At 32.5% G+C, this 57,671-nt stretch carries 45 protein-coding genes, 2 tRNA genes, 1 rRNA gene and 1 pseudogene (1 of these 49 running past the window's edge); 25 read left to right on the forward strand and 24 right to left on the reverse strand.

The genetic code is table 11. The annotated features are described in order from the left end of the window. Positions 1-302: 302 nt before the first annotated feature. The 5 genes from BLW23_RS10010 to fabD form a co-directional block, all read right to left on the reverse strand. Positions 303-376, reverse strand: a tRNA-Ala gene (locus BLW23_RS10010). Between the two features lie 96 nt (positions 377-472). Continuing rightward, positions 473-546 (reverse strand) — tRNA-Ile (locus BLW23_RS10015). Positions 547-637: 91 nt separating this feature from the next. Then, a 16S ribosomal RNA gene (locus tag BLW23_RS10020) occupies positions 638-2,160 on the reverse strand. Between the two features lie 776 nt (positions 2,161-2,936). Next, positions 2,937-4,232: a sensor histidine kinase gene (locus BLW23_RS10025; RefSeq protein ID WP_093669415.1), complete on the reverse strand. Its 1,296-nt coding sequence runs from the start codon at positions 4,230-4,232 to the stop codon at positions 2,937-2,939. A gap of 206 nt (positions 4,233-4,438) precedes the next feature. After that, positions 4,439-5,323, reverse strand: a complete 885-nt coding sequence (gene fabD / locus BLW23_RS10030; protein ID WP_093669417.1) for an ACP S-malonyltransferase — start codon at positions 5,321-5,323, stop codon at positions 4,439-4,441. A 168-nt stretch (positions 5,324-5,491) separates the two neighbouring features. Between fabD and BLW23_RS10035 the strand changes: the two genes are divergently transcribed. Both BLW23_RS10035 and BLW23_RS10040 read left to right on the forward strand, forming a co-directional pair. After that, the gene (locus tag BLW23_RS10035) at positions 5,492-6,202 is read left to right on the forward strand and encodes a queuosine precursor transporter (protein ID WP_093669419.1); all 711 of its coding nucleotides are present in this window, start codon (positions 5,492-5,494) and stop codon (positions 6,200-6,202) included. Between the two features lie 9 nt (positions 6,203-6,211). Further along, entirely contained in the window at positions 6,212-7,456 is a 1,245-nt protein-coding gene (locus BLW23_RS10040; protein ID WP_093669421.1) for a mechanosensitive ion channel family protein, read from the forward strand. Positions 7,457-7,594: 138 nt separating this feature from the next. Here the strand turns inward: BLW23_RS10040 and BLW23_RS10045 are convergent, their stop codons facing one another. Together BLW23_RS10045 and BLW23_RS10050 are read right to left on the reverse strand one after the other, a co-directional pair. Further along, positions 7,595-9,718, reverse strand: a complete 2,124-nt coding sequence (locus BLW23_RS10045; RefSeq protein WP_093669423.1) for a carboxy terminal-processing peptidase — start codon at positions 9,716-9,718, stop codon at positions 7,595-7,597. 89 nt (positions 9,719-9,807) lie between these two features. Beyond that, the gene (locus BLW23_RS10050; RefSeq protein WP_093669425.1) at positions 9,808-10,320 is read right to left on the reverse strand and encodes a hypothetical protein; all 513 of its coding nucleotides are present in this window, start codon (positions 10,318-10,320) and stop codon (positions 9,808-9,810) included. Between the two features lie 225 nt (positions 10,321-10,545). Between BLW23_RS10050 and surE the strand changes: the two genes are divergently transcribed. The 5 genes from surE (at position 10,546) to BLW23_RS10075 (ending at position 14,085) form a co-directional block, all read left to right on the forward strand. After that, on the forward strand, positions 10,546-11,316 hold the full coding sequence (gene surE / locus BLW23_RS10055) for a 5'/3'-nucleotidase SurE (RefSeq protein WP_093669427.1): 771 nt from the start codon (positions 10,546-10,548) through the stop codon (positions 11,314-11,316). Beyond that, entirely contained in the window at positions 11,304-11,591 is a 288-nt protein-coding gene (locus tag BLW23_RS10060; protein WP_093669429.1) for a hypothetical protein, read from the forward strand. Before surE ends, BLW23_RS10060 begins: the two co-directional genes overlap by 13 nt. Before the next feature lie 34 nt (positions 11,592-11,625). Further along, positions 11,626-12,738: a lipid-A-disaccharide synthase gene (gene lpxB / locus BLW23_RS10065; RefSeq protein ID WP_093669431.1), complete on the forward strand. Its 1,113-nt coding sequence runs from the start codon at positions 11,626-11,628 to the stop codon at positions 12,736-12,738. A gap of 214 nt (positions 12,739-12,952) precedes the next feature. After that, complete coding sequence (locus BLW23_RS10070; protein ID WP_093669433.1) at positions 12,953-13,465, forward strand: C40 family peptidase; 513 nt, start codon at positions 12,953-12,955, stop codon at positions 13,463-13,465. 122 nt (positions 13,466-13,587) lie between these two features. Continuing rightward, entirely contained in the window at positions 13,588-14,085 is a 498-nt protein-coding gene (locus tag BLW23_RS10075) for a C40 family peptidase (protein WP_093669435.1), read from the forward strand. Positions 14,086-14,153: 68 nt separating this feature from the next. Here the strand turns inward: BLW23_RS10075 and BLW23_RS10080 are convergent, their stop codons facing one another. From BLW23_RS10080 to BLW23_RS10090, 3 genes and pseudogenes are all read right to left on the reverse strand, one after another. Continuing rightward, entirely contained in the window at positions 14,154-14,351 is a 198-nt protein-coding gene (locus BLW23_RS10080) for a hypothetical protein (protein ID WP_143032142.1), read from the reverse strand. A 105-nt stretch (positions 14,352-14,456) separates the two neighbouring features. Beyond that, positions 14,457-14,813: a hypothetical protein gene (locus BLW23_RS10085; RefSeq protein ID WP_143032143.1), complete on the reverse strand. Its 357-nt coding sequence runs from the start codon at positions 14,811-14,813 to the stop codon at positions 14,457-14,459. Positions 14,814-14,945: 132 nt separating this feature from the next. Next, a pseudogene (locus BLW23_RS10090) lies at positions 14,946-15,173 on the reverse strand (GTPase ObgE); the annotation flags it as partial. A 794-nt stretch (positions 15,174-15,967) separates the two neighbouring features. On the opposite strand from BLW23_RS10090, the gene BLW23_RS10100 reads away from it, so the two are divergent. The 7 genes from BLW23_RS10100 (at position 15,968) to BLW23_RS10125 (ending at position 22,416) form a co-directional block, all read left to right on the forward strand. Continuing rightward, entirely contained in the window at positions 15,968-16,210 is a 243-nt protein-coding gene (locus tag BLW23_RS10100; RefSeq protein ID WP_093669443.1) for an HTH domain-containing protein, read from the forward strand. A 144-nt stretch (positions 16,211-16,354) separates the two neighbouring features. Next, on the forward strand, positions 16,355-16,525 hold the full coding sequence (locus BLW23_RS23180; RefSeq protein ID WP_176829789.1) for a hypothetical protein: 171 nt from the start codon (positions 16,355-16,357) through the stop codon (positions 16,523-16,525). A gap of 107 nt (positions 16,526-16,632) precedes the next feature. Then, positions 16,633-17,673, forward strand: a complete 1,041-nt coding sequence (gene gwsG / locus BLW23_RS10105; protein ID WP_093669445.1) for a grasp-with-spasm system ATP-grasp peptide maturase — start codon at positions 16,633-16,635, stop codon at positions 17,671-17,673. Then, entirely contained in the window at positions 17,654-17,854 is a 201-nt protein-coding gene (locus BLW23_RS10110; RefSeq protein ID WP_093669447.1) for a hypothetical protein, read from the forward strand. Before gwsG ends, BLW23_RS10110 begins: the two co-directional genes overlap by 20 nt. Next, positions 17,847-18,845, forward strand: coding sequence for a hypothetical protein (locus tag BLW23_RS10115; protein ID WP_093669449.1), 999 nt, complete (start codon positions 17,847-17,849; stop codon positions 18,843-18,845). The genes BLW23_RS10110 and BLW23_RS10115 overlap by 8 nt, the downstream gene beginning before the upstream one ends. A gap of 85 nt (positions 18,846-18,930) precedes the next feature. Next, positions 18,931-21,120, forward strand: coding sequence for a peptidase domain-containing ABC transporter (locus BLW23_RS10120; protein WP_093669803.1), 2,190 nt, complete (start codon positions 18,931-18,933; stop codon positions 21,118-21,120). After that, entirely contained in the window at positions 21,121-22,416 is a 1,296-nt protein-coding gene (locus BLW23_RS10125; protein ID WP_093669451.1) for an HlyD family secretion protein, read from the forward strand. A 910-nt stretch (positions 22,417-23,326) separates the two neighbouring features. Here BLW23_RS10125 and obgE read toward each other — a convergent pair. The 3 genes from obgE to secDF form a co-directional block, all read right to left on the reverse strand. Further along, positions 23,327-24,316 carry a GTPase ObgE gene (gene obgE, locus BLW23_RS10130; protein WP_093669453.1) on the reverse strand — a complete coding sequence of 330 codons (990 nt, stop codon included), beginning with the start codon at positions 24,314-24,316 and terminating at the stop codon, positions 23,327-23,329. 52 nt (positions 24,317-24,368) lie between these two features. Continuing rightward, complete coding sequence (locus BLW23_RS10135) at positions 24,369-25,487, reverse strand: adenylate kinase (protein ID WP_093669455.1); 1,119 nt, start codon at positions 25,485-25,487, stop codon at positions 24,369-24,371. Between the two features lie 87 nt (positions 25,488-25,574). Next, positions 25,575-28,577 carry a protein translocase subunit SecDF gene (gene secDF, locus BLW23_RS10140; protein ID WP_093669457.1) on the reverse strand — a complete coding sequence of 1,001 codons (3,003 nt, stop codon included), beginning with the start codon at positions 28,575-28,577 and terminating at the stop codon, positions 25,575-25,577. Between the two features lie 203 nt (positions 28,578-28,780). Here secDF and BLW23_RS10145 point away from each other — a divergent pair, with 203 nt between their 5' ends. Next, positions 28,781-30,481 (forward strand): formate--tetrahydrofolate ligase, encoded by a 1,701-nt coding sequence (locus tag BLW23_RS10145; protein WP_093669459.1) that lies wholly within the window; start codon positions 28,781-28,783, stop codon positions 30,479-30,481. Positions 30,482-30,558: 77 nt separating this feature from the next. On the opposite strand, the gene BLW23_RS10150 is transcribed toward BLW23_RS10145, so the two are convergent. Beyond that, positions 30,559-31,353: a DUF2797 domain-containing protein gene (locus tag BLW23_RS10150; protein WP_093669461.1), complete on the reverse strand. Its 795-nt coding sequence runs from the start codon at positions 31,351-31,353 to the stop codon at positions 30,559-30,561. A gap of 113 nt (positions 31,354-31,466) precedes the next feature. Between BLW23_RS10150 and BLW23_RS10155 the strand changes: the two genes are divergently transcribed. Then, on the forward strand, positions 31,467-32,975 hold the full coding sequence (locus tag BLW23_RS10155) for a GH3 auxin-responsive promoter family protein (protein WP_093669463.1): 1,509 nt from the start codon (positions 31,467-31,469) through the stop codon (positions 32,973-32,975). Between the two features lie 75 nt (positions 32,976-33,050). Here the strand turns inward: BLW23_RS10155 and BLW23_RS10160 are convergent, their stop codons facing one another. Continuing rightward, positions 33,051-33,452, reverse strand: coding sequence for an energy transducer TonB (locus tag BLW23_RS10160; protein ID WP_093669465.1), 402 nt, complete (start codon positions 33,450-33,452; stop codon positions 33,051-33,053). A gap of 305 nt (positions 33,453-33,757) precedes the next feature. Between BLW23_RS10160 and BLW23_RS10165 the strand changes: the two genes are divergently transcribed. Further along, positions 33,758-36,739, forward strand: a complete 2,982-nt coding sequence (locus tag BLW23_RS10165) for a hypothetical protein (RefSeq protein WP_093669467.1) — start codon at positions 33,758-33,760, stop codon at positions 36,737-36,739. Positions 36,740-36,749: 10 nt separating this feature from the next. After that, positions 36,750-37,988, forward strand: a complete 1,239-nt coding sequence (locus BLW23_RS10170) for a gliding motility-associated C-terminal domain-containing protein (RefSeq protein ID WP_143032144.1) — start codon at positions 36,750-36,752, stop codon at positions 37,986-37,988. Positions 37,989-38,093: 105 nt separating this feature from the next. On the opposite strand, the gene BLW23_RS10175 is transcribed toward BLW23_RS10170, so the two are convergent. The 4 genes from BLW23_RS10175 to BLW23_RS10190 all read right to left on the reverse strand — a co-directional run bounded on the left by BLW23_RS10175 (position 38,094) and on the right by BLW23_RS10190 (position 42,643). Continuing rightward, on the reverse strand, positions 38,094-39,323 hold the full coding sequence (locus BLW23_RS10175; protein WP_093669471.1) for a hypothetical protein: 1,230 nt from the start codon (positions 39,321-39,323) through the stop codon (positions 38,094-38,096). Between the two features lie 156 nt (positions 39,324-39,479). After that, on the reverse strand, positions 39,480-40,733 hold the full coding sequence (locus BLW23_RS10180) for a tetratricopeptide repeat protein (protein WP_093669473.1): 1,254 nt from the start codon (positions 40,731-40,733) through the stop codon (positions 39,480-39,482). A gap of 27 nt (positions 40,734-40,760) precedes the next feature. Then, positions 40,761-42,278: a M56 family metallopeptidase gene (locus BLW23_RS10185; RefSeq protein WP_093669475.1), complete on the reverse strand. Its 1,518-nt coding sequence runs from the start codon at positions 42,276-42,278 to the stop codon at positions 40,761-40,763. Beyond that, positions 42,275-42,643 (reverse strand): BlaI/MecI/CopY family transcriptional regulator, encoded by a 369-nt coding sequence (locus BLW23_RS10190; protein ID WP_093669477.1) that lies wholly within the window; start codon positions 42,641-42,643, stop codon positions 42,275-42,277. The genes BLW23_RS10185 and BLW23_RS10190 overlap by 4 nt, the downstream gene beginning before the upstream one ends. A gap of 146 nt (positions 42,644-42,789) precedes the next feature. Here BLW23_RS10190 and BLW23_RS10195 point away from each other — a divergent pair, with 146 nt between their 5' ends. Continuing rightward, on the forward strand, positions 42,790-43,290 hold the full coding sequence (locus BLW23_RS10195) for a DUF456 domain-containing protein (protein WP_093669479.1): 501 nt from the start codon (positions 42,790-42,792) through the stop codon (positions 43,288-43,290). Between the two features lie 315 nt (positions 43,291-43,605). After that, on the forward strand, positions 43,606-45,303 hold the full coding sequence (gene lysS / locus BLW23_RS10200; RefSeq protein WP_093669481.1) for a lysine--tRNA ligase: 1,698 nt from the start codon (positions 43,606-43,608) through the stop codon (positions 45,301-45,303). A 76-nt stretch (positions 45,304-45,379) separates the two neighbouring features. On the opposite strand, the gene BLW23_RS10205 is transcribed toward lysS, so the two are convergent. Beyond that, entirely contained in the window at positions 45,380-46,162 is a 783-nt protein-coding gene (locus tag BLW23_RS10205) for a sugar-binding protein (protein ID WP_176829790.1), read from the reverse strand. Positions 46,163-46,426: 264 nt separating this feature from the next. Here BLW23_RS10205 and BLW23_RS10210 point away from each other — a divergent pair, with 264 nt between their 5' ends. From BLW23_RS10210 to BLW23_RS10230, 5 genes are all read left to right on the forward strand, one after another. Then, entirely contained in the window at positions 46,427-47,161 is a 735-nt protein-coding gene (locus BLW23_RS10210) for a DUF1223 domain-containing protein (protein ID WP_093669485.1), read from the forward strand. Between the two features lie 118 nt (positions 47,162-47,279). Next, positions 47,280-47,891: a DJ-1/PfpI family protein gene (locus tag BLW23_RS10215; RefSeq protein ID WP_093669487.1), complete on the forward strand. Its 612-nt coding sequence runs from the start codon at positions 47,280-47,282 to the stop codon at positions 47,889-47,891. 58 nt (positions 47,892-47,949) lie between these two features. Continuing rightward, entirely contained in the window at positions 47,950-49,026 is a 1,077-nt protein-coding gene (locus tag BLW23_RS10220) for an ABC transporter permease (RefSeq protein ID WP_093669489.1), read from the forward strand. A gap of 71 nt (positions 49,027-49,097) precedes the next feature. After that, positions 49,098-49,544, forward strand: a complete 447-nt coding sequence (locus tag BLW23_RS10225; protein WP_093669491.1) for an acyl-CoA thioesterase — start codon at positions 49,098-49,100, stop codon at positions 49,542-49,544. Then, positions 49,541-50,350 carry a DNA/RNA non-specific endonuclease gene (locus BLW23_RS10230; RefSeq protein ID WP_093669493.1) on the forward strand — a complete coding sequence of 270 codons (810 nt, stop codon included), beginning with the start codon at positions 49,541-49,543 and terminating at the stop codon, positions 50,348-50,350. The genes BLW23_RS10225 and BLW23_RS10230 overlap by 4 nt, the downstream gene beginning before the upstream one ends. Positions 50,351-50,674: 324 nt before the next feature. Here the strand turns inward: BLW23_RS10230 and BLW23_RS10235 are convergent, their stop codons facing one another. The 4 genes from BLW23_RS10235 to BLW23_RS10250 form a co-directional block, all read right to left on the reverse strand. Then, complete coding sequence (locus tag BLW23_RS10235; protein ID WP_093668298.1) at positions 50,675-51,931, reverse strand: transposase; 1,257 nt, start codon at positions 51,929-51,931, stop codon at positions 50,675-50,677. Between the two features lie 155 nt (positions 51,932-52,086). Beyond that, positions 52,087-53,358 carry an IS4 family transposase gene (locus tag BLW23_RS10240; protein ID WP_255362777.1) on the reverse strand — a complete coding sequence of 424 codons (1,272 nt, stop codon included), beginning with the start codon at positions 53,356-53,358 and terminating at the stop codon, positions 52,087-52,089. Between the two features lie 190 nt (positions 53,359-53,548). Continuing rightward, positions 53,549-55,759, reverse strand: coding sequence for a hypothetical protein (locus tag BLW23_RS23185; RefSeq protein ID WP_176829791.1), 2,211 nt, complete (start codon positions 55,757-55,759; stop codon positions 53,549-53,551). A 98-nt stretch (positions 55,760-55,857) separates the two neighbouring features. After that, positions 55,858-57,671 carry the 3' portion of a TonB-dependent receptor gene (locus BLW23_RS10250; protein WP_255362778.1) on the reverse strand. The gene runs 973 nt beyond the window's last position, so only the last 1,814 of its 2,787 coding nucleotides appear in the window; its start codon lies beyond the right edge, outside the window; its stop codon occupies positions 55,858-55,860.

The raw sequence follows: 57,671 nt of genomic DNA on the forward strand, positions 1-57,671 counted from the left end.
GTAACTTATCGCAGCTTATCGCGTCCTTCGTCGCCTCTGAAAGCCTAGGCATCCTCCATACGCCCTTATTTAGCTTATTGTACTTTTTGCTTCCGATGTTAATCGGAAACGAGCTCTTTATAATTCTTAATTATTTTTTTATAAAAATATGTCGTTAGATATTAATCTAACTCTCTATCTTGATTCTTTACGATATCATTTTACCAATATGTCAATGAACGTTGCGAACCGCAACTGATAAGTATCAGTGCTATTCGTGTAATGCTCTTAGATAATACCAATTATCTATAGGCAATACATAGTGGAGAATATCGGAGTCGAACCGATGACCTCTTGCGTGCAAGGCAAGCGCTCTAGCCAGCTGAGCTAATCCCCCATATACTAGTAGTAGTACATAGTAGTTAGTAGTTATTCAACTACTACTCAACTTCTAGTTTTTCCTGAAAACTATGAAACATCTCTTTAAAAAAAGTAGTCCTGGGCAGACTCGAACTGCCGACCTCTACATTATCAGTGTAGCGCTCTAACCAGCTGAGCTACAAGACTATTTTAAGATCTGTGCTTAGTCTTCTTTTTTTTAAAATTAACAGCAGAGTAAAATTACACTTCTTTAGTAACTTAACACCATCTTCTCTAGAAAGGAGGTGTTCCAGCCGCACCTTCCGGTACGGCTACCTTGTTACGACTTAGCCCTAGTTACTAGTTTTACCCTAGGCAGCTCCTTGCGGTAACCGACTTCAGGCACCCCCAGCTTCCATGGCTTGACGGGCGGTGTGTACAAGGCCCGGGAACGTATTCACCGGATCATGGCTGATATCCGATTACTAGCGATTCCAGCTTCACGGAGTCGAGTTGCAGACTCCGATCCGAACTGTGATATGGTTTTATAGATTCGCTCCTATTCGCATAGTGGCTGCTCATTGTCCATACCATTGTAGCACGTGTGTGGCCCAGGACGTAAGGGCCGTGATGATTTGACGTCATCCCCACCTTCCTCACGGTTTGCACCGGCAGTCTCGCTAGAGTCCTCAGCATTACCTGCTAGCAACTAACGATAGGGGTTGCGCTCGTTATAGGACTTAACCTGACACCTCACGGCACGAGCTGACGACAACCATGCAGCACCTTGTGATCTGTCCGAAGAAAACTCTATCTCTAAAGCTGTCAGACCACATTTAAGCCCTGGTAAGGTTCCTCGCGTATCATCGAATTAAACCACATGCTCCACCGCTTGTGCGGGCCCCCGTCAATTCCTTTGAGTTTCAATCTTGCGATCGTACTCCCCAGGTGGGACACTTATCACTTTCGCTTAGTCACTGAGCCAAAACCCAACAACTAGTGTCCATCGTTTACGGCGTGGACTACCAGGGTATCTAATCCTGTTCGCTCCCCACGCTTTCGTCCATGAGCGTCAGTATATACGTAGTAGACTGCCTTCGCAATCGGTATTCTGTGTAATATCTATGCATTTCACCGCTACACTACACATTCTATCTACTTCCGTATAACTCAAGTCAACCAGTATCAAAGGCAGTTCTATAGTTAAGCTATAGGATTTCACCTCTGACTTAATTGACCGCCTGCGGACCCTTTAAACCCAATGATTCCGGATAACGCTTGCACCCTCCGTATTACCGCGGCTGCTGGCACGGAGTTAGCCGGTGCTTATTCTTACAGTACCGTCAGCACTCTACACGTAGAGCGGTTTCTTCCTGTATAAAAGCAGTTTACAACCCATAGGGCAGTCATCCTGCACGCGGCATGGCTGGTTCAGAGTTGCCTCCATTGACCAATATTCCTCACTGCTGCCTCCCGTAGGAGTCTGGTCCGTGTCTCAGTACCAGTGTGGGGGATAATCCTCTCAGACCCCCTACCTATCGTTGCCATGGTAAGCCGTTACCTTACCATCTAGCTAATAGGACGCATAGTCATCTTGTACCGATAAATCTTTAATTAAATCCCGATGCCGGAATTCAACATTATGGAGTATTAATCTTCATTTCTAAAGGCTATCCTCCTGTACAAGGCAAATTCTATACGCGTTACGCACCCGTGCGCCGGTCGTCAGCAAGTAGCAAGCTACTCCTGTTACCCCTCGACTTGCATGTGTTAAGCCTGCCGCTAGCGTTCATCCTGAGCCAGGATCAAACTCTTCATTGTATAATCTTTAATATTATGTAATGTCAAGTCTTCAAAAGAATTTCAAGTGAAACATCTTAATAAGATGCCTCTGTGGTAATTCTACTCTTTGTTTATTTAATCTCTTAAATTACGCTGTCAATTTCAATATTTTCAATGAACTTTGTTTACCGTTCTTTTTAGTCTTCTAAACTAAAATCCCAATAAACTTCTTGTTGAAATGTTAGAATCGAACTAACTGATTTTTTTTACCTCAAATCATTCCAAAATTTCTGTGATCGTGTTGCTCTCTTAAAGCGGATGCAAAGATATAAACTCTTTTAAAACTGACAAACTTTTTTTTGAAAAAAGTCTCCTCAAAACTCTAAAGAAATCTCCGCAATAAATCAATGAACTTGCCGTCAAAATCGGATGGCAAAGATACCATTTTTATTTCTTCCTAAACAAGCTTTTTTTAACTTATTTTTTCAACTCCCTAATATCTCTTAATCCAACCCTAACCTCAATGAACTTGCTAACTCTGTATCTGCGTTTCCGTGTTAGCGGCTGCAAACATACAACCATTTTTTAGCCCCACAACACTTTTTTAAAGTTATTTTAAAACTCCCGTAATATATCCTCAAAAAAACCTAGATATCAAGCGATTGTATGACTAAGTTTTTTTACCCTTTTTAGTTTTGGTTTTTCATACAAACAGTTACCCCCATTATTACACTCTATATACCTTTATATAACCCCATAAAAAAGCCCTGATAATTTTTCAATTAACAGGGCGCCTTCTATACTATTTTACTCTTTTATGGTTTACTTACCATAAAATAGAACGTTGTTCCTTCTCCTTTTTTACTCTCTAGCCATACTTTTCCTCCATTTCGTTCGATAATCTTTTTCACTAAAGCCAATCCTATCCCTATAGAATCAACATGTGCTTGTAATTCTAACTTCTGAAATAGTTGGAAAATCTTCTGATGATATTTCTCTGCGATACCTGGACCATTATCGGAAATTGAAAAAACATAGTCTTTAAACTTCTCATCAACGTCTATCTGGATATGTACTTTCTCCTTATCATTATGTTTTATCGCATTTTGTATCAAATTCTGAAAAACCTGTAATAACTGAGATTCGTTAAAATATACTTCTGGTAATTTATTAACCACCTCTATTGTACAATTCTCAGCCGTATTCACCATAATAACCCTCTTCACTAAGGAATCAACATTTACCTTTTTTATCTCCTTCTCTTTCTCCATTTGAAGTGAGTAATTCAAAATTCCATTGATAAGCATATCCATTTGAACTACCTGCTCCTTTATTATAAATAAATTCTCATACATCTCTGAATCTTCTTGAACGCTGTTTTCCTCTAGAAGCTCTTTTGAAGTAACCCATTCTGCCAAAGTGTAGATATTACGAAGTGGTCTTTTTAAATCATGCGAGACAACATAGGCAAATTCTTCTAGATCTTTATTACGCTCATACAACTCCTTCGCCCTATTTTCTAAATCTATTGTTCGCTGTTTTATCTTAGACTCCAATTGAGAGTTCATCTCTTCAAGTCCTTTCCTGTATTGCATTGCACCATTTAGAATAATGAATGAAAATATAAATATGGTGGTAATAGAAATTAAAATAGCGCCTTCTGTAATTAAATCTAAATCATTAACAACTACCCTATGAGCAGTATGCAGCAACTGAAATGTGCTAAACAGAATAATTAACCATCTATTATTTAGCATGAGTATTCCTCCGAAAGTTGCTATATAAGCTCCCAACAAATAATCTAACGAAAAATTGTTAAGTGACATCATATATATCAGATAGTGCTCAAAAGCAAACATGGATAAGAACACAAAAATACCATAGTTATCAAGAACAATTTTTTTCTTGGTTAATGGCAATAATCCTACTCCTAAAAACAATAATGTAAAAAATTCGCGCGCGAACGGCACATGGATTAAATCTGGGTTAAATCGATGAATTATTACCGAATACAAAAACACCCCAGGTCCTATTAATGTAAGTACTTTACTACTATTTTTTATTTCAAAGGCTTCTAACCGCCCTATTTCCTTAAAAAAACTCAAATTCATTATGAAAAATATCTCCCTAAAAATCAATTAACAATTAATTACGGATATAACATATTTCTTTCTATGACTTACGCAGTATCTATAGACAAGTTACCCATAATTAACGTTGTATGATTTTCTAATACAATTAGAGAATTCCATTAGACGCAAAAAAAACTCCGTTAATGAATCATTAACGGAGCTTACTAAATTTTATGCTTTATGTTTTACTCAAACTTAGCTAAAGAAGCATCAACACTTCTATCTATCTTACGCATTAATCCAAGTAATATTTTACCAGGGCCTACTTCGGTAAACTCAGTCCCGCCGTCGTTAATCATTGCTTGAACGCATTGAGTCCATTTTACTGGAGCTGTTAATTGAGATATTAAATTTTCTTTGATTTCTTTTGGATCCGTCACTGCCTTTGCAACTACATTTTGATAAACTGGACAAGTAGGCTCATTAAATTGTGTTTCTTCAATTGCTTTTGCCAACTCTTCTCTAGCCGGCTCCATCATTGGCGAATGAAAAGCTCCTCCAACTGGCAAAACCATTGCTCTTCTTGCTCCTTTTTCTTTCAAAATTTCACATGCCTTCTCTATAGCTTCTATTTGTCCTGAAATTACTAATTGACCTGGACAGTTGTAATTTGCAGCAACTACCACTCCTTCAACTTCTTCACAAACTTCCTCTACAACATTATCTTCAAGCCCAAGAACAGCCGCCATTGTTGATGGTTGAATTTCACAAGCCTTCTGCATTGCCAAAGCTCTTTTTGACACTAACCTTAATCCATCTTCAAAAGACAAAACTCCATTTGCTACCAGAGCAGATAATTCTCCTAACGAATGTCCTGCCACCATTTCAGGTTTAAAACTATCTCCAAGTACTTTTGCTAAAATAACAGAGTGCAAAAATATAGCTGGTTGAGTAACCTTGGTTTGTTTTAGTTCTTCCGCAGTTCCTTCAAACATAATATCAGTAATGCTAAACCCTAAAATATCGTTTGCTTTTTCGAACAACTCTTGAGCTATTGGAGATTTTTCATATAAATCTAATCCCATTCCAGTAAACTGTGCTCCCTGCCCCGGAAAAATATATGCTTTCATCTGTTTGTTTTTATTTTTTAGATATATTTAAAAATGTAATCTTTAAGACTAAAAACAAGTAATCCTTTATTCAATAAGAACCATTGTTTAGCATATTAGATTTCATTTTTATTTGCTATTGTTTGTTTTCTGCAAACATACAATTTTTAAAATTACTATCTTCGTTTTATGACCGCACAACAGAAATCACAGGCACTTTTAATTTATTTAATTTTAGCGTCATTATTTATCGCTTCCTTAGTAACATCAAACTTAATATTCCAAAAATTCTTTTATTGGTATCCTTTTGATATTACGGTTTTTGACACCAAACTTTTTGAAGTTTCCGTGGGATTACTTCCCTACCCTATTACTTTTTTGATTACGGATATTATATCGGAAGTATATGGTAAAGCCAAAGCAAATCAAATGGTTATTGCTGGGATTTTTGCTTCTTTCTTTTCTTTAGGAATTATTTATGTTTCAAAACATGCTCCTGCAACAGAATGGTCTCAAGTAAATGATGCTACTTTTACACATGTTTTTGGCGCGGCTCCTTTAGCCGTTTTAGCGTCAATGCTTGCTTACCTGTTTGCTCAGTTTGTAGATATTCGTGTTTATCATTTTTGGAAATCTTATACTAAAGGAAAACACCTATGGCTTCGTAATAACTTTTCTACTTTTTCTTCTCAATTTATAGACACATTAACGGTATTAGTTTTACTATGCCTATTTGATATTATTGAATGGAATAAATTTTGGGGACTTCTAATAAGTGGAGTTTTATTTAAAATTATTGTCGCCGCTTTCGATACTCCTTTATTATATATTACTGTTTATTTCTTCAGAAAGAAATTTAATTTAAAACCTGGTGAAGAAATCCCTAATTTTGATTCTTAAAAAAGGCAAATGACAACTAAATTTTTCTATCATATTTTTAAGAACAAACTTCATTTACCTCATGAAGTTTCTGTATACCTAAATTTGATATCGAACTTATTCATTATTTTGGCCATTGGCTATGTCCTATTCAGAATATTACGGTTTTTAGGTCGAAAATATCTGAGCAAAATTGCTTACAAAACGAAAACCTCTTTTGACGATTTACTCATTAAAAATCGAGTTTTTCTAAACGTAGCAAGAATTGTAATGCTATTAATGTTTAACTCTTCTTTACATGTTTTATTAGAAGACTTCCCTTTTATGTTTAAATACCTAGATAGGGCTGTTTCCGTAGTCATTACTTTCTTTATTATCTGGTTTGTTCGAAGTATCTTATTAACTATAAAAGATTTTTTAAGAGAGTTTCCTACCTTTAAAGATAAACCTTTAGAAAGCTACGTGCAGATATTTATGGTAATACTATGGATGATTAGTATTATTATTGCTTTTTCTTTACTTACCAACAAATCATTATATAAGTTTCTTACTGCTTTAGGAACTTTTTCAGCTATACTTTTACTTATATTTAAAGACACAATATTAGGATTTGTGGCAAGTATTCAAATAACCATTAATGATACTGTTCGCTTAAATGACTGGATTACTATGGAAAAGTATTCTGCTGATGGTAACGTTGTTGAAATTAATTTAGCTTCAGTTATTGTTAAAAACTTCGATAACACTATAACTAGCATCCCGACCTACTCATTGATTTCAGACTCTTTTAAGAATTGGCGAGCTATGAGCAATTCTGGAGGAAGAAGAATTAAACGATCTATTTTAATTAAAGCGAATTCTATTAAATTTATTGAAGACATAAACTCTTTTGAGAAAATTGAACTACTTCAAGAATATGTGAAAAATATTTCTCAGGAGATATCAGAATACAACAATATAAATGGAGTAGATAAATCGTTATTGATAAATGGAAGGAACCTAACCAACTTTGGTTTATTTAGAAAGTATCTCGATGAATATTTAAAACAACATCCTCAAATCAATCAAGAGCTTTTGTTTATGACACGTCAACTTGAGCCTACTCCCAAAGGGATTCCTCTCGAAGTTTATGCTTTCAGTACTAACAAAATTTGGGCGGATTATGAACGAATAATGGCTGATATTTTTGATCATATTTTTGCCAGTGTTTCTTATTTCGATTTAGAAATATTTGAATCTCCTACAGGGAAAGACTTCCACAACACTAAACTTTAAAAGAAAAAAAACCATTTAATGTTTAAATTTATCGTGACAAACATTCTTTTTTCTTTATTAAGAAACTAATGTAAGCCTAGTAATATTTTAAACTTATAGAAAACAAAAAAGAGTCTCAAAATTGAGACTCTTTTTGTTTTAATGTTTTACTATTGAATATCCTTTATTCATTTTTAACTCGCTCAAAACATTCAACGCTTCATTCATATAAATATCTTTCTTTAGATTTTTATGCCAAGCAAGACGTTTATCTTTTAATACGGTGTCCTTTTTAAACAATTGAGATTCATATTTCGGAGAGTTAAAACTCAAGTTCGATTTAAACTTAAACACTTCTCTATATTTTTTTCCTTCGTTTTCTCTTTTCAAGCTTTCTTCTTTGAAATTACTATAATTTAACGAAAGTACATTATCATCTTGATTTCTCTTTAACCACTTGGCGTATTCATTAATCTTTTGAAACTTCTGATCACTTAATACTCTCTGCTGAGAATTATAAACTACATCTCCGAAATTGCTATATGAGTTCTTCGCTTTATAGTTAGCTTGTTCAACCTTATCCCAAGGCAATGCACCTTCTAAATCACGCTCACCAAACTCCATATAACTATATCTTGAAGGTAAAGCAATGTCGGAATACACTCCCTCCTTTTGAGTTGACCCTCCGTTTATTCTATAAAATTTTTGAATCGTCATTTTTAGTGATCCTAAATCACTCGGATACTGTTCATAAAAACGATTGATTGGTAAAATATTTTGAACAGTTCCCTTTCCATACGTTTGCTTTCCTCCAATAATTACTCCTCGTTTATAATCTTGCATAGCCGCTGCAAAAATTTCCGATGCGGATGCTGAAAATTCATTCACCATTACTACTAAAGGCCCTGTCCATTGAATTTTATCATCAATATCGTTCTTTACCATTGGATCTTCGCCTCTATATTTTACCTGAACTATTGGTCCTTTGTCAATAAACAATCCTCCTATTTCTATAGCAGTTTTCAAAGACCCTCCTCCGTTATCTCTTAAATCAACAACTAAACCACTAACACCTTCAGACTTCAATCTTTCTATTTCTCTCTCCATGTCTTTAGCTGCGTCTCTTCTATTCAAATCACTAAAATCGATATAGAATTTTGGTAAATTAATGATTCCATATTTCTTTCCGTTTTTCTCTACAATACTAGATTTCACAAAAGTCTCTTCTAATTCAACTACATCGCGAATAATTGAAATTACATGTTGTGATCCATCAATTTTTTTAACCGTAAGTTTTACCTCAGTTCCTTTTTTACCTTTAATAAATTTAATAGCATCATCCAAACGCATCCCTACAATATCAAGAGGTTCTTCTTCTCCTTGTCCCACTTTTAGTATGATGTCTCCAGACTCTAGGTCGCCCTGTTTCCATGCTGGCCCTCCAGAAATTAATTCTATAACATGCGTATACATTCCTTTCTTTTGAAGTCTTGCACCAATTCCCTCTAGCTTACCAGACATATCTTGGTCAAATCTACTTTTCACTCTAGGTGACATATAAGTTGTATGTGGATCGAATCCACTTACAATACTATTTAAAAAAGAAGAGTACCAATCTGAATTTTCAAGCTCATCAATTCTTGCATAGAGCTCATTCATGTTTTCTAATACTTTTTCTCTTGCCTCTTTTTCTAACTCAACAAAACTTTTCTTTTTAAACGTCTTGTCTTTTTTTAGTTTTTCTTCCTGACTCCCTTCAGCTTGCTCTACACGACTTATTACTGAAAGTTTTAACTGCTTCCTCCAATAATCAAGTAGTTCTGAATCGTTTTTAGCAAAAGGCATTTTTTCATAATCAACATTAATCTCCTCTTTCTTACTGTAATTGAAAGATTCTTTTAACATTGACTGGTATATAGATTTAGCATCTCCTAGTTTTTCTAAAAATCGACCATAAACCAACTTATAAAAATCAATCTTAGTATTTCTTAATTGATCGTCAATTAAATATTTATATTTTGAAAATTCCAAGATATCTTCTTGCGTAAAGTAGCGCTTACTAGGATCTAAAGCGTCAATAAACTCGTTATAAACATGTTCCGAAAAATCATCATCTAAGCCTTTTTGAACATAGTGGTATCTGCTTAAAATGTTTTTTAGCACATAAACAATTATTCGATCCTTTTCAGGATCTTCCACTAAGTTTCGTTTTACATTTGCACTAATTGCATTTGTAAATAAAAGCACTGTAATAAAAATTGGTATGATAAATTTCGTCTTCATAAATCGTCTATTGTTTTTTTTGTAAGTGATACAATAATACTGTACATCATGGCTAAGCTACTAAAATAATGCCACTTTTACTAACTCTGTTATTTTTTATAAATTCCTTTAAACAACTTTTTAGTTTCTTTTCCGTTTTCGCCTATCCGAACCCATTCCTGAATAACCGAACCGTTCTCTTGATATACCCAAGTAATTTTATTTCTATAGTTTCCTTTTTCTCCTTTAATAAGATCACTTTTTAGTGTCATAACTCCATTCTTAAACTCTCCTTTTAACACCAAAGATTCTCCTTTATTATCTATCCAAATTTGATTCCAGGAATTATCTCTATTATTAAAGTAGTTATAACTTGTTCCTTTACTATCAGAATTTTTCGACTCCCAGTTTTCTTGAATAGCGCAAGCATTTGTGGTTTTTATCACTTTATTCGTGCCTAGTAAAGTTCCTTCTTCGTTATAAACTTTCCAATTTCCAACCCAAAAATCAAATTGAGTATACTCCTTTGTATCACAAAAACTTTCCTTATTATTTTGTGCAGAAACTTTTGAACAGATTGCTAAAAAAATGGAAACTAAGACATAAATTATTACTCGTACCATAAGTTTTATAGTTGATACCAACAATTTTACGCAATAATTGTGGATTCTTGCCCTTAAGAAATGTTAAAAATCAATGGTGTTATAATATCTATTTACCCAATAAAGTACGATGCATTCAGTTCTTTTAGAATATTCGATTTTATTTTTCTTGATATTTTAAATCGACTAGTTTAAACGAGCTCAATAAAAAAAATCGCGTACTTTTGTTGTAAAACTTGATTTTGTATGGAGGACAGACCATTAATTTTAGTTACCAACGACGACGGTATTACCGCTCCTGGTATAAGAATGTTGATTGAGATAATGAATAAAATAGGAGATGTTGTTGTTGTAGCTCCTGATAGCCCGCAGAGTGGCATGGGGCATGCTATTACAGTTAATAACGTTCTTCATTGTAATCCTATAACCATAGATGAGGGACCGCAAATTGAATACAGTTGTTCAGGAACACCTGCCGACTGTGTGAAAATGGCAAAAAATGAAATACTGAACAGAACTCCTGATTTATGTGTATCTGGAATTAACCACGGTTCAAACTCTTCGATTAATGTAATTTACTCTGGTACTATGAGTGCTGCAGTAGAAGCTGGAATTGAAGGAATTCCTGCTATTGGTTTTTCATTGCTAGACTTTGATTGGCATGCCAATTTCAGAGCTGCTAAAAAGTTTATCGAGCAAATTACTTTAAACGTTTTATTAAATGGCTTGCCAGAAGGTGTTGTTTTAAATGTAAACATTCCGAAGCTAAAGGAAAATGAAATTAAAGGAATTCGAGTTTGTCGACAAGCAAATGGTTACTGGAAAGAAAATTTTGACAAAAGGAAAAGCCCTTACGGAAAGGAATATTATTGGTTAACTGGTGAGTTTATTAACAAAGACAAAGGACAAGATACCGATATTTGGTCTTTAGAAAATGGTTATATTTCTGTGGTTCCTGTACAATTTGATATGACTGCTCATCATGCAATTCAAAAACTGAATACATGGGATTTATAAGAAAAGAAATTGGCATAGGAGTTTTAATTTCTCTTTTGGCTACAACCTGTGGTTTTTTTATTTATCTGCAATATATCTCAGAATCTGACTTAACTACCACCTTCGAGCAAATTAGACAAGCAGGTGTTTTAGGTACTGCTCTGGCTCTAGCTGCTATTCCTAATTTACTGGTGTTTTTTACCTTCTTAAAAAAGAAACAAGATTACCGGGCTAGGGGTGTTTTAATTGGAACCATTTTTATAGCATTACTTACGTTTATTTTAAAATTTATTTAGTGAATTTTTCAGTTTTGTAAAACCATATAACTACGTGAAATACTACATACTTGCAGGAGAAGCTTCAGGAGATTTACATGGCGCCAACCTTATGAAATCCTTGTTGAAACAGGATGAAAATGCTGAAATACGTTTTTGGGGAGGTGATCTTATGCAGAATGTAGGAGGTGAATTAGTCCTACATTACAAAGAACGAGCCTTTATGGGGTTTGCTGAAGTACTTATGAACATTAGGAAAATATTAGGTTTTATTTCTTTTTGCAAGAAAGATATTGCCAAGTTCAACCCTGACGTTATTATTTTCATTGATAATTCTGGTTTTAACCTAAGAGTTGCCAAGTGGGCAAAAGACAAAGGTTATAAAACCAACTATTATATTTCTCCACAAGTTTGGGCAAGCCGAGCTAGTAGAGTAAAAGCTATTAAAAGAGATATCGATAAAATGTTTGTTATACTTCCTTTTGAAAAAGATTTTTACAAAAAGTATAACTTCGACGCTGAGTTTGTTGGACATCCATTAATCGATGGTATTGATGGAAGAAAACAAATAGATGAAATAGAATTTAGAAATGAATTCTCATTAGGTGAAAAACCAATTATTGCATTACTTCCAGGAAGTCGAAAACAAGAAATTACTAAAATGCTCTCGGTTATGTTATCTATTGTTGAAGATTTTAGAGATTACCAATTTGTAGTTGCCGGCGCTCCGAGTCAAACATTTGATTTTTACGCTCCTTTTATCAAAGAAAAAAACATTTCGTTTGTTTCTAACAGAACCTATGATCTTCTTAGTATTTCTTATGCAGCTTTGGTAACTTCCGGAACGGCTACTTTAGAAACGGCCTTATTTAAAGTACCGCAGGTAGTTTGCTACAAAGGAAGTAACTTATCATATCAAATAGCGAAAAGAATTATTACGTTAAAATACATTTCTTTAGTAAACTTGATTATGGATAAAAAAGTTGTTACTGAATTAATCCAAAATGACTTTACCTCAGAAAATTTGAAGAAAGAGCTAGAGTTAATTTTAAACACCAAGTATAGAGAAACTTTATTTTCTGAATATTATGATTTAGAGCAACATTTAGGAGGAAAAGGTGCTTCGGACAAAACAGCCAAACTAATTGTTGAGGGTTTAAAAAAATAATCCGCTTGTCTTTCTCTAAATTTTAAGAGCTTCTTATGGTATATTTAAGTTCAGTCTTTTTATCTTAGTCATACAATTTCACCCTATTGTTACATTCATACAACGACTGTCATTTCAAGTAAAAATTATTTAAAATGAATTAGAGAATAATTTTGTATCGAGGAATAAACGAATAGTTTCCGATATAATTTTCTTAATACAATTAATAACTTCTATGATAAAAAAACTACTCAGCTTACTATTTTTTTTCTCTCTACTTTATTCTTGCGGTTCTTCTCAAAAAATAGTTCGACAAACACCTAAGAAGAAAACTATAAAAAAAACTGTTTCAAAAAAACCATCACTGGCCGATAAAGTAGTTTGGACCGCTGTTTCTTACAAAGGAATCCCTTATCGTTATGGTGGAATGAATAAAAACGGAATGGACTGTTCTGGATTGATTTATGTTTCATTTAAAAAGAGGAATATTAATCTACCTCGTACTTCGCGATTAATGTACGCAGAAGGTTTTTCAATACCACTGAATAAAATTAAAAGAGGCGATTTATTGTTTTTCAACACTTCTCGAAGAGGCAGAAACGTGAACCATGTTGGTTTGGTTACTTCAGCCAAACGAGGGAGTATTCAATTTATTCACTCAACAAGCTCGAAGGGAGTTTTAGTAAGTTACTTGAGAGAAAACTATTGGAAAAGAGCTTTTATAAAAGCAAAACGGGTTATTGATTAATGCTGAATGCTGAATTTCTTATTTCGTTTTAAACGGTAGTCTTAAGGTTATTTCCTATAATGTTTACACATTATTAATCTTCATTTATTAACTTTAAGACTTATAACCAACAGGTTCCTCTAATGAAACAACAACTCTTCTTATTTATAGGCTTACTTAGTTTTATTACTTATTGCTACATTAAAACCAATTCAACTCCACAAAACGATAAAACAATTAAGACTTCCAAGCTTTCTAAATCTGATAAAGTAATTAGTATTGCAAATTCATACCTCAATACTCCATACAGAGGAGGAGGCACAACAAAATCGGGTATGGATTGCTCTGGTTTAGTTCAAACATCTTTTAAAGAAATAGACATTAAACTTCCGAGATCGTCTTCTGACATGAGTGATTTTGGAAAAGAAGTTTCTTGGAAAGACATAAAACCTGGAGATCTCCTTTTTTTTAATATTGATCGATTACAAGGAAGCATTAATCATGTTGGTTTAGTTACAGAAATAAAAAAACCTGATATTTATTTTATTCATTCAACTACTAAAAAAGGAGTTATTATAAACTCACTTCAAGAAAATTACTGGGCATCTTCATTCGCTAAAGCTAAAAGAGTTATTGAATGACAACGAATCTACAAAAAAAGCTACTTCTTCAAATAGCATTTTTATTGAGACCATATTAGGTAGGTTTGTTAAAATAATCCAATTATTTTACAATCGATTAACCATAATACATCATATACAGTTATGTCATTATTAAGAGGATTAGTTTTGTAGTCAATTAATTTGCATTCAAAATCAGCTTCAATATAAAAAGTCTGAATTTCGATTCCATTCATCTCAACTTTTACATTTTCATATTCTTTAAACATAAATGATGAACCCGACATAAAGCTATTAAACTCGGAAATACTTTACTCGTATATGTTTTATTATTTTTCTTATCTTCAATTTCAATTAAGAATCCTTTGTATTTTGGATGCCTTTCTAGTCTATTATAAAAAGGAAGAGGGTCTGTTCATTCCTAAATTCTCTTCTGATAATGTAGCCTCTTTTATCTCTTGCAATAGCATTGGTTGTTCTGTAAAAATGGTTAAAAAAGATAATTTCACACGGTAATCTTCATTGATATAAACTTCGTGAAATTCAGCCAACATGCCTTCTTCTCCAACATTGAATTCATCAGAACGATTTCCAAACCCTCCATATTTAGGAAGTTTAAATTTTATATCCATATGCTCACCATTAAGCTTAAATGATAAATTCATCTCTTTTTCTTTGGCCTGTGGCTGTTCAACCATATCCTCAGAAGAATCACTACAAGCAATGACGAAAATCGATAAAAAAAGCAAAAGTGCAATTCTGGTAGTAGTTTTGGTTTCATTCTTGAAGCCAAACTCCGTGCCAGAAAATAAGACTTAAACAAAAAAAGAGCCACCATACTCAGTAACTCTTTTATTATCCGTATATTATTTATCGATATTTTAATTCAACATCTTCCATATTTTATCTTTAAGCTCCATCAATCCAGTTTGTGCTACAGATGAAATAAATACAGAATCAACACCTTTTGGTAATTCCTGCTTAATTTCCTCTTGTAGCTCCTCATCAAGCATATCACATTTTGAAATAGCCAGCAAGTGTTGCTTATCTAGTAATTCTGGATTATGTTTACGTAATTCATTGAGTAAAATTCCATACTCTTTATTAATATAACTATTTAATATTTGCTTTTCCACTCGTTGTTTAACGACCTTAATACTATGTTGTTTTTATCGACCAACACAAATTCCTATCGACTCTTTTTTCGAAAAACAACCTGGTTATTGAAAAACAATAACGTCAATTAGACAACTATGACAATCAATAAAAATTTTGGGTATTTTTTTTTGGTTTTTAGATTTTTTTTAATAGTTTCGTTCATTATGTAAAATTGCTACATATAAATCATTATACATTTTTTATTGCAAAATTAAATCAGAAGATTTAAAAAGGGTAGGTAATATGCTGAATACTGAACAAATAAAAAATTTTATTTGTTCATATTTATCTTTTTTATTTCAATAATATCTCTACCCCTTATTTTAAAGAGACGAATTTCGCCTATGTATAATCGATAACTATTATTGTTTTTTTTACTATAAAAAAATACAAATTTTAAGCAAAGTTTATGAAAATAACCAAAGAATGAGAACACCAAATGAAATCACCACATACACTAGTAAATAAAGAGTTCATAATTGAATATTATTGAAAATGAAACTCAAAAGCGAACGACTATAATGTGGTTGGGGTTAAACACGTTAATAAAAAAGTATCTTACACAGATAAAGGAAGCTATAGAAAATGGAGATTTATCTAAACGAAAATATTTATTTACGATAAGAGAGTATTTAATGCATAAAGATAAACCCAAAATATACAGTTCACAGGTAAATGAGAAAAAATATAAAATCCTAAAGCTGTAAAATGAAAAAGAAAAAATATAATTAAAAAATAAAAAAAATTGGAATTCCTTCAAAAAATACAAGTTATAGAAAGAGTAGACAGATTGATTAAACTAAAATCAACAGGTACAGCAGATGATTTATCTCGACGTTTATGCGTTTCCAGACGAAGTGTATACAATATTCTCGAATTAATGAAAAGTATGGGAGCACCTATCGAATATTGCCAAATTACGAAAACCTATTATTACTCTTATCAATGTGATTTCGTACTAGGATTTGTTGAGAACCAAGAATTATAAGGAAAAATTCTCATATTTATTTCTAAGTGCAAAATATTTGCATTACTCCATTTTATATTGCCCTCATTATGATAAACTGCAGATTCCATAATAGGGGATGCTCTACACCTTTTAAAAGTAGAGTTAATTTAAAAACTATTTAAAATGTTAAAATTAGAAGATTTTAAAATTAAGGAAATTGAGACTTTAGAGACAATCAAAGGCGGTAATAATTACCCTGTACGTCATGAATGTCTTTACAACACCCATGAGTATGTGAATTTTTTAGGATGGCTCATTGAAACTGGTTCACATGGTGATATCTCTGAGGATTAAGAACCCTTTCATTAAGTAATTAGCAAGAACCTAATTTACAATTAATTACCTCTATTATTAAATTAATATTTGAACGTAGAGGTAATTTTATTTTAAAATAAAAATCAATGGATAAACATTTAATTGTAACTCAAGATAGAGATGGATCTTCAAATGAGGTTTGTAACTGGTTTTATAGATATAATGTACCTTTTAAAAGATTAAATCTTGACTCATATAAAATAATAGATCGAAATAATGATCTGTATTTAGATTATTTTAATTTCGATGACATTGACATAAGTATTCCTGGCAAAACAAAAGTTAACGATGAAAACTTTACAGAAAAATATATTTCGATTTGGTATAGAAGACCAAGTGCTAGTGTTGAAAACATGGTAATAGACCAGACTGAGCCCGGTCTCTCTAGGTTCCTTTTAAATAAAATAAGATCAAATCAAAAATCGGAATTAAAAGAACTTTATAAGTACATTTTCAATTCCTCATTACAAGGTTCGGTAGTATTAGGAAATAGATTAAAAACTAGAGTAAATAAATTAGAAATTCTATCTCTAGCAAATAAATTAAGTATTTGCATTCCTAAAACCAGAGTAATTTCTAAAAAGAGTCAAATATTAGAATTTCAAAAAGAGGTTAATAATTCACTAATAACCAAATCAATTTATGAGCCAATAGCTGCAATGGACGATGACCTAAAACAAAGACACATATCTTACACAAATGAATTAACTGAGTCCATACTAGACAAAATACCTGATTATTTCTCTCCGAGTTTGGTACAAGAAAGGGTAGAAAAAGATTTTGAAATCAGAACTTTTGTCATGGGAGAAAACTTTTACAGCATGGCTATATTCTCTCAGAACAACGAAAAAACCGCTGTAGATTTCAGAAGGTATGATCGAAAAAAACCAAATAGAAATATTCCTTTTACATTACCTGAAGAACTGACTATCAAAATAAAAGAACTGTTAAAAATAATCGGATTTAATACGGGGTCAATTGATATTATCAAAAGTAAAAATGGAAAATACTATTTTTTAGAAATCAACTCAGTCGGACAATTTGGAATGGTTAGCAAACCTTGTAATTATAATATCGAATATCACATATATAAATATTTAACCAGAAATGAAGAAAAAACTTCTTAATTCGGACATTTCACTTGAAAAGTTATCCCTTAACAATATTTTAATTGATTCATCTGAATATTCAGATGATCACAACACTAAAAAAGTTTTTTTAGGTAGAAACTCATTGATAAATACTAATCAATATCATGTTAGAGAATACTACAAATTAAATACAACAATAATTTTGAATTATGGATAAAAGCAAATTTCTAAGAGTTTTTACAGATTGTTATTTAGTTGAAGGAGATAATGGTTATGTAATATATGATTTAACAAGGCGGAAACTTATTTCTATATCTAAAATAACATACAATGTATTAAAAGAAATAGATGGAAAAAGTATCGATTTCATTATCTCAAAATTCGGAGATGATATAATTAAGATAATTGATTACTTTCTTACTGAGGAGATATGCTTTTTAACTGACAATCCCGCAAATTTCCCTAAAATTAGCGAAGATGTGTATTTTGAGAACGAATGCTATTCAGCTATCTTAGAAATAGGTTCCTCCACTCAATATGATTATGTTAAAATAATTAACGAGCTCAATCAACTAGGATGTCAAATGTTGATGCTTTCCATTAAATCAGATAGTGACTTAACATCAGAAGAAATTTTAAACATTTTTAATGCTACAACGGATTCTTTTTTTAAATGTATTGATGTTGTTGTTCCGAGTTGTTTTGAGAACATATTTTCTATGGATTTTTTCAACCAAAATGTTAGAGTTACTTCTGTAACTTATTTGGGTTCTGAGCAACTAAAAACTGAAGAAAATAAAAATTTCGTACAGATAAATAGAATAAAAGATGAAGAGTTAAATTGGACTGAAAAATTTGTTCGTTCAAATTTAACTTTTACTTTGAAGAGCTTTATGGAATCAAAGAAATATAACATTGCTCTTAATCGTAAAATTTGTATTGATGAATTCGGTTTTATCAGAAATTACATAAATCATGAACAACATTTTGGAAATTTATCGGATACCGATGTTTCCATTAGTAAAGTTCTTAGAAGTCCCGAATTTCAGAAGAAATGGGGAATTAGCAATGATTTAGTTGAAAACTGTAAATCATGTAAATTCCGCTATTGCTGTTTTTCTAATTCAGATCTTCACTATTCCAATGATAAATGGTATAAAGTAAATTCTTGCCACAAATTAGACCCTACAAAAGAAAATGAAAATTGATTTTCACTAATCTATAATTAAAGTAATAAGCATAAAGAAAAGAAATCTAAACACATGATAAATAACGATTTGACAAAAAAGAATGATTAAATCATTTCCTCATTACAAACAACCCGATCAGAAAGATTGTGGTTCGACCTGTCTTAAAATAATTGCTAAGCATTATGGAAAAACAATTTCTATACAATACCTTCGTAAATTAAGTGAAACTACAAGAGAAGGAAGTAGTTTATTGGGATTAAGCAATGCTTCAGAAAAAATAGATATAAGAAGTTTGGGTGTAAAAATTAACACTCAAGATTTATTACAAGCTCCTTTACCTTGCATTCTGCATTGGAACAGTAACCATTATGTGGTTCTTTATAAAATTAGAAAGAATACTTTTTATATTTCTGACCCTTCATACGGCTTAATCGAATACAAGAAAGAAGAACTCTTAAAACATTGGATCGGTAATAACGCTACAGACAATACAGAAGAGGGTATAGCACTATTATTAGAACCAACTCCAAAATTCTACAATTCAGATTTTGAAAAAGACAATCAAGGATTTGGCTTTAAATTTTTGTCTAAATACCTATTTAAATACAAGCGGTTCTTATGGCAATTAGTTATTGGGTTAATTACGGCGAGTTTACTACAACTTATCTTTCCATTTTTAACCGAAAGCATTGTCGATATTGGTGTTAAAAACCAAGATTTACATTTTGTATATTTAGTTCTAATTGCCCAATTAGCACTATTCATTGGTAGAACAGCCATTGAGATTATACGAAGTTGGATATTGCTGCACCTCAGTACTAGGATTAATATATCTTTGGTTTCAGATTTTTTTGTAAAATTAATGAATTTGCCTATTGCGTTTTTTGATACTCGCATGACCGGGGACATCCTACAACGGATTAATGATCATAAACGTATAGAACAGATGCTAACTACGTCATCATTAAATGTGTTATTTTCGATGATGAACCTACTCGTATTCAGCTTTGTACTAGCGTATTACAACTTATTATTATTTGGAATATTCTTAACAGGTAGCTTTTTCTACTTTTTGTGGGTTGTTATTTTTCTTAAAAAACGACGAGATTTAGATCATAAGCTTTTTTCTGAAGTGAGTCAAGAACAAAGCAAAGTCATTGAACTTATTAATGGAATGCAAGAAATAAAATTGCACAATGCAGAAAAAAGAAAGCGTTGGTCTTGGGAGTTTGTACAAGCACGTTTGTTTAAGGTCTCAATTGAAACTTTGGCTTTAGAGCAATACCAAAGTGTAGGTTCAGAGTTTATTAATGAGCTAAAAAATATTTTAATTACTGTACTATCTGCAAAATTGGTTATCGATGGAGATATAACTTTAGGGATGATGTTATCCATCAGCTATATCGTTGGGCAGTTAAACTCACCTATAGCGCAACTCATTAATTTTATTAGAGAAGTCCAAGATGCAAAAATCTCGTTAGACCGTTTATCAGAAATTCACAATAAAGAAGACGAAGAACAGCAAGATGTTGAGAAAATCGTAGATATTCCCTTGAATGTAGATTTAGAATTATCTAAAGTGTCATTTCGATATATTGGATCAAGTCAGATGGTATTACAGGATTTAGATTTAACCATTTCTTCGAAAAAAGTAACTGCAATCGTTGGAGTCAGTGGAAGTGGTAAAACTACCTTAATGAAATTGCTTTTAAAATTTTACGCCCCTAATAATGGACAAATAAAAATTGGTAATCATGATTTACAAAATATATCACAAAAAACATGGAGGCACCAATCTGGGGTAGTAATGCAAGAAGGCTACATTTTTAATGACACCATAGCTAATAATATTGCTGTTGGTGAAGATTATGTGGACAAAAAGAAACTCGCACATGCGGTTGATGTTGCCAACATAAAAGAATTTATAGAATCTTTACCTCTTTCATATAATACAAAAATAGGCATTGAGGGAGTTGGAATTAGTACAGGGCAAAAACAACGTCTAATGATTGCTAGAGCAGTATATAAAAGCCCTAATTTTTTGTTTTTTGACGAAGCTACCAGTGCTTTAGATGCTAATAATGAAAAAGTAATTATGGAAAAACTCAATACTTTCTTTGAAAATAAAACTGTTGTTGTTATTGCTCATAGATTAAGCACCGTAAAAAATGCTCATCAAATAGTAGTTTTGGATAAAGGAAAAATTGTAGAAATAGGCAATCATCAAGAACTCGTTAACCAAAAAGGGAATTATTATAATTTAGTTAAAAATCAATTAGAATTAGGAAAATAGATGCCAAATAATAGTTTAGATAATATCGATCTTCGTAGTGAAGAAGTGCAAGAAATACTGACTAAAGTACCAAATTGGATGATTCGTTGGGGAAACTCTTTACTTTTAGTCTTAATTCTAATGTTATTGCTTTTATCTTATTTAATAGAGTACCCAGATATTATATCTTCAGAAGCAACGATAACGACAAAAATCCCTCCTCAAAAAGTATTTGCTAATATTACTGGAAAAATAGATACTATTTTGGTAAAAGACAATCAAAAAATTACAGAAGGTACTCCTATTGGTATTGTTGAAAATACAGCTAATTACGAAGATGTTTTTTATCTAAAATCTATTATAGACACGATTAACTTAAAAAAAGATAGCTTTTCTTACCCTCTTGAAAACATGCCTCTTTTATTTCTTGGGGATATTGAAAACACCTATGCCAGTTTTGAGAATAATTATATAAAATACATTTTAAATAAGCAACTTCAGCCCTATTCAAATGAAGCAATTGCTAATAGTATTACAACATCTGAATTAAGAAGAAGATTAGAAAATCTTAAATCTCAAAAAAAAATTAACAAAACAGAATTAGGTTTCAAAAAGAAAGACTTAGATAGAAGTGAATCCTTATTTAAAAAAGGGGTAATCTCTGCTAAAGATTACGAAACTAAACAATTAGAATATTTGCAGGCAGAACGCAATTACCAAAACATGAATTCTTCCGTTTCTCAATTACGCGAAGCGATTGCCAATAGCAATAAAACCTCTAAAGGAACTGAAATTACCCGTATTCGTGAAGAAATGACTTTATTAAAAAATACTATTCAGTCTTTCAACTTATTAAAGAAAGCTATTAAAGATTGGGAATTACGATATGCTTTTATATCTAAAACAAATGGAACTGTTTCTTTTTTAAATTATTGGAATGAGAATCAGACCGTAACACAAGGTGACTTGGTTTTTACTATTATCCCTTCTAAATACTCAGCCTTTATAGCTAAACTAAAAACGCCTTCGCAAAACTCTGGAAAAATAACTGTTGGACAACAAGTAAATATAAAACTGCAAAACTACCCTGATCATGAGTTTGGCATTTTAAAGGGAATCGTAAATAATGTTTCTATGATTTCCGATAAAGAAGGACATTATACTATTGATGTAATGCTACCTAAAGACTTAGTTACTTCTTATAATAAAACTATAGAATTTAAGCAAGAAATGCGTGGGACGGCAGAAATTATTACTCAAGATTTACGCTTAATAGAACGTTTCTTTAATCAATTTAGAAAAGTATTGAATAGGTAATATTTAAACCTCTCTTGTTTCTAGGAAAGGTTACAAAAAAGGAAAGGCTACATAATGGTTTGTTACTTTTCAAGATGTGTCTATTACAAACGTGGTATAGTTTTAATAATTACGAATTTGAACACCTTATAAATTACTGTATTTCATTTCGTTATCCTTAAGAATTAACAATAAAAAAGCACCATTCCAGAGTACTTTAAACTATTATAAAATGGCTATGACCAAGACAGAAGCTTATGAAACACAATTTAGAAACATTAACAGATGGCTTGGAGTTCACCAAATACAATAAAGATTGGTGCAATTATGGTAGATGCTAATATTGTGGGTACTTCTTTAAAATCAAAAGGAAAAACAACTTAAAAAATCGAAGTAGTAAATAATATCCAGGTATCTTGATTAAAAAAGCTGGTAAATCCAGATATGTTAATAAAAAATAAATGATGATTTTTTTTAGAGTTGTTATTAGAATCGCCAGTACAAATAAAACACTTCACTTAAAAGAAGATTTAGAAGCAGACAACGTTTATCAATCATAGAAAATCAAAACTACCTTCTAGGAGAGAAATCAGAATTATTCGCAGAAAGTAAATTTTGTCATAAGTACATATTAATCATTGAGATATTTAGTAATTTCAACTTACATACTAAAAACATTTTTTCGGATGAGGTAAATTTCCGTCTGCTTTGTTCATCACTTAACACAAACAACCTTTGTTTTTTAGATTAATTTATTTCCAAATAATTCCTGAATTTGCTACGAAAGTACGTGTTTTAGGTCATCAACAAAAAAAAACGAGCTTTACTCGTTTTTTAACCCTTTGAGCCCAATAAATATGATAATCATAAAATTTCAGACTACCTACTAATATCGACTTTTTGTATGAAACTTATTTAAGCTCTTAAATACTTAGTTAAGCATCTTCCATATTTTATCTTTAAGCTCCATCAATCCAGTTTGTGCTACAGATGAAATAAATACAGAATCAACACCTTTTGGTAACTCCTGTTTAATTTCCTCTTGTAGCTCCTCATCAAGCATATCACATTTTGAAATAGCCAGCAAGTGTTGCTTATCTAGTAATTCCGGATTATGTTTACGTAATTCATTGAGTAAAATTCCATATTCTTTATTAATATCATCGCTATCAGCGGCTACTAAAAAAAGCAATACCGAGTTACGTTCTATATGTCGTAAAAAATAATGCCCAAGTCCTTTTCCTTCCGAAGCTCCTTCAATAATTCCAGGAATATCGGCCATTACGAAACTTTGATGATTTCTATACTCTACAATTCCCAAATTTGGTTTTAATGTAGTAAAGGCATAATCAGCTATTTTAGGTTTCGCTGCGGTTATTACGGACAATAGAGTAGACTTACCAGCATTTGGAAATCCTACCAATCCAACATCAGCTAATACTTTAAGCTCCATTCTATACCAACCATCTTGTCCATCTATTCCTGGTTGCGCATATCGCGGTGTTTGATTGGTTGGTGATTTAAAATGCCAGTTTCCCTTACCTCCTTTTCCTCCTTCTAATAAAATTACATCTTCACCATCTTCGGTAACTTCGAACAAAATGTCATCAGTCTCTGTATCTCTAAAAATGGTTCCTAATGGTACAGGTATAATAACATCATTACCATCATTACCTGTACTTCTACTACTTCCTCCATCACCACCGTGCTCAGCTCTAAAATGTCGTTTAAACTTTAAATGAAAAAGTGTCCACATATTTTTATCTCCACGAACAATTACGTGTCCACCTCTTCCACCATCACCTCCATCGGGTCCGCCTTTAGCCACAAATTTTTCTCTGTGTAAGTGCATAGAACCTCTACCTCCTTTACCAGAAGATGCATAAATTTTTATGTAATCGACAAAATTTCCTTCAGTCATTGTTTGTTTATTTTAACAAAAAAGGCACTTAAATAAGTACCTCTTTACAATTTTATAACTTATCAAATATATCCGATAGTCGGTCAGTGATTTCTTCAACACTTCCTACTCCATCGATTCCGTGATAGTTACCTTTTTCATGGTAAAAATCTTTTAAGATGGCAGTTTTAGTATTGTACTCGTTAAAGCGATTTCTGATTTTTCCTTCATCAGTATCGTCAGATCGTCCACTTGTTTTTCCTCTTTCAATAATTCTCTCTACTAAAATATCTTCATGAACTTCCAACGCTACCATTCCATTAATTCCTTCTCCTTTTTCAGCTAAAAACTCTTCTAAAGCTATAGCTTGCGACTCAGTTCTTGGGAATCCATCAAAAATAAACCCTTCAACACCTGCATTCTTTTCAACTTCGTCTTTTAACATACTAATGGTCACTTCATCCGGCACTAGTTCACCCGCGTCAATATATTTTTTAGCTAAGACTCCTAATTCTGTTTCGTTTTTTATATTATAACGAAACACATCTCCTGTTGAGATATGAACTAAATTGTACTTTTCTTTTAAAATAGTAGCTTGCGTTCCTTTACCGGCACCTGGAGGGCCAAATAATACTATATTTTTCATTTTTGGTTGTGTTGTTAATTGATAAACAGCAGGCAAATTTCTTCCATAACTATTATAATCTAATCCATAGCCAACAATAAAACTATCTGGGATACTTTTCCCTACATAATTTATTGGAAGCTCTTTTCTATAGACGTCTGGTTTAAAGAAAAGTGTTGCTATTTTAAGTTCTTTTAATTTTTTTGTTTTAAATATTTCATATATTTCTTGAAGTGTCGTCCCAGTATCGATTACATCTTCTAAAATAACCACGGTTCTACCTTCAAGGTCTTCATTAACACCAATTAATTTTTTTACCTTATCTGTACTACTAGTTCCATTATAAGAGGCTAGTTTTACAAAAGAAATTTCGCAATCACCCTTATAAGCTCTTACAAAATCAGCCGCAAAAACGAAACACCCATTTAATATTCCTATAAAAAGTGGGACTTCATTTTCTGGCAAATCACTCTTAATTTGCACTGCTAATTCATTAACAATACTGTCTATTTCGTTTTTAGAAACGAACTCTTTAAAATATAAATCGTGAATTTTTGTAATTTTCATCTGACTGCAAAGATAGTTGCTTGATATTAAATGAAAAAACCGTTTTGAACTCTATTCAAAACGGTTTTATTATAATCATTTTATAATTTATTCTTTTTCCTTCTTCTTGGCCACGTCAAACATAATTGGTGTTGCCACGAATAAAGATGAGTAAGTACCTACAATTACCCCTACAATTAAGGCAAACATAAATCCTTTAATACTATCTCCTCCAAAGAAGAATATAGCTAACATTACTAACAATGTTGTTAAAGACGTGTTGATTGTTCTTCCTAAAGTACTACTCAAGGCTTTATCAACTAAGTTTGCTGTAAGCGAATTGCTATTATTTGCATACTCTCTAATTCTATCAAAAATTACCACGGTATCATTCAACGAGTAACCTACTACGGTTAAGATTGCTGCGATAAATGATTGTCCGATTTCCATATCGAAAGGCATGAATTTATAACAGATAGAGAAAACACCTAATACTACCAATACATCGTGAAATACTGCCACAACCGCACCAATAGAGAACGCCATTTTTCTAAAACGTAATAAAATATATAAGAATACTACAAGTAATGATCCTAATACAGCCCATAAAGCAGCTTGCTTAATATCATCTGCAATTGTAGGGTCTACTTTCATATAACTCATGATTCCTCCAGCATTGTTTACTTTTTCAAAACCTGGCTTAAAGTTTTCATAAGAAACTCCTTCTAAATAAGGTTGTAAACCTTTATATAATGCACTTTGAACTTCTTCATCAACTTCTTTACTTTTGTCATCAATTTTGAAAACAGTAGTAATTTTTAATTGATTCTCAGCTCCATAAGTTTTCACCTCTGGTGCTGTTCCAAATGTTTCTTTTAAGTTATTCGCTACTTCATTAGCTTTCACTGCTTTCTCAAAACGTACTACATACGAACGACCTCCTTTGAAATCAACTCCTTGTTTTAATCCTAAAGTTAACATTGAAGCCAATCCGATAACGATTAAAGTTCCAGAAATGATATAAGCTAACTTTCGTTTCTTTAAGAAATCAACGCTAATGTTTTTAAACCAGTTTTTAGAAATGTTTGTGTTGAATGTTAAATCTCCACCTTTCGCTACTGATCTGTCTATTAATAAACGAGTAATAAATACTGCTGTAAATAATGAGGTTGCAATACCAATCATTAACGTAAGAGCGAAACCTTTAATAGGTCCTGTTCCAAAAGCATATAAAATAATACCTGTTAATAAAGTAGTAATATTTGCATCAATAATAGCAGATAATGCTCCTTTAATAGAGAATCCTTCCTCTACAGAAAGACCCAATCCTTTTCCTCCATTTAACCCTTCTTTAATTCTTTCGAAAATAATTACGTTCGCATCAACCGACATACCTATTGTTAAGATAATACCAGCAATACCAGGTAATGTTAATACTGAATTAAATGATGCTAAAATTCCGAAGATAAATAAGATATTAACTAATAAAGCTATGTTCGCATATGCTCCTGCTTTACCATAATATAAAATCATCCAAGCTAACACTAATAAGATCGCTAAACCAAATGACCAAATACTTGCATTAATAGATTCCTGTCCTAATGATGGACCAACCACCTCAGCTTCAATCATTCGAGCTGGTGCTGGTAGTTTACCTGCTTTTAATACCGTTGCAATATCCTGAGCTTCAGTTACTGTCATAGAACCACCAGAAATAGAAGAATTACTTCCTAATTTTTGATTGATAATAGGTGCAGTATAAACGTAATTATCTAAAACAATAGCAACATATTTTCCGATATTTTCTCCTGTAAGTTTTGACCATTTCTTAGTACCAACACTATTCATTGTCATTGCTACTTCGGGCTTGCTTAATTGGTCGTATTCTTGCTTTGCATCAGCGATTACATCTCCTTCAATTGGAGCCTCATCGTTTCTGTTTGACTTTACAGCATATAATCCAATCATTGGAGTTAACTCCTGATCTTTATTTTGCTCAGTTCTTTCTGGTGTAAATGGTTTATAATCCCATAAGAACTTTGCATATCTTAAATTTTTAGGTAATACAGATTTGATTTCCTTATTTGCTAACAGACTATTTACCTTTGCAGTATCTTGCAACTTAGCATAGGCAATAATTGAACTTACCTGTTGAAAATTAGGAATTAAATATGTGAATAACGATTTTTGATTTTCAACCTTAGTTGAATCTTTTCCTTCACCTAATAAATCGTCTATACTATCTTCATTCTTAGTAGTATCTTGAGCTTTTTCTACTGCTTCTTCTGTTTCTCCTTTTAATAAGTCAATAGCTTTGATGTTAGCTGACTGAAAAAATGGAATTACTTCAGCATTGGTAAATACTTCCCAAAACTGTAATTCAGCAGTACTTTGTAATAATTTTTGTACACGCTCAATATCTTTTGCTCCTGGTAATTCAACTTGAATTCTTCCAGATGTTCCGATACGTTGAATATTTGGTTGAACAACACCAAACTTATCGATACGGCTACGTAATACTTCAAATGCAGTGTTTATTGAAGAATTTATTTCTTCTTGTAAAGTCGATTTAACCTGCTCGTTTGTTTTATTGAAGTTTATTTTATCACGTAATGATTTGGTAGCTCCAAAAATACTTGGATCACTTAATTTAACACTACCGTTACTTAGTTCTACGAACGAATCGTAAAATAAATCTAAGTAATTGTCTTGGCTATTTTTTTGAGCCTCATCTGCTTTTATTAAAGCATCTCTAAAAACTTTGTTTTCAGAATCGTTCGACAATCCAATTAAGATATCTTTAACCGATACCTGTAAAATTGCGTTAATACCACCTTTTAAATCTAGACCAAGGTTCATTTCCTTGTCTCTAATATCATCATAAGTGAATTTGGCAATTCCTAAATTTACTACTTCCTTATTTGCTACACTATCCAGATACCTTCTTTCGAATCTAGCTAACTCTCTACCATTATTATCAGTAACATTTTTCTTAGCGTACTCTTTTGCGCTACTTTCCACCTTATTGGCAAAAAATGTAAATGACAACTGATAGGCACTCACTAGTCCAAAAAGGACAGCAAATAATTTAATTAAACCTTTGTTTTGCATTTTTAATTAATTTAAATCGACTTTTTATAAACGTGCAAATATAGTATTTCAAAAAAAGAATAGCCAATTCTTTTAGCATATTTATAATCGTAGCAACTATTTATATGATACTTACCAAAAAAAATCATGTTTTTCACCTCTTTTAATGCTTATATTTACGAACTACAGATTAAATCGCAAACAACTTAATAAATTGAAAAATAATGGCGCAAATATCAAAAAATGAAACTGTGCACTTAACAGACATAGAAATTGCACAGGCCAAAGAACTTCAACACATTAAACATATAGCTAAGAGATTAGATGTAGATGAAGATGATTTAGAAATGTATGGTAAATACAAAGCCAAACTACCTCTAAATCTTATTAATGACGAGAATATAAAAAACAACAACCTAGTTTTAGTAACCGCCTTAACTCCAACTCCTGCAGGAGAAGGAAAAACAACTGTTTCAATTGGATTAACCGAAGGATTGAATAAAATTGGAAAACAAGCTACCGTTGTATTACGTGAGCCTTCATTAGGCCCTGTTTTCGGTATTAAAGGAGGGGCTGCTGGCGGCGGATATTCTCAGGTAGTTCCTATGGAAGATATTAATTTGCATTTCACTGGAGATTTTAACGCCATTGAAAAGGCCAATAATTTGTTATCTGCATTAATCGACAACAACCTTCAAAGTAAAACAAACAATTTAAACATAGATTCTAGAACCATTCTTTGGAAACGTGTCATCGACATGAACGATCGTGCTTTACGCCAGATTACCATTGGTTTAGGCGGAACTGCTAACGGTATTCCAAGAGAAGATGGCTTTAATATTACGCCCGCTTCAGAAGTAATGGCCATTTTATGTATGGCTACTAGTTTTGATGATTTAAAAGAACGTTTAGGTAATATTTTTATCGGTTTTACTTTCGATAAAAAACCAATATTTGCTCGAGATTTAAAAGCTCAAGATGCCATGGCTATCTTATTAAAAGATGCAATAAAACCGAATCTTGTTCAAACTTTAGAAGAAAATCCAGCAATTATTCATGGTGGTCCTTTTGCGAACATCGCCCAAGGAACTAACACCATTTTTGCGACTAAAATGGGATTATCTCTATCGAACTATGTTGTTACTGAAGCTGGTTTTGGGGCTGATTTAGGCGCTGAAAAATTCCTAAACATTAAATCAGCTCATGCCGAATTAAACCCAAAATGTGTAGTTTTAGTTGCTACGGTCAGAGCCTTGCGCCATCATGGCGGATCGCCTAAAACTGAATACAATACTCCGAACTTAGAACGTGTTCAAAACGGATTTAAAAACTTAGAGAAACATATTGAAAATATTCGAAAATTTAATATTGAACCAGTTGTAGCCATTAATTCATTTATTTCTGATTCTCAAGAAGAGGTTGATTTCGTTATCGCGTCATGTGCCAATTTGGGAGTAAAGGCAGTAGTATCGGAAGGATGGGCGAAAGGTGGTGAAGGAACGAAAGATTTAGCCACAGCAGTTGTTGATGTTGTTGAAAACAAAGCTTCTCAATACAAACCGCTTTACGATTGGAATAGTCCAGTAAAGGAAAAAATAGAAACAATAGCCAAAGAGGTTTACGGAGCTACTTCAGTTGAGTATAGTAAAAAAGCACAGTTAAACCTAAGAAGAATTGATCGTTTAGGATTTAATGATTTTGCTATTTGCATGGCAAAAACTCAAAAGTCTTTTTCAGACAATGAAAGTTTAATTGGAAGACCCGAAAACTTCACAGTAACCGTTCGTGAAATAGAAATCGCAGCAGGTGCAAAATTTATCATTCCAATTTTAGGAAAAATGATGCGTATGCCTGGATTACCTTCTACTCCAGCTTCTGAAGGAATGCAAATTGATAATAACGGAAAAATATCAGGTTTATCGTAAAGTCAAACAACTTACATAAAAAAAGCATCGATGCCATCGATGCTTTTTTGTCTTTTATGATCATGTAATACCAATTATTACTTTACCTCTATTTTAACCACAACTCCTTCATTTGATCTGATATTAAAAACGGTTTCGTCTTCAAAAATTAAATATTGTCCTTTCACACCAACTAACTTCCCTTCGTAAGCTTCTTGTTTTACAATATTCAAACTTTTTGGTTTTACTGGATATTTTTCAACTGGAAAGCTAATATTCGTCTCTTTATTACTCTCTATAAAATACTCTTTTGTTTCTTCAGGAATAAATGATTTTAATTTATCTTTCCACTCGTTCAAATCAACATCTTCAATATCATTTTTCAACATTTTCCTCCAATTGGTCTTATCAGCCACATGTTCTTTAAGAGCAACTTCAGTAATTCCTGCTAAGTATCTATTTGGCACTTCTACCATCTCAACGGCTTCATGAGCTCCTTGATCAATCCATCTAGTAGGTACCTGACTTTTTCTTGTTACTCCTACCTTTACATTACTTGAATTTGCCAAATAAACAATATGAGGTTGTAATTGCATTTCTTTTTCATAAACTAAGTCCCTGTCTTCCTCTTCTAAATGCGCTTTACTTAATTCAGGTCTAAGAATCCAATCGGCAACTCTTGGAGATTCAAAAAAGCAACTTTTGCAATATCCTTGACGATAAATTGGTTCAGTTGAACCACAATTCAAACATTCGTAACCAACAAAACTCAATGACACAGTTTTATTTATCAATTGATTCATATGTAAAAAATCAGATTTCATGTCCAAATAATACTGTACAGAATCTAAATTTTCCGTTGCCATTTTTTTTAATACTCCTTGATATTGCATAACCTAAATTTTATTACTTTTAGCTGAAATTATTTTCCTTGTTTTGACCTAAACTGGAAATAGCTGTTATTAGCGTGAAATAGTAACAACAAACTACAAACTTAAAAAATATTATGGCGTTTACGTTTATAAATTCAATCATTTCTTGGTTTTTAAAAAAACGAAAACATCAGGTTGAACTCTTCTTGAAATACCCTATTGATGTTCAAAATGAAGTATTATTGAAACTATTAAGCGCTGCTAAAAATACGGAATATGGTAAATTACATAATTTTTCGTCGTTAAAATCATATACCGACTTTGCTAACAAAGTTCCCATTAGAAAATATGAAAGTATTGAACCTTTAATTGAACGCTGCAGAAAGGGAGAACAAAATATATTCTGGCCAACTCAAATTCGTTGGTTTGCCAAATCAAGTGGAACAACAAATGCCAAAAGTAAATTTATTCCAGTAAGTGATGAAGCCATTGAAAACTGTCACTTCAAAGCAGGTAAAGACATGTTATGCTTGTACATTAACAATAATGAAGATGCACAATTATTTACAGGTAAAGGATTACGTTTAGGAGGAAGTTCAGCAGTTTACGAAGACAACAACTCTTATTTTGGTGATTTATCAGCAATTATTATTGAAAACATGCCTTTCTGGGCTGATTTTAGTTCAGCTCCCAAACAAGAAGTAGCTTTAATGAGTGAATGGGAAGCAAAAATGGAAGCCATTATCGATGAAACAATTCATGAAAACATTACCAGTTTGGTGGGAGTTCCTTCCTGGATGCTAGTACTGTTAAATAGAGTTTTAGAAAAAACAGGAAAGAGCAATATTCTAGAAGTTTGGCCTAATTTAGAAGTCTACTTTCACGGAGGAGTCAACTTTAACCCATACCGTGAACAATATAAAAAGCTAATACCAAAAGAAAATTTCAGGTATTATGAAACCTACAATGCTTCGGAAGGTTTTTTTGGAATTCAAGATAAAAATAATTCAGATGAACTGTTATTAATGTTGGATTATGGAATTTTTTATGAGTTTATTCCTATGAGTACGTATGACGGTGAAAATTCAAAAGCAATACCTTTATCAGAGGTGAAAAAGGAGGTTAATTATGCTGTTATTATTACAACCAATGGTGGCTTATGGCGTTATTTAATTGGTGACACTATTAAATTCACCTCAATAGATCCATTCAGAATTAAAGTTACAGGAAGAACCAAACATCATATAAATGTATTTGGGGAAGAATTAATTATTGAAAATGCCGAAGAAAGTCTAAAAGCAGCTTGTTCAAAAACAGATGCAAACATAAAAGACTATACAGTTGGTCCTATTTTTATGAATGGAAATACTCAAGGCGGTCATGAATGGATTATCGAATTTGAGAAAGCACCAGATAATCTTAACTTTTTTACTGAAATGTTAGACAATCATTTAAAAAATTGTAATTCAGATTACGAAGCTAAACGCTATAACAACTTAACCCTCTCCATGCCCACAGTGCATCAAGCCAGAAATGGTTTGTTTTATGATTGGTTAAAAACAAAGGGGAAACTAGGGGGACAACATAAAGTTCCTCGTTTATCGAATAAACGTGATTTTATAGAAGAACTTTTGAAATTATAGTCAACAACAAACATTAGTTCCAAAAAATTCATCTTTCTTTAATCGCCTAATATTACATAATGAAAAAAAATATTTTCAATCGTTATCTAAAGAAATTTTAATAGGCAATTTATATTTAGTTGTCACCAAAAACCCTTTTTTCATGGCGGGTTGTATTTTAGGTAATTTTTTAACAGAAACTCTCAAAAGACTATCCAATGAGGGCAGTATATCATGTATTTCTTCCGACGATTGAATTGTTTTCAACTTAATTTTACCCGTTTTATATATCATTAAATGAACAATAATCGTTTCTTCAATCTCATCCTCAACAGTAAAGTCAATTTCTGTTAGACTTGTAGCTATTCTTTTTCGAATCTCCTCTTTAAAACAAGTTCTCTTTTCAGGTTCTTCAAAGTTTTTACAAGACTCGAACATTGGATACGTATCAACACATGTAAAATCGAGTCCCGATCTTAAATCTTCCTTTTTTTCCAAAGAAAAATAATCACAAGAACTAAAACAAAAAAATATAAGCGCTAAAATAAAGCAGTTTCTCACCCCGGTTGGTTTTGAGATGAAAATACTAAAAAAAAATAATATTGCTTTGGATAATCCCTTTTCTATGTTTACTTTAGCTCAACCCATTACCCTCCTCCCGAGTATTTACCGTACCAAACTATAATTTTACTTATAACCACGTATAACGTGAATATAAAGTAATACTATCTGCTATTTATGCTATTCCTAATTAAGAACTAGCATGTGTTACGTAACAAATAATAATTTGAAAACAATACACCATGAAGAAAGCAATACTTTTAACCCTTTTTACATTTTCCTTCTTTTTAACTGGTTTTTCTCAAGTAGGAATCGGAACAACTACACCAAGCAACTCGTCATTACTAGACATCGTTTCGGTTGATAAAGGTGTTTTATTCCCAAGAGTAGCCCTTACTAGCTTAACCGACAACACCACTATTTTAAATGGAAATGTAACTAGCTTGTTCGTTTTTAACACTGCACAATCCGCCACTTTAAGTGAAGGGTTTTACTATTGGCTAAACAATTCTTGGCGCAGAATCACGAATACTGAAGACCTTGAAAACCTTGAAACTCTTACTGAGTTAACTTATGACAATACCACTGATACTCTTAACTACAAAGATGAAAATGGCAACACCAATTCTATAAACCTAAGAGATATTATTTCTAATTCTGAAACACTGACCATTTTAACACTCTTACCCGATGGTAAAACCCTTGAATATCAAGATGAAAATGGAGATAAGAATACTACAGACCTTTCCACTGTAATTGACAATTTCGAAACGCTAACAGAATTGACTGTAGATGCAACCAATGGGAATTTAAGTTATAAAGATGAAGACAATGTCACCAACACTATCGATCTAAAAGCTTTAATTGTTGCACAGGAAACATTGACTATTTTAACGCTGTTACCCGACGGTAAAACCTTGGAATATCAAGATGAAAATGGAGATAAGAACACTACAGACCTTTCCACTGTAATTGACAATTTCGAAACATTAACAGAATTGACTGTAGATGCAACCAATGGGAATCTAAGCTATAAAGATGAAGACAACGTCACTAACACTATCGATCTAAAAGCCTTAATTGTTGCACAGGAAACATTAACCGTTTTAACACTGTTATCCGACGGTAAAACCTTGGAATATCAAGATGAAAATGGAGATAAGAATACCACAGACCTTTCCACTGTAATTGACAATTTCGAAACGCTAACAGAATTGACTGTAGATGTAACCAATGGGAATTTAAGTTATAAAGATGAAGACAACGTCACTAACAATATTGATCTAAAAGCCTTAATTGTTGCGCAGGAAACTACCACAACTTTTCAACAAAACACCACTACTGGGGTTATTAGTTACACCAATGAAGATATGACTACCGCTAACGCCAGTGTTGTGAGTAGTGATACTAACAACTTAATTGCTATTGGCACTGACGGAGGCGCTCTATTAGATTCAAGCTTAAAAACCGTTGACCTTACAGATGATGCATGGGTAAACGACTCCAATAATGCAATGATAAAACTACAAACATTAAGTGATGGAACGACCATAAGAACTTCAGATAACTTATTTTTTATGAGAGATGATGGAAGATTGGTAATTGGAGATTCTTTAGATACTGGAAGTTTTGATAGTTTTATTACTATGAGACGGGCTACAGGGACAGCAAACATAAGATTATCAGCTAGTTCAGGAGACGCTGTTAACTTCTTAGAATCTTATGGCGATGCTTCAAATTCTATAATTCGTTTAGCCAAAGGTAGAGGAACAGAAACCTCTCAAAGTTTAGTGCAAGATGGTGATCGACTGGGACAGATGCAGTTTTATGGATGGACAAACGGAACTCCTTCAAACGAGGGTTTAGCTTTCGCAGGAGCAATACGAGGTGAAGTTGAAGGGATTCCTGCCGATGGAGACAACAATGTACCAATGAGATTTACTTTTTCTACTTCAAATGGAAGTTCTGCTCCACTGGAAAGAATGAGAATTACCTCTTTAGGACGTATAGGAATTGGAGAAAACAACCCGCAATCTACCTTAGATATAAGCGGAAAAACTCGTATCCAAGATTTAACTGGAACCGATGCCGCAACAGATGTTCTTGTTACTGCTGATGCAACAACAGGCGAGTTAAAAGAAGCTGGCACTCTTTCTTCAGTTGCTGCAATAAACGAACCTTGGTTTGGAACAGACGACAACGCTGGAGCAACTTTAAATACTGAAGATATTTATTCGTTAGGAAAAATTGGAATAGGCACAAGTCTTCCTCTCGGAACTTTACATGTTTTAAACGACAATTCCGATGATATTGTATTCTCTAGAATTGGTGGAAACGACATTAAAGATGATATAGATATTGATATTACACGTAGTTTAGGAACAAGGACACTTCCTTCCGTTATCAACCAATCTGGTACAAGAATAGGAGGCTTAAGGTTTAGAGCTTTCTTAAACCCATTAACGCTTGATCCACTTCAATCGATTCCTCCAATCGCTGAAATTGCGTCGGAAACTGATGGAACGCCTACAGCGACCTCAGCTCCTGGTAAGTTAATATTTCAAACAACACCCAACGGAAGCATCAATACAGAAACTCGAATGACTATTGACAATCAAGGAAATGTAGGAATAGGAACAGACAACGCTACCATTAACGCCAAACTAGAACTTAATTCAGGAACGGCGAATCAGAGTGGAATGCGTTTATCTCAAATAAACAACAACTCTCCTGCAACAACCAACTCCAAGGCTATTGGTGTAAATACGACTGGTGACATCGTACCAATTCAAAGAGTTGAAACCGTTTTTGTAGGACGAATTGAACCCGATTCTACCATCGATACTGGATATCAATTTGCAGCGTTGGAATCTGTATATGATCCAGAAAATGGATACAATACCGCTTCCAGACAATGGGAAACTACTACCAATGGTATTTATGAGGTAATTATTTCTTTACATAGAATTGATGGTACGATGCCTTTTACACAATTTAGACCTAATTCAGCTAACATTATTCCTTTACCAACAACTACAGGGCAAAACTTCTATTACAGCTATACTGGAACGAGAATGATCGGAGGTAGTGTTAGTATTTTGGGAAGCGACTTCGGTATTCGACTGAATAACAATTCAGGGAGTACATATACATTTGACGGGACTTCGGTTTTTGTTAATAGAGGTTATTGGACAATTACTATTAAGAGACTTACTAGAATTTAAGATAACAAAAATGAAAACAAGAATTCAACAATTAAAAAAACGACTTTGTTATTGCCTTCTATTTTTAACAATAAATATAGTTGCCCAAATGACGAACGAGGGACAGTTTACTGTGCTACCTGATACTCCTGTCAGTATTTTGAGTGATTTCCAGAATACTAACTCAGGGAATATTATTCAAAATGGAGAGGTCTATTTTCATAAAAATTATAACAATGAAGGTCAGTATACATACAATTCAAGTTTCTCCAAGGGAACATCGCATTTTATAGGAAGTTCTATTCAACAGATTCTTAGTTCTAATATGAGCATTTTTTACAAGATACTATTTAATAACTCCACTTCTAATCATGCTTTTAATCTCATAGGAGAATTATATATAGAAAACGAGAGTACTTTTAATTTAGGAATTATAGAAGGCAGAACATCAACTGATAGATTTATTTTTGGTGAAGAGGGGAGACATATAAACACTTCTAATAATAGTTTTGTTGATGGTTCAGTAGAAAAACTTGGTACTACCAATTTCAATTTCCCTGTTGGAGCGAATAATTACTATAGACGTTTAAGTATTTCAAATCCTAATAATACAGATGATTTATTCTTATCCGAATACTACAATGAAACGAGTAACACTCAATATCCTCACAGCCAAAAAGAGGAAGTAATAGAATTTATTGATAACCAAGAATATTGGACATTAATACGAAAGAATGGAAACTCTAATATTTTTGTTACCCTAACCTGGAATGAAAACACAACATCTAGTCAAATTTTATCTGGTGATTTGACTGAATTACATGTTGTTCGTTGGGATATTGAAAAACAGGAATGGATAGATGAAGGAGGCATTGTCAATGAACAAAACAAAGAAGTAACCACTATAGCTTCTGTTGAGAATTATGGAGTTTTCACCTTGGCCAGAGTTAAACAACCTGTGGTTGTTGATTGCTTAACAATTTATAATTATATCACACCTAATTCCGATGGAGTAAATGACGTTTTAAAAGTTGAGTGCATTGAAAATTACCCGAATAACAGTATGGAAATATTTAATAGATGGGGAAATCAAGTGTATTATTCAGAAAATTATAATAACTTGACAAACGTTTTCAGAGGTTTCTCAGATGGAAGAGCTACGATTAAACGAAGTGATTTGCTCCCAACGGGAACCTATTTTTACATATTCAAATTTGTAGACAACAATTCTCAAAATATTACGAAAACAGGCTGGGTTTACCTGCATTAAAATATTTCTAGTAATCAATCAGAAATGATTACCAAGCAAAAAGCAACCTAATACTATATTAGGTTGCTTTATTGTTAATTTTCACTGTTCTAAAATTATTACTGGTTAAAGCATGATCTGTCCTTCAGTTATAGGCCAGCTTTGCGACCATATTGGATAACCCCATGTAAAGTTCAAACCTGGAATACCAAATAAACCAGCCCTTGCAAAGGCTTGCATCCCGGCTCTAAACCCAGCGAACCACTCAATATAACTTACCAGATCTGTATCTATATAATAGGTTCCGTTTACATAAAATCCTGCATTCGCTCCAATTCCAACTCCTAAAACTCCATAAAACATAGTTTCAAACTCTCCGTTTAATGCCACTGATGCATCAAAACCAACTGTTGCTGAGATTGGTTTAAACCTAAATCCTAAATCATAAGCATCGTGAATGTAGTTCCATCCACTACCACGATTATATCTAATTCCTTCTTTTAATGTAACGGTTCCTTCAACACCTGTTGTAATACTTGCGTTTACTGATCCGTTAGCATCTAAGGTTACATTTACTGAGTTCGTAATCACAACTGGAACCCAACCTATCCAAAAAGTTACTGGAGGTAACGGTATTTTAGCTAGTGGAATACTATGCTTAAATAAAGGAACTGAATGACTCCAAATAAGATCTAAATTTGCTGTTTTTTTACTGGTAATAATTGTTCTAAATTCTTGCAATTGCCACCAGTGAAAACGCACCCCAAAATCTAAAGAAGGCTGAACAGAAAAACTACCATTAGCCTTAATCTGATCATGAGTTGTTGAATGATTTCCGTCGGCATCAAAAATAACTCTGTTTAAAGAAATTGTAAAAGTTCCCAAATTAGCTCCTTTCGTCATTGCAGTATTATAAGAAACAAGATCCCCTTTGTCTGTTGTCAAAGGTCTTTTAAGATCCATGTTATCATAATTATAGATTACATCCAGATTACCTTCGGGCATCAAATCAGTGACCTCTGCCATTTCTGTCTCTACAATAATTTTGTTCCCTTCTTCAATAACGGACGTTATCTTTCTCAAAAATCCATTTGGAGCTACCGATAATTGCCCGGCCACTAAATACTCTTTTCCTTTTAAATTTAATTCACTATCCTTTTTAAAAACAATCTTATTTTCCTCAACACTTACAATTGATTCAATGAGATTACTACTTTCGTCAAAAACGACGGTCACCTCCTTTTTATCTTCTTCCTGACTTGAAGGATTTTGACTAGTTAATTCCCCTGAAGTGTCGTCACTACAAGACGCTAAAAAAAGTACAATACATGTAACTATAAATAATAGTTTTTTCATAATTAGAACATTTTAAAATTTGTTAAATTTAACACATTCTTAACATTAAAACGTTCACATAAGTTTCTCCTAATTATTTTAAACACAAGAAAACCAGCGTTTTAACATTATCTCCCTGCCATTCATCATTAAAAATGAGCCGCTATCATTTTTCTATTATTCTAAAACTTCACCTTGTTTGAAGTAATACTTTTTAATCACTTTCAACCTTTCTTCCGCATGATTTGTCAAATCCTTATCAATAGATTTAAATCTCTTGATATACGTCTTATAATGTTTATAAGCGATTCTTTTATCCTCATAAAAATTTTCTGTAAGTACAGCTAACTGATATAATGCTTTGAAGTTTTTTCTGTTTTCCTTTATTGCTTTTTCATAATAAAATATGGCCTTTTTAGGCTTATATAGCTTTTCCGAAGTCAAGCCTAACTTGTAATACTCAGTACCTCTATTATCTCTACCAATAAATGTAGCTAAACCATAATTTATATCTGCCCCTTTATAATTCTCCTCTTCGTACTCTATATCTCCAAGATAGGTGTACACTTTATAATCATTACGATCAATTCTACCTGCTTTTTTAAAACACTCTCTGGCTTTCTCAAAGTCTTTCAATTTGAAATAGGTTCTTCCTAACATTTTCTTTGTGTACAGTTCATTAGGCTTAATGGAATCAATTCTTTGTAAAAGAACAAGAGCATCTTCGAATTTCTTTTCTCTATACAAATCATTTATTTTTAACTTATTTAATTCTAAATGATTTGGATTGACAAGAAGTCCTTGATTTACGAATATTAATGACGAGTCTCTATCTTTTAAACGCAAATAGTCAACCGCTAAATTTTCTATAGATTTCATATGCGTATTGTCAATGGCATATGCCTCCAAAAAGCTATCTATTTTAGGGTCTCTTTGTTTCAGCAACTTAAATGCCATTCCTTTATAGTATTGATAATTAGCATTTGAATTATCCTTTTGTATCAATTCTTGAAACAGCCTCAATGCCTTTTTCCCTTGTCTAAGTTTAACATATAATTTTCCCAATTGGTAACTTACAAAAAGATTACTTTCATCTTTTGTATGCAATTCTTTGTAAATTTTCATAGCAGGATGTAACTTTTTCTGCTTAACATAAATTCCTCCAAGCTTCACACTTGCCTCATAGTTTGCTTCTTCTTTCAAAGCTTCCTCATAATAAAAGGCAGCCATTCTAAGATTATCTAACTTATTATAGATTGATGCAATTTTTTTATTCTTTTCAAAAGTATTTGGAAGTTCTTGTAACAGCACTAAAGCAGCATTATATCTCCCTTTATTTAGCAAGCTATCAACTTTTTTAAAAGTCGAGGTTTGCGCCTCGACTTTTAAAAAAAAAGTTACTAAAATAATCGTCAGTATGTTCTTTCCCATAACACTATGGTTTACTTATTTTTCGAATTATCCCGTTATATTTAATGTTATTGGTAAAGTATATCCAACCCTAACTACTTCTCCTGCTTCTTCTCCAGGAACCATTTTAGGTAACTTCTCAAACATTTTAAGTACATGTAATTTTAAATCTGGATGAGGAGCTCTTACCTGAAGATCAACGATCTCACCTGTCTTATCAACTTTAAACACGGCATAAATTCTCTTCTTTCCTGCACTTAATCCCAAAGAATTGCCAAGAGACATATCGAATTCTTTTTCTACAAAATTCTTCATACTTTCATTAAAACAAGCTTTATCCCCTTCATCGCATCCTGGAAAAGTTGGCGCTTTATCTATCCTTGAAAAAGGCACATCATCTGTATCAGTTGGATTTCTGGAATAGTTTCCTTTCATATGAATAGTTACTACTTTTCTCTCATTTAATTCATAAATCTTAAAATAAAAATTTCCTTTTTCTTCAGCCCCTTTCTTATTTTTAGAAAAATTAGTTTTAAATTTTAAAAACTCTGCTTCTTCATTAGCATCTAATTCTTTTAAAGTAACTTCTTTTCCTAAAGGTTCATTATTAAATGACATTGCTAAATCTAAATATGTTTCATTTTTAGTTTCCTCATACTCAACCTTTCCAAAATAAAGCTTTTGAATTTGTTTAGTAGAATTAGTTCGGCCTAATTGATTCTCGCTACAAGAAGAATAAAACAGCATACTCCCCAAAATAGGTACTAATAGCAAATACTTGAGCTGTTTAATTTTTTTTGACTGTTTTTTTGTCATCATAACTATTCGTTTTTTGATTAATGAATGCTTATAAAATTGATTAATGAATGAAATATTCTCTACCTGAAAGACATCAGATAGTAAATTATCTATGTATTTAAATTTTTCAGTTTCTTTACTTACTTCCGCATCTGAAATATATTCATGAACTAGAGACACCCTATTTTGATAAACATATATCATAGGATTAAACCACATAACAACCCTTAACAACTCAAAGAACAACAAATCAACAGTATGTCCTTGAGAACAATGCACTAATTCATGCTTAATTACTTTCTCTTTTCTATCTTCTGGAATATCTTTACCAATAAAAATATAATTGAAAAAAGAAAAGGCGTTGGTTGACCCATTCAATAAAACTAGTCTATAATCTTTCTTTATAACAACCTCACTTCCTTTAATCAAGCGTGTTATTCTAAAAACCTTAGTAAGAAAAACTAAGAGAAAAACGAAGCTACCAACCACAAATAAAACATCTAAATAATTGATAGATTGATACCATGAAGATTTCTCTATAACGTTCTGAGGAGACAAAACTACTTCAGGCAACATAATTGTATATTCTAAAGGAACTGCCTTTTTAACGGAAGGTAGTTTTATTAATGGTAACACAAATGATATTATAGCTGTACTCAATAAATACCATCTATTTTTAGAAAAAAATGTTTCTTTACTTAATAACAAGTCATACACCAATACAAATGATATTTGAAACAACAATACTTGAATAATATAGTTTATCATGACTTTTTAGCTTTATTTACTTCTTTTAAAATATTTTCCAATTCGGTTACATCCATCTTATTCTCCTTCACAAAAAAAGATACCATACTTTTAAAAGAACCTCCAAAATACCCATTTACAAGCTTTTCAACACTTTGATTACTATACTCACCCTTCTTTATTAATGGAAAATAAACATACCCTCTTCCTTTTGATTTATGCCCTACAAACTTCTTTGTTTCCAATATCCTAATAATTGTAGAAACAGTATTGTATGCCGGTTTTGGTTCTTCTAACTTCTCAATAACCTCTTTGACCGACCCCTCGTTCAAAGTCCATAAAACTTGCATTATTTGCTCTTCTGCTTTTGTCAATTGCTTATTCATTATCTCTAATAATTATTATTAACGTTTCTCAAATATAACTAATTTTTTAGTTCAAACTAACTCTTTAGTTGAATTGTAACAAATTTTAACATACATCGTCTTATTAACACACAAACTCTATACCCTATTTTTCAGTAAGTTATTCTATGGATACATTTTTACTAATTATCGCTTTCCTATTTTCTTGTTTGGGCCTTATAGGTTCTTTTTTACCAATACTACCTGGTCCTATTACGGGGTGGATTGGACTATGGTTACTTCATTTAACCAAAGCTGTCCCCATGAACACATCTTTTCTAATCATTACATTTATCATCGCTTTAGTTATTTTTATTTTAGATTATTTTATTCCTGCTTTGGGAACTAAAAAATTTGGAGGGTCGAAATACGGAGTTTACGGAACCACTATTGGTTTAATAATAGGGCTATTTTCTCCTATTCCTTTTGGTATTTTAATAGGTGCATTTTTCGGAGCCTTAATTGGAGAACTCCTCTATGACAGTAAAGATACTAACAGAGCCATTAAAGCTTCTTTTGGAGCATTTCTTGGTTTTCTAGCTTCGGTTACTATAAAGTTTTCCGTAGCCGCAGTTTACTTCGTCCTTTTCTTTATTAAATTTTGGGAATATAGCGGGAATTTCTGGTAATACGAGCCCCCCCTATCACAAGGGTCCCTTCTAGAAAAAAAGTTATCAGAAGATTTTAACCAAAGCATAAAAAAAAGCAACCCATCTCAGGGAAGCTTTCCATTGGTAACAAAACCATGGTGCTAGTCAGCACCTTAACAACACAACTAAACGCTGCCTTTTACAACAAGACAGCCTGCAAATATACAAACTAAATTATAACCACCAAAAAAAATGCTTTTTTTTCAAATAAAACTGACTGAGTATTGCATTGTTTAATTATTTAATTGATCGTATCTTTGCGCTTTTAAATTTAGAAACGTAAAAAACAAAGCAATGCAATTATCAGAACAAGAAGTTGTACGTAGAGAAAAGCTTGCCAAGTTAAGAGAACTTGGTATTAATCCATACCCCGCAGATTTATTTCCTTTAGATACTAAATCTAAGGAGATTAAAGATGATTTTAAGGAAGGCAAGAAGGTTATTATTGCTGGTAGATTAATGTCTCGTCGTATTCAAGGAAAAGCTTCTTTTGCTGAATTGCAAGATAGCGACGGAAGAATTCAAGTATACTTCAATAGAGATGAAATTTGTACTGGAGAAGACAAAGCTTTGTACAATGAAGTTTATAAAAAACTATTAGACATTGGCGATTTTATCGGTATTGAAGGAGAATTATTTACTACGCAGGTTGGAGAACCTACTGTATTAGTGAAAAATTTCACTTTATTAAGTAAATCATTAAAGCCATTACCGTTACCTAAAGTTGATTCAGAAGGTAATACTTTTGATGGTTTTACAGATCCTGAAATGCGTTATCGTCAACGTTATGCCGATTTAGTAGTAAACCCTAATGTAAAAGAAGTCTTCGTCAAGCGTACGAAATTATTTAATGCAATGCGTCAGTTTTTTAATGATGCTGGTTATTTCGAAGTTGAAACTCCTATTTTACAGCCAATTCCAGGGGGTGCTGCTGCAAGACCTTTTATTACACATCACAATGCTTTAGACATTCCATTATACATGCGTATAGCGAATGAATTGTATTTAAAGCGTTTAATTGTAGGTGGTTTTGATGGTGTTTACGAGTTCTCTAAAAACTTTAGAAATGAAGGAATGGACAGAACTCACAATCCAGAATTTACGGCTATGGAAATTTATGTAGCTTATAAAGACTACAACTGGATGATGGAGTTTACTGAAAGTCTTTTAGAGCACTGTGCTATTGCTGTTAACGGAACTACAAAAGCAACTTTTGGAGAACATGAGGTTAACTTTAAAGCTCCTTATGCTAGAGTTACTATGGCCGATTCTATTAAACACTTTACTGGATTTGATATTGATGGAAAAAGTGAAGATGAGATTAGAGAAGCTGCCAAAGCAATGGATATCGAAGTGGATAGCACCATGGGTAAAGGAAAGTTAATTGATGAAATTTTCGGTGAAAAGTGTGAAGGAAACTATATTCAGCCTACTTTTATTACAGACTACCCAAAAGAAATGTCTCCTTTGTGTAAAGAACACAGAGATAACCCAGAATTAACAGAGCGTTTTGAACTAATGGTATGTGGTAAAGAAATTGCCAATGCGTATTCAGAATTAAACGACCCTATTGACCAACGTGAACGTTTTGAAGCTCAATTGAAATTAGCTCAAAGAGGTGATGACGAAGCTGGAGAATTTATAGATCAAGATTTCTTAAGAGCATTGGAATATGGAATGCCTCCAACATCAGGGCTAGGAATAGGTATTGATCGTTTAATAATGTTCTTAACCAATAACCAATCAATTCAAGAGGTGCTTTTCTTCCCTCAGATGAAGCCTGAGAAAAGCGCACCAACAGTAGAATTAAACGACGATGAAAAAGCCCTTTTAGTTCTTATTGAAAAAGCAGAAAAGATTGATTTAAATGAATTAAAATCTCAAAGTGGATTAAGTAATAAAAAATGGGATAAAACCATTAAAGGCTTAACTAAAAACAAACTGGCGAAAGTTGAAAAAACTGAAGAAGGTTTGTTTGTAGAGGTTGTATAACACAACTCACTTTTCGTAAATATAAAAAAGGGAATTGCTAAAGCAATTCCCTTTTTTTAGGCTATATAATGTAAGTCTACTCTTCAACAAATAAAATACTCCCAAAAACATCGGAATTTATATAACCATCATCGTTATTATTTCCATGATACTTTTTTGACCCCATAAAATTCTCTCGTCGATTGTTCCCATCATTATCTCCATAGGCAATCGAAAAACCTATCAACTTATTATTGAAAATTTTCACAGGTATATTATATTTCGAATTTTCATCAAAAGTGCTATCGTATAGTTTTATTGCCATTTCCCACAAATATTTACTTCCAACTCGCGTTCTTTCTACTTTAACATTATCATCAAGAAAAATAGTTTCTTTAGTTGTACTCTTATCAATGGCATGTCCCTCCGTAGAAACATGATAAGCAAAGGCCTGATGATTAAACTTATGATCACCTCCTGATTTATCCTCATCAATAAAAACCTCAACATAATCACCTTTCCAATAATTATCCTTACCATTCGTTAGTGTCTCATTTAGGTAATCATCAATAACTTCTACCAAAATATAAAGATGTTTATTATCCCAAGCTAATTTAAACTTCCCTAAATAATCAGAAGAATCAACAGTTTCTCCCATCCACTTGTAATTCATTTCGTACCATGGGACATTCCCCCAAATAGATTCTTTTCCAACTCCATCTACTTCAATTACCTCTTTTGTTTTATAAGCTTTGAACTCTCCGTTCTCTTTCGATATTACCAATCCCTCCTTTATGGAAACATTCTGTTTCTTAAATGAATCAGAAGTAATTTCAACTTTCTGTCTACTTTTCTTACAAGACCCTATGAATAAAAACATCATGATAAGTTTGAGAAGAAATAATTTTTTACACCCCATTTTTGTATAGTTTACTTTCTATTAGTAATTGATTACCAAATAATTGAATAGGTAAAAATAGAAAAACAAAGGTTAAAACCTAAAAACTCACTAAAAATCAAAGGAAACTAAATATATACTTTGAAAAATCATAGTATTTACTTGTAACTAAAGTCAAAAGCTCTTTCTACTAAGTAAGGAACGGCTTTAATATCCGAACAAAATGTATATCACAAAATCATACAAATGAAAACATTAACCATAACACTCCTTATAACTCTCGGTCTTTTCACAAACAACAAAGCACCTATTGACAATGAACCTATTGCTGTTTTAGAATTATTTACATCTCAAGGATGCTCTAGTTGTCCAGCTGCCGATCATTTATTAAACCAAGTGAGAAAGCAATATAAAAACAATAATGTTTTCGTCCTTTCGTATCATGTTTCTTACTGGAATTATATTGGATGGAAAGATCCTTTTAGTGACCCAAAGCATACAAACAAACAAAACGCCTATGCAAGGAAGTTTAAAAGTAGATCAATTTATACCCCACAATTAGTAATTAATGGAAAAGAACACTTCGTCGGATCTAATGAAAGTATCATGCATTCTAAAATTAAAAAACATTTAAAGATTAAAGCCAACAATAACATAACGCTTAAACATACTAAGAGAAATAACTCTAGTGTAAACGTGAATTTTAAAACAACTGGAAACATTCACGAAAAAAACACACAAATTATTCTGGTATTGAAAGAGCGTCAAACACAAATTAAACAAGGAGAAAATCGAAATCGAAACTTGAAAAACAACAATATCGTTATTTCCGAAGAATTTGTCCGAACGACCACAGAAACAACTTCAGTCTCTTTAGACATTCCAAAATTTGTCACTTCAGAAGATAAATTACAAGTTATTATATTGATTAAAAACAAAGAATTATCTATAACTGGTGCTTCAAAGAGTGCATACCTCTAATCTATTATACTTGATATACTTTAAAGGCATGAAACATTAAGGTTATTGAGACGAAACATATAAATTAAAATAGTATTACTTTTATCATGACTATTTTATGTAATTTAAAAATAAACAGATGAAAAAAAGAAATGTAGGTATTTTAATTTTTAATGAAGTTGAAGTCTTAGATTTTGCTGGACCTTTTGAAGTATTTGGTGTTACTGCCGATATCAACAATGATTTTTTTAATGTTTTTACAATTGCAAAAACATCTCATCCAGTAATTGCAAGAAATGGTTTATCTATAAACCCTCATTTCGATTTTAGTTCACATCCTGAAATTGATATCCTAATTATCCCTGGTGGATCTATAACTAGAAAAATCATTACTGAAGAACCTGAAATTTTACAATGGGTGAATGAGATTCATAGAAGCTCTGAAATAACTGCGTCAATATGTACTGGGGCTATGCTTCTAGCAAAACTTGATTTGTTGAACAATACAGAGTATACTACCCATCATGATGCTTTTGACTTTATGGAAAACCTCGTTCCAAGTGGCTCTCTAATGAAAGGAAAACGATATGTAAACAGTGGTAAAATATACACGTCGGGAGGAATTGCCGCTGGCATTGATCTTTCATTACATTTGGTGGAAAAGTTTCATGGTAAAGCGATTCTTAAAAAGACCATTTTGGAAATGGAGTACTTACCTAATGATTCCGATTTTAATGATTGGAATATTTAAGCTTACTATTTTTCTTAAAAGTGTTGGTGAACAAAATTCAATTCTCTAGTTTTGGCTTATGAGTGAATCAAATTCTCTTTGGCACATTGCATTTAGAAAATTCAAAACAAATAGAACGGGGCTTTTTTGCTTAGCTTATATTACAATTTGTGGCTTGGTAGCGGTTTTCTGCTATCTATTAGCTCCTGACAATAGTAATAACGCTAACCAAATGCACCTAGAAATCCACTCAAAACCACCTGGTTTTTCTACCCTCATACTCAAAATACCTACCGGAAACAAAATACCTCATAATTTTTTCAATACGTTTCTTTATGGAAAAACGGAACCTCATTCCGAGATCCCCATAAAATCATATGTAACAAAAAAAAATAATTTAGAAGTAATTCAATATTCTGATGGGTTAACCAAAACACATTCATTATCAATTTTTAACAATGATCCCGAATCATTTATTGAAAATAAAACATTTTGGCTAGGAACTGATAAATATGGACGTGATCTATTGAGTAGACTTTTAGTAGGTGCTAGAATATCGTTTTCTATTGGTTTTATCGCTGTATTCATCTCTTTAATCATAGGAATCCCCATCGGTGCGTTTGCTGGCTATTTTGGAGGTAAAATAGATGCATTAATCATGTGGGTTATCAATATTACATGGTCTATCCCTACACTTCTTTTAGTAATTGCCATTACTTTAGCTTTAGGGAAAGGTTTTTGGCAAGTTTTTATTGCTGTGGGTTTAACCATGTGGGTTGAAGTAGCTAGAGTTGTAAGAGGACAAGTAATTGTAACGAAAGAGCAGCAATATATTGAAGCTGCAAAGGCACTTGGTTTTTCTGATTTCAGGATTATTTTCAAACATATCCTACCGAACATCTTAGCTCCTATTATTGTTATTTCAGCGGCTAATTTTGCCGCAGCTATTTTAATTGAAAGCGGACTGAGTTTTTTAGGTATTGGTGCGCAGCCTCCCACTCCATCTTGGGGTGCCATGATTAAAAATCATTATAATTATATAGTTTTAGGCAAACCTTATTTAGCCGTTATTCCGGGATTAGCTATTATGAGTTTAGTAATGGCTTTTATGCTCTTAGGAAATACCTTAAGAGATGTTTTGGATGTGAAATCTTAGTTCTTCCTTGTTTACATCTCGAATGAGTTTACTGAATTAAAATGATTAATTTCGTTTAAAACAAATCATCAATGAATTTTAAAGTAAACTTTACCACTAAATGGGCAGATTTCGATGCCAATATTCATATGCGTCATACTGCTTATAATGATTATGCAGCCGAATCTAGGTTACGCTATTTTAAAAAGCACGACATAACAGTACAAGATTTTACTCAAGAAAAAATTGGCCCTATACTTTTCGAAGAGAATACTAAATTTTTAAAGGAAATACATTTAGGAGAAGATATATCTGTTAATTTAAAACTTCTTGGTTTATCTAAAAATGGTGAACGATGGAAAATACAACATGAAGTTTTTAATAAAGACGGAAAACTATCTGCAGTTATAACCGTTTATGGAGCTTGGCTAGATTTGGTTAAAAGAAAACTCACTATTCCACCAAGCAAGTTTCAAGTTATTTTTGATGAAGCGGAAAAAACTGAGAATTATGAAGATATCTTAATCAAACAATCATGACAACATCTAGAAAAATAAAAGTTGTTGTTTTATTAATTGCTCTTGGAGTGAGTTTCTGGCTAAACAACTCGAAAGAAAATCAAGAAATGACAGAAGTAAAAACGTCTGTTAACACCAATAATGCTAATGGATTTGACTACTTACCCACCTCAACAACGGGAGTCATTATCTCTCATAACACTTATCAATTATCATATAACGAGAAGCATGAACAAGCGGAATGGGTCGCCTATTCCTTAAAAAAAGAAGATATTGTTTATAGCAATCATAAACGTCCTTTTTTTATCAGAGATCCAAAAGTAAAAAGTAAATCAGCAGATTGGAGAAATTACAAAAAATCGGGATACGATAGAGGTCATTTATGCCCCGCTGGCGATAGAAGGTTTTCTAAAAAGGCACATGATGAAACTTTTTACACTTCTAACATTTCTCCTCAAGAACATAAATTTAATGCTGGTATTTGGAATAAGTTAGAACAGAAAACAAGGTATTGGGCAAAGAAATATGATCATTTATATGTTGTTACAGGAGGTGTTTTAAAAAATAATTTAAACTCTATCGGAAAGGAAAATGTCAGTATTCCAGAAGAGTTTTATAAGATTATCTTAGATTATTCGGCACCTGAAATTAAAGCCATTGCTTTTTTAATGCCTCATAAAGAAAGTAATAAACCTCTTTATGAATTTGTTACTTCAATTGATGAAATAGAAAAGAAAACGGGTATTGATTTTTTCCCTTCTCTACCTGATGATATAGAAACCCGTTTAGAAAAATCAACCCAATATAAAAATTGGAGTTTTAGATAAAATAGCGCAATACCATTTGAACTTACCATGATAAAACATTCCTTTTCGTTATAATAATTTGAAACATCAACGGTATAAAACAAAAAAACCGAGCTTAAAGCCAGTCATGGTCGGAAGAAATTCCGACCATTTATTTTTAAGTTTCAAAATGATCTAGGCACTTTCAGAAAACAGTCTATTTTTTAAAATACATTGAAAATAGAGGATAAAATTATATAAATTCTATCCTCTATTTCTGTTTAAAAGAGGTTTTATTGATTGAATCTCCTAAAAACGTACCTACAAGACGTAGCTCTCCCATGAAAAAAATACTAAGATTTTATTTTAGGCTATTTGTTGGTCTGTTTGAGCTATTTTTCTTCGACCAATTTCTAATGCATTTCCTGTGTGTATACCAAAGAATATCCATAGAATTTCATTCTTTTTTGTTTTGGCTTTTATTTTCCGTAGGTGATAATGTTCTTTATCCTTACCAAAAGAGCCTTCTAATCTTGTTGCTCTTTCTTTAGCAATGATAGCCCTAAGTTGCTTTTTCTCTTTATGATTTTTAGGTTTTCTACCCTTGGGGATAAAGTCTGTCTGTATGGTTTTTGAGCTACTATATGTTCTGTTTTTATTGGTAGCATAAATTTTATCTCCACCGGCTACTTTTACCTTTTTTCGAGTTAACCCTTGCGCTTTTTGAACTGTTTGTATAAAACGGTTTCCTTCGTGAAACGCATTAAAATTAATATGTTCTATAAAGCTAATTCCATCAATTTGAACTTTGTTAACTTTTGCTCCAAACTCAACAGGCTTTACTTCTTTTCCGCGAACAATAGGACGGATATAATCCTTATGAATACTTACAATTCTATCTTTGATTTTTTCTCCTGTATCAAAATGATCTTTTTGTTGTTTGTAAATTCTTTGGATTGTGTCGATTCGCTTATAATACAAGGGCTTAAACTCGATATTGTAGGCCTTGGATAATTCCTTTTCAAAATCGATAAACTTACTTAATAGCTTCAGTAAAGCTCGGGTTAATGAAGTACGTTTAGACTTGGTTTTTCTTCGCATTTTACTAAATCCTTGGTAACGTTTTTTCCACTTGTTATATCTACTTCTGATCATCTTAGTTCCTAAGATGGAGCAAGTTTTACGTAATTGATTGTACAACCAGTGAACAGATTCCCAAAGTAATTTCTGGATGGTAGGATAACGAACTTCACTTTCGTAACAAGTAGCATCCATTACGATTTGGTCGGTACTATCAATATGATTTTTCCAAGAATTAAAAAGAACTTTTTCTACTAAATTAATATCTAGTTTCTCTGCTAATTCACAACGTATTTGACTTATTATTTTATAGTTTGTTAAACGTTCAAAACCTAATTCTATATCGCAGAAAAATTGATAGTCTAAATTTGAGTTGAGTTGTTCAATCATTTTCCTATCCGAACAATTGGCATAATGCTTTAAAAACATCAAGCCAAGTCTTCCTTTAGGGCTAAAAAGATAGTTACGCCCTTTTTTTTGTTCAGTAATATTTAAAGTAGTAACCAAGTCATCCCAATCAATAGCAGAATAGATTTTGCCCAAATCTCCCTCTAAAAAACGTGTGTAATGAGCATCATAATTCTCACTGAGGGGAAAAAATTGAAATGCGGTGTTGCATTTCAGAAATTCTTCGTATTTTCATAATTACACAAATGGAAACCCCGTTTTTTACCTTTTTTGGTGATTTTCGGGGTTTATTATGAATATAAGATACAACAAAACCCTCGTAAAAACAAGGGTTTAGCTATTTTATGACAGTGCCGATCTAAATTTCCATCACAAATTACCACAATCATAGCAATGGCTAAATTTCTGAGTTCCATTTTAAACCTTCTTTTAGCCGTTTTATACCCAATATTGTTAGCTTTTTTATAGATTGCTATTAACATTGCTACAATTAAAGTCATATATAGAACTACTTTGATTCCGTTTTTATTCAAAGATACTAAGTGACTTACATTTAGTTCTTGCTTTATAAAGCGAAAAAAGACCTCAATATCCCATCTCTTTCTATAGGCTTGCGTAATTTCCTTAGCAGAGAGATCAAATTGATTAGAAATAAAACAAAATTCTTTGTGATCTTCAGTTTTTGTTTTTGCAACAATCAAACGTAAAGGAGTCTTTACTAACTCTTGTTTATAGTGAATATTTCCTCTCTTATTATTTATAGCTTTACCAGTATACAGATATACTTTACTATCTTTTATAAGGCTTAACTCTCCTAGGTCAGAGTTTTGATTTTTATCGAGTAAAGATTCCAATTCTACATATTTTCTATTTTCTTTTGCTCTAGCAATAAAATAAATATCATTACCACTAAAATCTTTCATGGTTCTGGTAGATTGAAGACCTCTATCAATGACGTAAATATTTTTATGATTTTTGTGTTGTTTTACATGATCCATTATAACTTCAGGCAAAGCCATATCTTCACTGGAATACTTAGGTTCTGTAAACACTTTAAACTCACAAGGCAATAAACCATCAAAGGTAATAGTATATTTAACAGATTTCTTACCATTTTTATGATCAATTCCTTCTAATAATTTACTAGCAGCTTCACTAACCATCGAGCTATCCACATGAACTAATTGATGTTTTTCGTTATTAGAAGTCATTGGATAAGCATCGTGAAACTGGCTATAAATGCATTGATATATTTGAGCGAAATAATCGGAATCAATTTTAGATAACCTTTCTGAGATAGAACTTCTTCTGATGGATTCTGATTTATCTAAATTGAAAAGAGTTTTAAACAGAGAATCATTAAAAGTATCTTCTAAGGTACGTTGACTTAATTTTTCGTTTTCTACAATACCATAAAGCAACAAATAAAACATTTTTTTACCATGAAGCACTTTGGTGTAATAATCCACATTAGTTGTGGATGATAATTTAGATAAAAGAGCTTCTGGAATAATACCTAATAATTCTTTTACGGATATTTTATGATCTTTAAATACTGACATAATAGCTTAATTATCAGTATATAAGATACAAAAAACAATACTCAAAAACAAGTTAAACAACTGAAAAACAGCAGGTTAAATATTTTTTTTTTATTTCTTAGAAACAAAAAAAGTCGGAAGAAAAATCTTCCGACCATGACTGAGCTTAAAGCTCGGTTTTTAATTTATCTTGGATACGATTATCTTAATCTTAGATACCTTTTGTCCATCCATTAGCCCAAGTAGGAGCATCTGCACCGTTTCCAGCACCTGTTGCCGTACCTTCAGAAATGAAAGACTGATTAGCTCCTGTATAGTTCGTTTTTTCGAATCCTGAAGCATTGTTAGCAAACTGAATGTTTGTCATAACTAAATCACCGTTTTCAATTCTTACACCAGCTTCGGCATCATCACTCTTAACTCTTACACCTAAATTAACTCCAGAAATATAGAAGTTATCAATCGTAAAGTTTCCTCCACCTTCTTTGTAATATAAAGCTCCTTCTGTTACAGGACCTACTACAGTAATATTCTTTAAAGTAGCACTTGTTACAGGAGTAGCATCTCCGTTATCTCCATTGTTTGATCCTTCGATACCAGCTTTAGCACTTCCTGAAATGTACCAGTACTCACCAGTTCCAGCCCATCCGTCAGCAAAATCAATTGAATCATCTCCTGAATTTGTAGAAACTAAATATTTCCCGTTTACTGCTCCTCCGAAAAACTCGATTCCGTCATCACCTCCTTCAAAAGACTGTACATATTCGAAAGTAGTTCCTGAACCAACACCGAACAATGAAACACCGTTAAACTCTTTAGAGTTACTAAATGTAGCTCCAGTATATTCAACTCTTAAATAACGAACAGAACCTGAATTATCTGCAGCATTTGAACCACCATAAGTTAAACCAGCAACCTCAGAAGTAGCTGTATTTCCTTTATTAGTTGGCGCTTCACCACAAATTACTAAACCACCCCAATCTTTAGCAGCTGGAGTATCAGCTCCTGAAGTCATTACAACTGGATTGTTAGCCTCACCATTGATGAAAATTTGAGCTCCTTTTTCTACAGCGATATAAGCTGAAGTACCTCCCGTTGCTTTAATTGTAGTTCCAGCAGGTATTGTTAATTTACCTCCTGCTTTCACTACGAAAGAACCTGTTAATATATATTCTATATCAGCTTGTAAGGTAACATCTCCAGTTACTTCACCAGCTAAGTTTTCTCTTGAAACTCCACTGTTACTTAAACCTCTTGTCCAACCAGCAGCCCAGTCTGGAGCAGCAGCACCGTTTCCAGCACCTGAAGTAACACCTTGTTGGATAAAGCTTTGATTAGCTCCTGTATAGTCAGTTAATTCGAAACCAGTAGCGTTTTCAGCAAACTGTACATTTGTCATAACTAAATTTCCGTTTTCAATTCTAACACCAGCCTCAGCATCAGTACTTTTTACTTTTACACCTAAATCAACTCCTGATATATAAAAGTTATCAATGTTAAAGCTTCCACCACCTTCTTTGTAATATAGAGCTCCTTCTGTTACAGGACCAACTACTGTTACATTCTTTAAAGTAGCATTTGTTACAGGAGTAGCATCTCCGTTATCTCCGTTGTTTGATCCTTCGATACCAGCTTTTGCACTTCCAGAAATGTACCAGTATTCACCAGTTCCAGCCCATCCGTCAGCGAAATCAATTGAATCATCTCCTGAATTCGTAGAAACTAAATATTTACCGTTTACTGTACCTCCAAAAAATTCAATTCCATCATCTCCACCTTCGAAAGATTGTACATACTCAACAGTAGTTCCCGAACCAACACCGAATAATGAAAGCCCGTTAAACTCTTTAGAATTACTAAAAGTAGCTCCTGTGTACTCAATTCTTAAATAACGAATAGACCCTGAATTATCAGCTGTTTCGTTACCACCGTAAGCTAAACCAGCAACTTCTGAAGTAGCAGTTTCACCTTTATTAGTAGGTGCTTTACCACAAACAACTAATCCACCCCAATCTTTAGCAGCTGGAGTATCAGCTCCTGAAGTCATTACAACTGGATTACCACTATTACCGTTTACAAAAATTTTACCTCCTTGAGCTACTGCGATATATGCAGAAGTACCACCTGTAGCTTCAATTTTAGTTCCTGCAGGAATGTTTAATATCCCTCCTTCTTTAACAACGTATGATCCTGTTAACTTATATGCTATACTTGCATCTAATGTTACTTCCGAAGAAATCTCTCCAGATAATTCAGCGCTAGAACATGGTTGACAAGATCCCCCACAATCTACGCCGGTTTCATCACCATTCTGAATTCCATCTGAACATGACGAGGTTTGTACTGGATCGTCCTCTCCACAAGAAACAACCAAAGACAACGTAACTGCCATTATCATTAAAGCAAAAATCTGTTTTTTCATTTTGTAGTATTATTAAATTTTTAAGTTGACACAAAAGAACTACCTTCATATTAACTCAGTGTTCTCTAAAAATTAATCTTGAGTTATACAAATGTTAATTAAAAGTTATACGATAACGACACTTTAAAATCAACACCTCTTCTAAATGACAATACTGTAACATCCTGAATATCTTGGAACGTAACGATATCTGGATTTAATAAGTTCTTTATAGAAAACCCTAAACTTATTCTTTTGTTTATTTTAGACTTCATTACAAAATCAAGCGTTCCATATCCTTTTTCTACCAAGTTTCCTTTTACCTTATCTCCCAAAGGTCCTACTCCTAAAGCCAATATTCTATCAGAGAAATAGCTATATACTAAGGTGGTTTGAAGGTTCATTCCATTGTTAAAATCCTTAAAATAGCTTAAATCTGTATTTAACAGAATGTCAGAAGCTCCTGCAAATCCATCTCTATCCTTACTAAAGTTCACACCAACACCTGGGTTTTCAATAGACACTTTTTCAGAATTCAATTCTTGTTCATGGTGCATATAAGCAACATTAAGACCAGCAGATAATTTATTATTTAACGTTCCGTCTTTACCTTCCTTCTCTTTGTTAAATATGGTCTTTTTAACTTCAAGTTCTCCTCCAACTGCATATCCCCAATCACCTGAATTCACAAAACTAATATCGTTAGAAGCTGAATTGATTCCTACTTCGTTGATTGGATTCTGAATATATTTTCCAAATGCCCCAACAGAAATCAACTCATCTCTTTCTGGGAAAAATTCCCACTTTATATCTGCATTATAATTATCAGATGAATATAAATGCTGATTTCCTAAAGTAGTACTAACAACATCCTCAAATAAGAAAGGCGCTCTTTCTTTATATTGAGGTAATGTGTAAGTTTTACTTGCTGCAAACTTTAAGTTATTCTTGTCATTAAGAATATACTTTAAAGACAACGACGGTAAGAAAGCAAACTTATCTAATTCGTTTGTTCCTACATTAATTGACGTATTATAATCAATTGTCTGTTTAATTTGCTCTCCTCTTACTCCAAAAACTCCTGTAAATTTATCAGAGAATGTATATTGTAATTCTCCATATGCAGCATGAATATTCTGATTACCATTATATGTTTGAGGTAATAATACATCAGTAGAACTACCTAAACCACCTCTAAATGTTCTGATGGTAAACAACCCAGCATTTAAATTTTGTTGATTAAAGTAGCTATCTAAATTATAAACATCATTAATAATAGGCTGCTGAACGTCTCTAATTGTAATTGCAAAGTTAAACTGAGTAGCATCAAAGTCAACATTTTTAAACCTACCGCTATAGCCTAATTTTAATTTTGCTTTATACTCTTCCTCTTCATTTTTTGCAAACTTATAAGTAACACTTGCGTTCGCCGCAATTTCTTCCTCTTCTATGTCTGAATAAAATCTGTGGTTATCCGAATCGTTACTAACTAATAAAAACGATTTTGGCCCTGTTGGATCATCATTGTCATTTGGTAATACTGTAGACTGTCTTCTATTAGGAACGTTATTCTTATTAAAATTATAAGCTCCACCCCATTCAACTTTTAAGTTCTCTGCAAGATTGTGGGTACCTAATAATTGATGAACAAATAATCTATTTCTCATGAATGTCTGTCTCTGAATAACCGCTCCACCTTCAGCAGCATCATCGAAAGCATCATAAATACCTTGGTAATCGTCATGAGAATTACTAGAATTATCTACCATAAGTCCGTTATATTTAAACTCATGTTTTTTATGCTTTAATCTAATATTCCCCATAACTGTAGTATTGGTATTATAGGTATATGATTGTCTAGCCAAGTTTTTTCTTGCAACTCCTGAAACATTTACATTTCCACGAGCAATTCCTTCTTTATAATCATAATCGT

This window comes from Tenacibaculum sp. MAR_2009_124 (assembly GCF_900105455.1).
Taxonomy (GTDB): domain Bacteria; phylum Bacteroidota; class Bacteroidia; order Flavobacteriales; family Flavobacteriaceae; genus Polaribacter.

Coding starts and splice junctions, on each gene's coding strand:
- lysS (WP_093669481.1), top strand. CDS start 43,606: ATGCAATTATCAGAACAAGAAGTTGTACGTAGAGAAAAGCTTGCCAAG.
- gwsG (WP_093669445.1), top strand. CDS start 16,633: ATGGATAAACATTTAATTGTAACTCAAGATAGAGATGGATCTTCAAAT.
- BLW23_RS10190 (WP_093669477.1), bottom strand. CDS start 42,643: ATGAATAAGCAATTGACAAAAGCAGAAGAGCAAATAATGCAAGTTTTA.
- BLW23_RS10225 (WP_093669491.1), top strand. CDS start 49,098: ATGAATTTTAAAGTAAACTTTACCACTAAATGGGCAGATTTCGATGCC.
- BLW23_RS10040 (WP_093669421.1), top strand. CDS start 6,212: ATGACAACTAAATTTTTCTATCATATTTTTAAGAACAAACTTCATTTA.
- obgE (WP_093669453.1), bottom strand. CDS start 24,316: ATGACTGAAGGAAATTTTGTCGATTACATAAAAATTTATGCATCTTCT.
- secDF (WP_093669457.1), bottom strand. CDS start 28,577: ATGCAAAACAAAGGTTTAATTAAATTATTTGCTGTCCTTTTTGGACTA.
- BLW23_RS10075 (WP_093669435.1), top strand. CDS start 13,588: ATGAAACAACAACTCTTCTTATTTATAGGCTTACTTAGTTTTATTACT.
- BLW23_RS10205 (WP_176829790.1), bottom strand. CDS start 46,162: ATGTTTTTATTCATAGGGTCTTGTAAGAAAAGTAGACAGAAAGTTGAA.
- BLW23_RS10080 (WP_143032142.1), bottom strand. CDS start 14,351: ATGTCGGGTTCATCATTTATGTTTAAAGAATATGAAAATGTAAAAGTT.
- BLW23_RS10145 (WP_093669459.1), top strand. CDS start 28,781: ATGGCGCAAATATCAAAAAATGAAACTGTGCACTTAACAGACATAGAA.
- BLW23_RS10180 (WP_093669473.1), bottom strand. CDS start 40,733: ATGGGAAAGAACATACTGACGATTATTTTAGTAACTTTTTTTTTAAAA.
- BLW23_RS10135 (WP_093669455.1), bottom strand. CDS start 25,487: ATGAAAATTACAAAAATTCACGATTTATATTTTAAAGAGTTCGTTTCT.
- BLW23_RS23180 (WP_176829789.1), top strand. CDS start 16,355: ATGTTAAAATTAGAAGATTTTAAAATTAAGGAAATTGAGACTTTAGAG.
- BLW23_RS10165 (WP_093669467.1), top strand. CDS start 33,758: ATGAAGAAAGCAATACTTTTAACCCTTTTTACATTTTCCTTCTTTTTA.
- BLW23_RS10215 (WP_093669487.1), top strand. CDS start 47,280: ATGAAAAAAAGAAATGTAGGTATTTTAATTTTTAATGAAGTTGAAGTC.
- BLW23_RS10230 (WP_093669493.1), top strand. CDS start 49,541: ATGACAACATCTAGAAAAATAAAAGTTGTTGTTTTATTAATTGCTCTT.
- BLW23_RS10125 (WP_093669451.1), top strand. CDS start 21,121: ATGCCAAATAATAGTTTAGATAATATCGATCTTCGTAGTGAAGAAGTG.
- BLW23_RS10185 (WP_093669475.1), bottom strand. CDS start 42,278: ATGATAAACTATATTATTCAAGTATTGTTGTTTCAAATATCATTTGTA.
- BLW23_RS10240 (WP_255362777.1), bottom strand. CDS start 53,358: ATGTCAGTATTTAAAGATCATAAAATATCCGTAAAAGAATTATTAGGT.
- BLW23_RS10170 (WP_143032144.1), top strand. CDS start 36,750: ATGAAAACAAGAATTCAACAATTAAAAAAACGACTTTGTTATTGCCTT.
- BLW23_RS10155 (WP_093669463.1), top strand. CDS start 31,467: ATGGCGTTTACGTTTATAAATTCAATCATTTCTTGGTTTTTAAAAAAA.
- BLW23_RS10210 (WP_093669485.1), top strand. CDS start 46,427: ATGAAAACATTAACCATAACACTCCTTATAACTCTCGGTCTTTTCACA.
- BLW23_RS10150 (WP_093669461.1), bottom strand. CDS start 31,353: ATGCAATATCAAGGAGTATTAAAAAAAATGGCAACGGAAAATTTAGAT.
- BLW23_RS10025 (WP_093669415.1), bottom strand. CDS start 4,232: ATGAATTTGAGTTTTTTTAAGGAAATAGGGCGGTTAGAAGCCTTTGAA.
- BLW23_RS23185 (WP_176829791.1), bottom strand. CDS start 55,759: ATGAAAAAACAGATTTTTGCTTTAATGATAATGGCAGTTACGTTGTCT.
- BLW23_RS10220 (WP_093669489.1), top strand. CDS start 47,950: ATGAGTGAATCAAATTCTCTTTGGCACATTGCATTTAGAAAATTCAAA.
- surE (WP_093669427.1), top strand. CDS start 10,546: ATGGAGGACAGACCATTAATTTTAGTTACCAACGACGACGGTATTACC.
- BLW23_RS10195 (WP_093669479.1), top strand. CDS start 42,790: ATGGATACATTTTTACTAATTATCGCTTTCCTATTTTCTTGTTTGGGC.
- BLW23_RS10035 (WP_093669419.1), top strand. CDS start 5,492: ATGACCGCACAACAGAAATCACAGGCACTTTTAATTTATTTAATTTTA.
- BLW23_RS10110 (WP_093669447.1), top strand. CDS start 17,654: ATGAAGAAAAAACTTCTTAATTCGGACATTTCACTTGAAAAGTTATCC.
- fabD (WP_093669417.1), bottom strand. CDS start 5,323: ATGAAAGCATATATTTTTCCGGGGCAGGGAGCACAGTTTACTGGAATG.
- BLW23_RS10045 (WP_093669423.1), bottom strand. CDS start 9,718: ATGAAGACGAAATTTATCATACCAATTTTTATTACAGTGCTTTTATTT.
- BLW23_RS10070 (WP_093669433.1), top strand. CDS start 12,953: ATGATAAAAAAACTACTCAGCTTACTATTTTTTTTCTCTCTACTTTAT.
- BLW23_RS10050 (WP_093669425.1), bottom strand. CDS start 10,320: ATGGTACGAGTAATAATTTATGTCTTAGTTTCCATTTTTTTAGCAATC.
- BLW23_RS10175 (WP_093669471.1), bottom strand. CDS start 39,323: ATGAAAAAACTATTATTTATAGTTACATGTATTGTACTTTTTTTAGCG.
- BLW23_RS10060 (WP_093669429.1), top strand. CDS start 11,304: ATGGGATTTATAAGAAAAGAAATTGGCATAGGAGTTTTAATTTCTCTT.
- BLW23_RS10115 (WP_093669449.1), top strand. CDS start 17,847: ATGGATAAAAGCAAATTTCTAAGAGTTTTTACAGATTGTTATTTAGTT.